Origin of the sequence: Streptomyces barringtoniae (assembly GCF_020819595.1) — a bacterium.
Taxonomy (GTDB): domain Bacteria; phylum Actinomycetota; class Actinomycetes; order Streptomycetales; family Streptomycetaceae; genus Streptomyces; species Streptomyces barringtoniae.
Genome location: NZ_JAJHNP010000006.1, coordinates 1 through 56,347, shown reverse-complemented (window position 1 = coordinate 56,347; position 56,347 = coordinate 1). Strand labels below are relative to the sequence as shown.

The following is a 56,347-nucleotide window of genomic DNA, read 5'->3' as shown; positions in this document are numbered from 1 at the left end:
CGCCCCATACCGGGAACCAGCGGCCGAGGTCCTGCTCGATCCGCAGATCGTTCGCGAGCGCCGCCTTCACCTGGAGCTCCAGCGCGTTGTCCCGCCGCTCGGCAGCGCCGGGCAGGGGAGCGAAGGGGTAGAAGGTGCCCCGCTTGTAGAGGTAGACCAGCGCCAGCTTGCGGCCGTCGTCGTCCGTGAAGGCGGCCAGTGAACACAGCAGTTGCGGGCCGAAGCCGTTGATCTCCAGCGCGCTGTTCACCGCGTGCAGGTCGTTGACCAGCTCCGGCAGCTGCTCGGGGCTGCGCGCGGACACCAGCCAGGAGTAGCCGTAGTCGTCCCGGCGCAGCTCCACCGGCAGTCCGCCGCGGTCGCTGTCCGCGTCCAGCAGCGCCTGCACCTCCCGGTGAGTCTGCTCGAAGGCCGCGCCCTCCACCGTGGCGAAGCACACCGCACCGGTCCCGGTCGGTGTGAAACCGGCCGTGGCCTGCAGGGTCACGGCCGCCGAGGGCAGCGCGAAGAGCTGGTCGAGATCGGGCGCGACCGGTTTCGTACGGCCCAGCAGGATGTCGAGCAGCCCCAACGCTCAGCCCGCCTTCCCGGGAGTGGCGGCCTCGCCCAGCTCCGCCGAGATCCGGCCCAGCTGTTCCAGCCGCTGCTCCAGGGTCGGGTGGGTGGAGAAGATCCGCTCGATGCCCGGCTCCTTGCCGGTCGCCGGGGTGAAGTAGAAGGCGTTGAAGGCCTGGGCGGTGCGCAGGTCCTTGCTCGGGATCCGGGCGATGTCCCCGGTAACCTTGGTGAGCGCCGAGGCGAGCGCCGACGGGCGGCCGGTGAGATGCGCGGCCGCGCGGTCCGCCGCCAGCTCCCGGTACCGGGACAGCGCCCGGATCAGCAGGAAGCTGATCGCGTACACCGCCGCGGAGACGCCCATGATCGCGGCGAAGACGGCGGCTGTGTTCTGGTCCCGGCGGCCCCCGCCGAAGAGCTGCGAGTAGAAGGCGAACCGCACGATCAGGCCCGCCAGCACACCCAGGAAGGACGCGACCGTGATCACCGCGACGTCCTTGTGCGCCACGTGCGACAGCTCGTGCGCGAGCACGCCCTCCAGCTCGGCCGGCTCCAGCCGCCGTAGCAGCCCCGTGGTCACACAGACCACGGCGTGGTCGGGATTGCGGCCGGTCGCGAACGCGTTCGGCATGTCCATGTCGGACACCGCGACCACCGGTTTGGGCATGTCCGCGATCGCGCACAGCCGGTCGATCACCGCGTGCAGCTCGGGATACTCCTCGCGCTCCACGACCCGGCCGTGCATCGCGAACATGGCGATCCGGTCGGAGAACCAGAACTGTGCGACGAACATCGCCCCGACCACCACGACGACCAGCACCCAGGACCTCAGCAGCGCGATCAGCGCGGCGACGAAGCCCACGTACAGCAGACCGAGCAGGAACATCGTCAGACCCATGCGCACGGTCAGCCGTCGGTCGCTCCGGAAGCGGCTCTGCATCTTGCATCACCCCGCAGTCAGGCACTCGTCCCGCTGTCCAGTGTGCACCAGCCGACTCCCATGAACAGGTCCCGAACGTCCCTAGGAGCAGCAAAACGTACCTGTGGGTCGGCCGACTGTCGCTGAGCGTCCCCGGTCACCGTGCGCCGGGTACGGGCCGCCCGGCTACGACGCCCCGAACTGCAGCAGCCCGATCAGCACCATGACCGCGATCACACAGCCGAAGACCATGGCCGTCGACGCCCACGACGCCCGGCGCGGCCCCGGCTCGGGGTCGGCGCGGAAGGGTGCCGGATTCGGCGGGTTCTCCTTCCAGCGCGCGGCGAGCATCCGGGCCCGGGCCGAGGGCTCCTTGTGCTCGGCGGAATTCGCCCAGCGGTGATCGAATTCCCGCTCCCAGTCGTCCTGTTCCGTCATCCCCGTTCAACCTCTCTCGTCCGGCAGGGTCAGGAGGGATGATCCCCCGGAAGTAGGAAGTCCGGGAAGCGGGAAAAAGTTCCCTCGCCCTGGTGTCTCACGGCCTGGAACACACCGGAGGCCCCCCGGCGGAGCCGAGGGGCCTTGCAGTGGCGCCGCGTCTGTCACACGTCGAAGAAGTGACGACCTGGCTCGGTCACCTCGGCGGACCGACGGCACTGTTGCTCTGACCTGCGCGGACGTCGTCGTTGTCCTCGACGGGGTCCGAACGGACAGGCGAACGTCGCGGGCCGGATTCACAGGCGCACGAGGACCAGAGCGGTGTCGTCGGTGGCGCCACCGGGTGGGAGCAGGTCGGTGAGCACGGCGTCGGCGAGGGCTTCGGGGTCGTCCGTCTGGTGGCGCGCCAGGGAGTCGGCGAGCCGGGCAAGGCCGGTGTCGATGTCTTCGCCGCGGCGTTCGATCAGGCCGTCGGTGTAGAGCGCGAGAACGGCGCCCTCGCCGAAGGCCGCGCCAGCCTGGATCCGGGGACCGTGTTCAGGGCGCGCGGCCAGCGGCGGGTCGGTGGCCTGGTCGAGGAACTCGACGGTCCCGTCCCTGTGGAGGAGCCCGGGTGGGGGGTGGCCTGCGCAGCTGTAGGTGAGGGTGCGGGTCTCCCAGTCGATGAATGCCGTGGCGACGGTGGTGTTCTCGGCGCCGTCGAGGGTGCGGGCGTACAACCCGAGGACTTCCAGAGCGCGGGCGGGGCCTTTGCCGATGAGGCAGGCGGCGGTGAGGGCGCTGCGCAGTTGTCCCATGACGCAGGCCGCGGGCAGGCCGTGGCCGACGACGTCGCCGACGGCGACGGCGATGCGGTCGCCGGGCAGGTCGACCAGGTCGTACCAGTCGCCGGCCACGTTCAGCGCTTCGGCGGCGGGCCGGTAGCGTACGGCCGCCTGATGCCGGCCGGCCGGGCGCAACGCGGGCAGCATGGATTCCTGCAGGGTCAGGGCGACTTCACGGGCGCGGATGAGTTCGGTGACGTCCTCCACCCGATGCAGCAGCAGCGCCACCCGTCCATCCGACCCGAACACCGGGATGTTGGTCATGTTCACGTACCGCTCGTGCCACACTCCGGGCTCGTCCGGGTCCTCCTTGTCGTAGCGCTGCAACGCCACGATGCTGCGCTCACCGGTGCCCGCCGCCTGGCGCAGTGACGCCAGAACCCGGAGCAGGAGAGGCTCAGCGGGGGCTTTTTCGGGGTGGTCATCGGGCACGAAGCGACCGACCACCTGCTCGCGGGCAAGGCCCCGGAGGCGCAGGAACTCCGCGTTGGCGTCCGCGTAGACCAGCTGCGGAGTCACCAGCGCCACCGCCCCGGGAAGGGCCTGGAACACCGCCGCGTAGTCCACCGCCGGTACCTTCATGACGTGCCTGCCTTGCCCCGCAGCTCTGTCTCTTTTTCACGATACGGGCCGTCCGCGGATGCCGGCCTGCAGGGACCTGTGCCCGCCCGCCTCGTGCGCCGGCCGGCGCGTGCCGAACTCCTGGCCCGCGCCGTTTCCCGCCCCCCGAGGGCACCGCCCCGCATCCGTCCCACCGTGAACGGCGCTGCGAGCGGGGTGGAGCCCGATGCAAGTCGGTTCCCGAGCGACCCACTCACATCCGCTGGACTTTCGTTCGACTCCAAGGCGCGAGATCCTGGCACTCCGACTACGACCAGCGACGAAATACGGAGTCGTACGCATCTCACGCGTCGCGGCACCCACCTCGTACTGATGCGGCCTTCAGCGCGGCGGGCACCGTCGCGACTTCCCGAAGGAGGTCGAGCAATGGCTCTCCCGTCGTACCGTGACCGCAGAAGCGCGGCAGCACCGCCACGGCTCCCCGGCCGGGCCAGGAACGCACGAAGACTGGGCACGGCCGCCGCCGTCACGGCGACGCTCCTGTCGGGCTGCGGCACGAGCACGCCCAGGGCGGCCCCGCACTCCAGCAGCCCCGGCGTCTCCCGGACGCCGTCCACCGCGCCTTCCCACGCCCCTTCGTCATTCAGTCCGGATTTCACCGCCACCGCCACCGCGTGCACCAACAGCACGAAGCTGGCCGGGTGGTCGAACCGTCGGCTGGCCATGCTGACCGTCGCCGTCCCGGTGTCGGAGACCTCGGTGTCCGACATCACCTCCGAGGTGAGCGCCGGTGCGGGCGGTGTGCTGCTGTTCGGCAGCAAGGCGCCGTCAGACCTCGGCTCCCGGTTGACCACCCTGAAGACGCATGTACCGGGCCATGTGGGCCTGTTGGTGATGACCGACGAGGAGGGGGGTGGCATCCAGCGCATGGCGAACCTCGTCGGTTCCCTGCCCTGGGCCGCCTACATGGGCACGCACTGGACCCCGGCACAGATCCAGCAGAACGTCACCAAGGTCGCGACCAAGATGGCGGCCGCCCAGGTGAACATGGACCTCGCGCCGGTGGTCGACGTCGACGGCAGGAACGTGGCTCCCAGCAAGACCAACCCCGACGGGTTGCGGTCCTTCAGCGGCAGCACCCCGGTGGTCTCCAAGGACGGTGTCGCGTACATGAACGGGTTGCGCGCCGGAGGTGTGATACCCGTCGTCAAGCACTTCCCGGGCCTCGGCGGCTCGAGTTACAACTCCGACTTCGGCCCCGCCCGCACCCTGCCCTGGTCCACCCTGCAGAAGGTGGCCATCCCGCCGTTCACAGCGGCCATCAAGGCCGGCGCCCCGGCCATCATGGTCTCCAACAACACCGTGCCGGGCCTGGGCACCAACCCGGCGAGCCTGTCCCCCACCGCCATCACCTCCGAGCTGCGCGGCAAGCTGGGCTTCAAGGGGCTCGTGGTCACCGACTCGCTCAGCGCCAAGGCGATCTCCGCAGCCGGCTTCAGCGTTTCCACCGCCGCCGTCCAGGCCCTGCGCTCCGGCGCCGACATGGTCATGTTCGACCTGGGCGGCAACACCGGCTCCCAGACCTCCTCGATCGCCACGGCAATCACCAACGCGGTGGCCGGCGGGCACCTCGCCCGCAGCCGCCTCATCGACGCGGCGGGGCACGTCCTGGCCGCCCGACACGTGAATCTGTGCTCCTGAGCACGAAGGGGCTCAACAAAGAAGAGCCGGCGGTGGCCGGACAGCCGGGAGCGGGCCGAATGCGCCCGCGGTGCCCAGGCAAAAGGCCGTCGGCCGGCTCTCCTGCGCGAGGAGAGCCGGCCGACGGCCCACAGACGGCCCAGGGGAGCGGTCACCCGCTCTGACCTGGGGCGATATCACACGTCGAAGTACAGCTCGAACTCGTGCGGGTGCGGACGCAGCTGCAGCGGCGCGATCTCGTTGGTGCGCTTGAAGTCGATCCACGTCTCGATCAGGTCCGGCGTGAAGACGTCGCCCTGGAGGAGGAACTCGTGGTCGGCCTCGAGCGAGTCGAGGACGGCCGGCAGCGAGGTCGGGACCTGGGCGACGTTCGCGTGCTCCTCGGGAGCCAGCTCGTACAGGTCCTTGTCGATCGGCTCGGCCGGCTCGATCTTGTTCTTGATGCCGTCCAGACCCGCGAGGAGCAGGGCGGAGAAGGCCAGGTACGGGTTGCCGGAGGAGTCCGGGGCGCGGAACTCGACGCGCTTGGCCTTCGGGTTGGAGCCGGTGATCGGGATGCGCATGGCCGCGGAGCGGTTGCGCTGCGAGTACACCAGGTTGATCGGCGCCTCGAAGCCCGGCACCAGACGGTGGTACGAGTTCACCGTCGGGTTGGTGAAGGCCAGCAGCGACGGGGCGTGCTTGAGGATGCCGCCGATGTAGTAGCGGGCGGTGTCCGACAGGCCCGCGTAACCGGCCTCGTCGTAGAACAGCGGGTCGCCGTTGCTCCACAGCGACTGGTGCACGTGCATGCCCGAGCCGTTGTCACCGAAGATCGGCTTCGGCATGAAGGTCGCGGTCTTGCCGTTGCGCCAGGCCACGTTCTTCACGATGTACTTGAAGAGCTGCAGGTCGTCGGCGGCGGCGAGCAGGGTGTTGAACTTGTAGTTGATCTCCGCCTGGCCGGCGGTGCCCACCTCGTGGTGCTGGCGCTCGACCTGCAGGCCGGCCTTGCCCAGCTCCAGGGAGATCTCCGCGCGCAGGTCGGCGAAGTGGTCGACCGGCGGGACCGGGAAGTAGCCGCCCTTGTAGCGGACCTTGTAACCACGGTTGTCCTCGAGGGCACCGGTGTTCCAGGCGCCCGCCTCGGAGTCGATGTGGTAGAAGGACTCGTTCGCGCTGGTCGCGAAGCGGACGGAGTCGAAGACGTAGAACTCGGCCTCGGGGCCGAAGTACGCGGTGTCCGCGATACCGGTCGACGCGAGGTAGGCCTCGGCCTTCTTCGCCACGTTGCGCGGGTCACGGGAGTACTGCTCGCCCGTGATCGGGTCGTGGATGAAGAAGTTGATGTTGAGGGTCTTGTCGCGGCGGAACGGGTCCACACGGGCGGTGGACAGGTCGGCGCGCAGGGCCATGTCGGACTCGTGAATGGCCTGGAAGCCGCGGATCGAGGATCCGTCGAAGGCGAGCTCGTCGTCCGGGTCGAACGCCTCGACCGGCACCGTGAAGTGCTGCATCACGCCCGGCAGGTCGCAGAAGCGGACGTCGATGAACTTGACGTCCTCGTCCGCGATGAACTTCTTGGCCTCGTCGGCGTTCTGGAACATCCAGCTCCTCCTACTCCCGACCGTCCTCGCCGGGGTGGTAGATCGTTCGTGCAGCCAGTGCGGTGGCACACGCTGGTCTTGACCCTAGGGACGGGTGATTTCTCGGGCGTGACCCGTTTGTTTCGCAGAAGTTAACCGGCCACGTGTCCACGGTAGCCCCGACACACCCCTCGCCACAGTGCGCGAATCCGGGCGCAGTACCGTTGACGGGTGGACAACAGGCAAGCACTCGGATCGTGGCTCTCCGGGCCCCGCGCGGCCATGGAAGAGGCCGGTGCGGACTTCGGCTACCGAGGTGAGCAGCTCGGCCTCCCCGAGGAGGGACCGAACTCTATCGCCCGCCAGGGACGGCGGCTCGGCGCCCTCGCCCTGGACTGGGCACTGAGCGTTCTGATCGCATACGGCCTGATCACGAACGGCTACCGGGTGCCTGCGACGAGCAACTGGGCGCTCGGCGTCTTCTTCGTCATGAGCGTGCTGACCGTGGGCACGATCGGCTTCACCCCGGGCAAGCGGCTCTTCGGCATCAGGGTGGTGGCTCTGGAGACCGGCACGGTCAATCCGCTGCGGTCGCTGCTTCGCACGGTCCTGCTGTGCCTCGCGATTCCGGCGCTGATCTGGGACCGGGACGGCCGCGGGCTGCACGACAGGCTGGCGAAGACCGTAGAGGTCCGGATCTGACCGTTCCCGGCCGCGGGTCCGCACCCGCGCCCGGCCGTCGTCCAGATGCCGCCACCCGGTTGCCCGGTCGAACCGGCGGCTGCATCGTCGCCGTATGACCGATGCTCAGGATGTGATGGCGGCCGAGGTGACGCCCGAGGAGTTCCGGGACGCCATGGCGCGCTTTCCGTCGGGCGTGGTGGTGGTCACCGCCTGCTGCGAGGACGGCACCCCGCGCGGCTTCACGGCGAGTTCCTTCTGCTCCGTCTCCCTGGAGCCACCGCTGGTCCTGGTGTGTCTCGCGGAGACGGCCGACTCCGCGGCGGTCTTCGCGCGGTGCGACCACTTCGCGGTGAGCGTGCTGGCCCCGGAGCACCAGCCGCTGGCCCTGCTGTTCGCCACCAAGGGCGCCGACAAGTTCTCCGACGCCCTGCTGCAGCCGAGCCCCTTCGGCCCGACGGTGCGGCAGGCGCCCGTACAGCTGGACTGTGCCGCATACGCGCGTTACCCGGCCGGGGATCACACGATCCTGATCGGCCGGGTAACGGGAGTGCGGCTGGGCGAGGGTTCGCCGATGGTCTACTGCGAGCGGGAGTTCCGGCGCCTGTGCTGACCGGCCGCGCCGCGGGGTCAGCGGCCCTTCGGCATCCGCATGCCCTTGGGCATGGGCCCCTTCGGCAGCGGCATGTTGCTCATCAGGTCGCCCAGGGCCCGCAGCCGGTCGTTGGTGGCCGTCACCTGGGGACCGGTGAGCACGCGCGGGAACTTCAGCAGGGTCGTACGCAGCTTCTTCAGCTCGACCTGGCCCTCGCCGGTGCCGACGATCACGTCGTGCACCGGTACGTCCGCGACGATCCGGTTCATCTTCTTCTTCTCGGCGGCCAGCAGGCTCTTCACCCGGTTCGGGTTGCCCTCGGCGACCAGCACGATGCCGGCCTTGCCCACGGCCCGGTGCACCACGTCCTGGCTGCGGTTCATCGCCACCGCCGGAGTCGTCGTCCAGCCCCGGCCGATGTTGTCCAGCACGGCGGCCGCGGCGCCCGGCTGACCCTCCATCTGGCCGAAGGCGGCGCGCTCGGCCCGGCGGCCGAACACGATCGCCGTCGCCAGCAGCGCGATCAGCAGGCCGAAGATGCCCAGGTAAACCGGGTGGCCGAGCAAGAAGCCGATCACAAGGAAGACAGCGAGGGTGCCGATGCCTACGGCCCCGAGTACAAGACCGATCTTCGTGTCGACCTTGCGGGTCATCTTGTAGGTGAGAGCGATCTGCTTCAGTCGCCCTGCGTTCGCGGCGTCCGCCGCGGTTTCCTTCCTCGCCATGTCACGAAGTCTACGTGGCCCCGGGAGTGCCGACGACGGCAGTGCCCGGTGCACGTCCGGTGGGCTCAGGAGCGGCCGGCGGCCTGCTCCAGGACACGCTGCGCCTCCACCCGGTCCTTGGCACGCCGGCGGTCCTCCAGCACGGAGGTCCACGCGTTGCGCCGGGCGGTGCGCTGACCGCTGCTCATGAGCAGGGACTCGACGGCGCGGAGAGCGTCGGTGAAGGACGGGATGGCGGTGGCGCGTACGGGCGCGGCCTGCATGATCGAGGTCCCCCCTCGGAGCGGACGGTGTACGAGGCGTGATACCAGAGTCACTGATTGGTGTTACCAGGGCGTGTCCGACCGGTCAAACACCAATGAAGCCTTGATACAGAGCACTGAAACGCTGACGCGGCCCTGATGCCCGCCCTCATCAGCGAGGACGGTCAGGACCGCGTCGACTCGGCCATTACTGGCCAGTAGCTACTTGTGCGCGAATTCACACGCGCGGGCTCACACCGCCTGGGTGGCGACGAACGAACCACGCTTCTCGACGGCCATCTGATAGAGGCGCCCGGCCCGGTACGACGACCGCACCAGCGGACCCGACATCACACCGGAGAAGCCGATCTGCTCGGCCTCCTCCTTCAGCTCCACGAACTCGTGCGGCTTCACCCAGCGCTCGACGGGGTGGTGCCGGACGGAGGGGCGCAGGTACTGGGTGATGGTGACCAGCTCGCAGCCGGCGTCGTGCAGCTTCTTCAGCGCCTCGCTGACCTCCTCGCGGGTCTCGCCCATGCCGAGGATCAGGTTCGACTTGGTCACCAGGCCGTGGTCGCGGGCCTCGGTGATGACCTTCAGGGAGCGCTCGTAGCGGAAGCCGGGGCGGATCCGCTTGAAGATCCGCGGGACCGTCTCGACGTTGTGCGCGAAGACCTCGGGGCGGGAGGAGAAGACCTCCGCCAGCTGCTCGGGGACCGCGTTGAAGTCGGGAGCCAGCAGCTCGACCTTGGTCCGGCCGCCCTCTCGGCCCGCCGTCTGCGCGTGGATCTGGCGCACGGTCTCCGCGTACAGCCAGGCGCCGCCGTCCTCCAGGTCGTCGCGGGCGACGCCGGTGATGGTGGCGTAGTTCAGGTCCATCGTGACCACGGACTCGCCGACGCGCCGCGGCTCGTCGCGGTCCAGGGCCTCGGGCTTGCCGGTGTCGATCTGGCAGAAGTCACAGCGCCGGGTGCACTGGTCGCCGCCGATGAGGAAGGTCGCCTCGCGGTCCTCCCAGCACTCGTAGATGTTCGGGCAGCCGGCTTCCTGGCACACGGTGTGCAGGCCCTCGCTCTTCACGAGGTTCTGCATCTTCGTGTACTCGGGACCCATTTTCGCCCGGGTCTTGATCCACTCGGGCTTGCGCTCGATGGGGGTCTGGCTGTTGCGGACCTCCAGGCGCAGCATCTTGCGTCCGTCCGGTGAGACTGCGGACACGTCGGCTCCCTGTGACTTCGATTCTTCGGCGTACACCAGGGTACGCCCGTGCTCATTGCGCCCTGCCGGGGAGATCAACCTCGCGGTCGCAGGCCGCATTCCCCCACGTCCGGCCGGCTCAGGCGGACGCCTTCTCGATCACCCGCGGCTTCAGGTCCGCGTTCTCCAGGACGTCCCGCAGGTGCTTCTCGGCCACCGGCAGGACCTCCTCGATGGTGATGTCCCGGTCCAGCTCGGCCGCGAGGGAGGCGACCCCCGCGTCCCGGATCCCGCACGGGATGATCCGGTCGAACCACTTGTTGTCGGGGTTCACGTTGAGGGCGAAGCCATGCATCGTGACGCCCTTGGCGACCCGGATGCCGATCGCGGCGATCTTGCGGTCCTCGCGCCGCTGGCCCGCGTTGGACGGGGCGTACTCGGGGCCGTTGAGGCGGGGGTCGAACTCCGGGTCGCTCATCCGCGGGTCGAAGTCCAGGGACAGCCCGCCGAGCGCCGGCCGCTGCTCGATCGGGTCGCCGAGCACCCACACGCCGCTGCGGCCCTCGACCCGGGTGGTCTCCAGGCCGAACTCGGCGCAGGTGCGGATCAGCGCCTCCTCCAGGCGCCGTACGTGCGCGACCACGTCCACCGGGCGCGGGAGCTTCTGGATCGGGTAGCCCACCAGCTGGCCGGGGCCGTGCCAGGTGATCTTGCCGCCGCGGTCCACGTCGATGACCGGGGTGCCGTCCAGCGGACGCTCGCTGTCCTCGGTGCGGCGGCCGGCCGTGTACACGGGGGGGTGCTCCAGGAGGATCACGGTGTCCGGGACCTCGTCGGCGAACCGGGCCGCGTGCACCCGGCGCTGCTCGTCCCAGGCCTCCTGGTAATCGACGGCATCCGCACCGAACCCCATGCGAACGAACCGCAACTCACTCACGGCAAGGGCCTCCCTCAGCGAACCGGTGTGTCAGGCACGTAACGCGCCCACGCCACTGTACGTCCGACCGGCGTACGTCAGCCCTGCGGGCGTTCCTCACACGATCGGATGAATGCCCCGTGGAATGTGCGATCGCCTGCTCACCCTCCGCTACATTCGCGCCGTTCGTGAGGCCATAAGGGCTGCTCAAAGGCAAACCGGGCACTTCGACAGGCCCGGAAGGCAGGAGACCGCACCGCAGATGACGGACCGACCCGCGCAGCGCACCCCCAACCGCCAACTCGCCGCGCTCATCGCAGAAGCGGGGTTCTCCAACGCGGGTCTGGCCCGTCGCGTCGACCAGCTCGGCCTCGAGCACGGGCTCGACCTCAGATACGACAAGACCTCGGTCACCCGCTGGCTGCGCGGACAACAGCCCAGGGGTACGACCCCAGCCCTGATCGCCGAGGTCTTCACACGCCGGCTCGGGCGCCGGCTCACGGCCCAGGATCTCGGCCTGGACGCCTGCGCGCCGGTGTACGCCGGGCTGGAGTTCGCGGCCACCCCGGAAGAGGCCGTCGACATCGTCGGCGGGCTGTGGCGCAAGGACTCCGGCAGCCACGCCGAGCTGCGCAAGATCGCGTTCACCCCGGCGGGGCTCGTGGTGCCCAGCCGGGACTGGCTGATCGGCAAGCCTGACGACAAGGTGGCCCGTGAACCGGTACCCCGGGTGCCCGCGCAGGTCCGTCCCGCCCCGGTCAAGCCCCAGGGCCGGCCGCTGCCACTGCCACCCCGGGCGCGCGGGCACGCCGACCGCGCCCCCGGCCAGAGGGTGACAGGGGGCGACATCAACGCGCTGCGCTCGGTCGGCGAGCTGTTCCGCACCCTCGACGACCGGTACGGCGGCGGCCACGCCCGGCAGGCCCTGGTGCGCTATCTGGAGCACGAGTGCGAGCCGATGCTCCGCGGCAGCTACGACGAGCAGACCGGCCGCAAGCTGTTCGGCGCCGCCGCCGACCTGACCCGGCTCGCGGGCTGGACCTCGTACGACATCGCCGCGCACGGACTCGCCCAGCGCTACTTCGTGCAGGCCCTGCGGCTCGCCCAGGCGGCCGGCGACCGGGCGTACGGCTCCTACGTCCTGGTCACCATGAGCCGGCAGGCCGTCTATCTCGGCCACGGCAGGGAGGCCGTACAACTCGTCCGTGTCGCCCAGCAGGGCATGGGGACCGGCGGCCCGCCGGTCGTGCAGGCGCTGCTGCACGCCTCCGAGGCGAGGGCGCACGGCGTGCTCGGCGAGGTGCGGGCGTGCACGGCGGCGCTCGTGCGGGCCGAGCGCGCCCTGGAGGCGGCCCGGCCCGGGGACGAGGTGCCGTACTGGGCCAAGTTCTTCGACGAGGCGCAGCTCGCCGACGAGTTCGGGCACTGCCACCGGGATCTGCAGCAGTTCCGGGCCTCCGCCCAGCACGCCGAACGCTCGCTCCAGCTCCGTGCGCCCTCCTACGTCCGCAGCCGGCTCTTCTGCCGCGTCGTCCTCGCCACGGCCCGCCTCGGCCTCGGCGAACTCGACCAGGCGTGCACCCTGGCCGCCGAGGCCGCCGGGCAGGCGGCGGAGATGCGGTCCGCCCGCGCGATCGAGTACGTGCGGGACTTCGAGCGGCGACTGGAGCCGTATCGGGATGCGGCACCGGTGCGGGGGTATCGCGAGAAGGTCGCGGCGCTGGGATGAGGGTGCCCTGAGCAGGCTCGCCGCGATCCTCTATGCCGCTCGCGGCAACGTCGGTGCCGGGTCGGCCCGGTTCAGGGAACCCCCGGCGCCCAGGTCGGCCAGGATCGCCGCTGCCGCGCGGTGGGCGGAGTGCAGGGCGCCCTGGAGCGTGCTGGTGTCGCGGTGGTCGCCGCAGACGTAGAGGCCGGCCAGCAGGCGTACCGGACGGCGCAGGTCGTGGGGCGGGCGCATGGCCGGGACCGCCTCCGGGGTGTGGTGCACCGCCAGCGTCTCCCAGCGGCGCGTCGAGGTGCCGTAGAGGCGGGAGAGGTGGATGCGGACGGCGGTGTCGATCCCTTCCGGCGGTGTGCCGAGCACGGTCGAGGAGATCAGCACCCGGCCGACCGGCGCCCGGCTCGGGTCCACGGTGCTGAGCACCGCCGTGTGCGCCACCGGCCCGCCGCGGTCGGCGTCCAGCAGCAGCGAGGTGCCGGTGGAGAAGCCCGTCGCCGGGTCGTCGGTGGTGTGGTGGACCACCGTCACCGGGTGGAAGTCCGGCACCCTGAGGCCCGGCAGCAGCTCCGCGGCCGCCCGTGCGTCGGTCGCCAGCAGCACGGCCCGGCAGCGGATCTCGCCGTGCTCGGCGGTGGCCACCGAGGTCGTGGCCACCGAGGTGACCCGCACCCCGGTGTGCACGGTGCCCGGCGGCAGCGCCCGCGCCAGCAGTTCCGGCAGTACGTCCGCGCCGCCCTCCGGCACACACAGCCGGCCGCTCGCGAAGGCGCGCAGCGCGAGGTCGGCGCATCGGCTGGAGGTGGTCAGCTCCGGGTCGCACAGCAGGGTGGCGAGCAGCGGCCGCAGAAAGCCGTCGACCGTGCGCGGCGGCATCCCGCGCTGGGCGAGGGCCTGGCGGGCGGCCATCTCCGGGCGGGCCAGGATGCGCTCCACCGGGGTGGCGGCTATCCGCCCCAGCGCGGCGCCGAGCCGGGCCTGGTCCACCGCGCCGCCCACCGGCGCGCCGGCCCGGCCCGGGGTGGCCGCCGGTCCCCTGGGGGCGCTGGCGAGGGCGCGCACCACATGGAGTGCGCCCCTTGCGCCCCGTGTGCTCCCTCCGGCCGCCGGTGCGCCCGCGCGGTGGGTGCGTCCGTCGCGGTGCAGCAGGACGCCCGGCGCGAAGGCGCGCAGGACCAGGGAGTCCAGGCCCGGGGTCGTGCGGAGTTCGGGGTAGGACGTGGACAGCAGCTGTCCGATGCGGTCGAGCCGGAAGCCGTCGACCTTCTCCGTCGACATGCGGCCGCCGACGCAGGGGGCGGCCTCGAGGACGACGGTCGAGATTCCTGCGCTGGTCAGCCGATGAGCCGCCGAGAGTCCGGCGATTCCGGCTCCCACGATGACGACGTCCACCTGGTACGCGGGCTCAAGCACGAGGCCCCTCCTGTGGTTGCGCGGCCGGTGGAGACGTCATGCCCCCAACTGGCTCCGGGGATACCCGAGTTCGCCTCGAGGTTAGGTCCGAGATCGGTCACGAACAGTCGCGCATCAACAGGGCACGGTCGCATAGAGGTCGCATACGGTCACGTCCGTTCGCCGGCGTTGCAGACGCCCGGCTCACCCCGCGGAACGGATCGCCTCCTCGATCCCCGGGAACGCGAACCGGAACCCCGACTCCAACAGCCGCTTGGGCACCACCCGTTGGCTGCTCAGCACATCCCCCGCCATTTCGCCCAGCACCGCCCGCAGCACCGGCGCCGGGACCGCGAAGGGGGCGGGGCGGTGCAGCACGCGGGCCATCGCCGCGGTGATCTCACGGTTCGTCAGCGGCTGCGGGGCCGTCAGGTTGAACGGCCCGGAGAGGGTGTCGTGGTCGATGAGATGCCGGATCGCGGCGACCTCGTCGTGCAGCGCGATGTACGACCAGTACTGCCGACCGTCGCCCAGCCTCCCCCCGAGCCCCGCCCGGAACAGCGGGAACAGCCGCCCCCAGGCCCCGCCGCCACGCGCCACCACCAGGCCCGTGCGCGCGAACACCGTCCGCACGCCCGCCTCCTGCGCGGGCGCCGCGGCCTCCTCCCACTCCACGCACAGCGAGGGCAGGAAGCCGTCGCCCGGCGGGGCGTCCTCGTCCACCGCCCGTTCGCCGGTGTCGCCGTAGATGCCGATGGCGCTGCCGCTGACGAAGACCCGCGGCGGCTCGGGCAGTGCGGCCACCGCCTCCGCCAGCGCGGCCGTCCCCAGCACCCGGCTGTCCCGCAGCAGCCGCTTGTACGACGGCGTCCAGCGCCGGTCACCGATGCCCGCCCCGGCCAGGTTCACCACCGCGGCACAGCCGGTCAGCCCGGCCGCGTCCACGTACTGACCCTCGGGGTCCCAGCAGACCTCGTACGGGCCCGCGGCCGCCCGCCGTACCAGTCGTACCACCTCGTGCCCGTCCGCGGTCAGGGACCGCACCAGGGCGCTGCCGATGAGCCCGGACGCGCCGGCCACCGCGATACGCATACGTTCCATGGCCCCAGCATGCCCGCCGAAAACCCCGGGAGGTGCTCCGGCGGGCCGCCGTAGGGTGATCGTCATGCCGGAGCCGTACATACGCATCGCCGTGCCCGCCGACGAGGAGCAACTGGCCGCCCTCGACCGGGCCACCTGGTCCACCCTGCACGCCGTGTCGCCCCCGCCGGAGGGGCCGTTCTTCGACGAGCGCCACCTGCCGGAGGACTACCTGGTCGCCGAGGCCGACGGGCAGGTCCTCGGCTATGTCCGCATCGCCCGCCCGACCCGGCTCGCCGCCAACGCGCACGTCCTGCAGATCCAGGGCCTGGCCGTGGCCGACGACGCCCGCGGGCAGGGCCTCGGTCGCGCGCTGATCCGGGCCGCCGTCGAGGAGGCGCGCGGGCGCGGCGCACGGCGGCTGAGCCTGCGCGTGCTCGGGCACAACGCCCCGGCCCGCGCGCTGTACGAGTCCGAGGGGTTCGCCGTCGAGGGAGTGCAGCCGCAGGAGTTCTTCCTCGACGGCGCCTACGTCGACGACGTGCTCATGGGCCGGCGCGTCTGACCGCCGGGAGCCGGCCGGCCGGAGCCCGGCGGCCGGCCTACGAGCTGACCAGCTGGCCGGTGTCCACCGACACCGTCGCCGTGGCCGCGCGCCGGGCGTCGCCCGTCACCTCGGACGCCGTGAGCGCGTACCCCGTCTCGGCGTCCGAGGTGGAGCGCGCGAAGACCACCCCGAACACCTTGCCGGCCGTGGTCAGCAGCGGGCCGCCGGAGTTGCCCGGCCGGACCGTGGAGCGGATCGAGTAGATGTCCCGGGTGACCGCGGCGTCGTTGTAGATGTTCTGCCCGGTCGCCCGCACCCGGCTCGCCACCGTCGCCGCCTGCAGGTCCAGCCCGCCGTCCTGCGGATAGCCCGCGACGACGGCCGAGTCCCCGCGCGTCGCGCTGGTGTCGAAGTGCAGCACCGGGGCGCTCAGCCCGGGCACATAGAGCACCGCCACGTCCCGGTCGGGGTCGAAGAGCACCACCCGGGCCGGATACGACCGCCCCACGCCGCCGACCCGCACGCTCGGGTGGTCGATGCCCGCCACCACGTGCGCGTTGGTCATCACGTGCTGCGCGGAGTAGACGAAACCGCTGCCCTCGCGGCCCTCGTTGCCCGCGGCGCCCTCGATCTTCACCGTGCTCAGCTTCGCGGCACTCGTCGCGGCCGGGGTGACGCTGTCACCGGAGGGCCGGGCCACCCTTGCCGTCGACTCGTTCTCGAACGGGTTGAAGACCTGCGGGAAACCCGCCTCGGTCAGCGCCGAAGTGGCCCGTGAGAACCACGCGGGCGTGGTGTCCGGCATCGCGTCCTGCACCGCGCCCAGCAGCGTCGAGTTCCGTATCGCCGCGTTCAGCGTCTGCGACGGGGCCGCGCCCAGCACGCTCGCCGCCACCCAGGCCACGATCAGCACCGCCACCGAGTTCGCCGCCGCGCCCCCGAGCCCGTCCAGCACCCGCAGCGGACCCCGGTCCAGCTCCCCGCGCAGGCGCAGTGCCAGCCGGCCCGCCAACTCGTGCCCCACCACCGCGGGCACCAGGACCGTCACCACCGCGAGCGCCGTCGCCTGGGCCGTGCCGCGCTCCACCAGGCCGGTCACCCAGGGCAGCACCCACACGCCGACGACGGCACCGCCGACGAACCCGGCCAGCGAGACGCAGCCGGCCACCAGCCCGCGCCGGTAACCGGACGCCGCGTAGACGAGGATCACCAGCACGAGCACCAGGTCGAGCAGGTCCACGGAGCCGCCTTTCTCTCGGACCCCTCAGTACGCACGGGACGGGTCCGGTGATCAGTCACCCACTCACGGGCACGGCCACCGGGCGGCGAACCGGCCACGTATGTGTGTACCCCCAGAAACGTGCCGGACCGGGATGATGGTTCCGCCAGGTGGCAGAGCGCACATCGCGGGCACGGCCCGGCCGCCCGAGAGTGGGCTCATGCACGCCGTCCGAAAAAGACTGGAGACGCTCGGCAGGCGCAAGCCGCTGGGCGGGCCGGGGACACCGCAGCCGAAGCTGCCGGGGACACCGGAGCCGGGGGAAACCTCCGGTATGCAGCGTATGCCGGAGACCGCCCGGATGCCGGGGGCAGCCGGGCTGCCGGAGTGCTCCGGGGAGCGGCGGACGTCCGCGGCCCGGGGGCGCACGGGACTGCTGGAACTCCTGAGACCACATCTGAGGCTCCTGATATCCATGAGACGCCTGAGACCGAGACCCATGAGACAGACGAGACACCTGAGACGCCGGAGCGCTGACGAGACCCCGCAGGCTCCGACAGACCTGAGCACCACGGAGGGGTCCGGGTTCCCACCGACGCCGAGCAGGCGGACGCCGGGGGCGGGAAGGGCACCGGAGCTATCCGCGGGTCCGGGGACACCGGGGATGCCGAAGCCGCCGGACCCGCCCGGGCCGCCGGACACCCTGGACACGCAGGGTCCGCCGGACACGCCCGGTCTGCTGGAGACGCCGGAGGGGGCGGGTACGCCGGAGCCATGCCGCCGGGGAGCCCGGCGGATACCCGGCGCCCTGCTGGTGCTGCTCGGCTGTCTGCCCGGGCTGGTGTCAGTCCTCGTGCTCGCCCTGAGCGCCGGCGGCGCCGAGCGCCCCGCCACGGCGGGCCTCGACCGGCCCGTCCGGCTCCGCACGCCGGTCACCCACCGCGCCCCCCGGCCGCACATCGTGCCCCGCTCCGTCTGGCTGGGCACCGCCGGGCGCGTCCAGCCGCCGCCGCGCTACGACGACAAGGTCGTCGCCGTCTTCCTGCACCACACCGACTCGCCGAGCGACTACAACTGCGCCGACGCGCCGGAGATCATCCGCCGCCTGTACGCCGGCCAGACCGGCGTCCGGAACTGGGACGACATCGGCTACAACTTCATCGTCGACCGCTGCGGCACCATCTACGAAGGCCGCGCCGGAGGCACCGACCGGCCCGTCACCGGCGCCCACACCCAGGGCTTCAACCACCGCACGGCCGGCATAGCCGCCCTCGGCACCTTCACCGCCGGTGTCCCCGTGCCCCGGGCCATGACGGACGCGATCGCCGCCCTGGCCGCCTGGAAACTGGGCCTGGCCGGCATCGACCCGCGCGCGAGCGTCCGCCTGGTCTCCAGCAACAGCCTCAGCCGCTACAAGCAGGGCACCACCGCCACCCTGCCCGCCCTGGCCGGCCACCAGGCCGGGTTCATGACCAGCTGCCCCGGCGCCGCGCTCACCGCCCGCCTCCCCGAGATCAGGGAGAAGGCCGCGCGCCTGCAGGGCCGGACCGCCACGGCACGGCTCACAGCAATCCCCTAGGCACCACGCAGCCCGCTCCGAGCCCCGCGCCCTACGGTCGTGCACATCACCAGCCGACCGGAGGTGGGGATCATGAACAGCAGTCGTGTCCGAGCGAAGTCCCCGGACGAGAGCACGGTCGAGGGCACGGCCGGGACCACGGAGCGGGCGAGGGGGACCGGGACCGCGCGCGGTCCCTGGGCGGTGCTCTGCGCGGTCGCGACCGTCGTTCTCGGCCCGGCCGCGGCCACCGCGTCCGCCCTCGACCAGGCCAACGCCGCGCCGCTGCACCACGCGGTGCGGGCCGACCAGATCCAGGTGTACCTGCCTGCCGACAGCACCCGCAGGCGCACGGCCGACTGAGCCGGGCCGGGCTACTCCCGGAAGCGGTCCCACAGCCGCGGGAAGCGGTCGGCGAGAGCCCGCTCGTTCTCGAAGTCCACCGGCGAGCCCTCCGGTTCGGCGGGCGCCGGGGCGATGCCCAGGTCGGGCGCGACGGTGCCGGTCAGCTGCTCATAGGCTTCGTCCGCGGCGTAGCCCAGTTCCTCGCCGTCGCCGTCGATCTCCTCGTCGAACTCCTCCAGCAGTTCCGCCAGCGAGTCGGGATCGTGCAGGGCGCCCTCGTAGACCTCCCGGCCCTGGCCGATCAGCCAGCACCGGAAGAAGTCGAACGCGTCGTCGCTGGCCCCGTCCAGCAGTACCCAGGCCGCGCCCCACAGGTCCCATCGGTAGGCGCGGTTGTAGCGGGCCTCGAAGTGACGGGCGAAGTCCAGAATCAGCTCGGGGTCCAGCTGGAGCAGCCGGTCCACGAGCACGTCGGCCTGTTCCTCGGGGTCACCCTCGGCGGTCTCGCGGGCGGCGTCGATCAGCTCCCAGAACTCCGTCTCGTCCATCACGCCACCAGCATCGGGCCTCCACCGGTGGGGCGCACGCGGAGTACGCCGGAGTGCGGCGGATCGTTATCCGGCGTCCGATCCGGCGTTCGTACGGCCCCGGGGGCGCGGATCGCCGTACAGCGCGGCCAGCCGCGCCGCGTCCCGCGCGAACCGCTCCCGCAGGGCCTGCGGGGCCAGCACCTCCGCCTCCGCACCCAGCGCCGTCAGCTGTCCGTGCGCCACCTCCTCGGACTCCACCCGCAGCGTCACCGTGACCCAGCCGGCCCCGTCCGGCTCGCACGGCCCGCTCAGCGCCTCGCGCGCCGCCAACGGATCGACGGCGTACCGCAGCATCCGCACCCCCTCCGGGGACAGCCGTACGACGACCTCGGCGTGCAGGATCGAGCGCGCGAACCGCTCGGCCTGCTCGGCCCAGTGGCCGGGCAGATCGAACTCCGGATCACGGGTGAAGCGTTCCTGCAGGGTTTCCACGGCGCCGAACCGGTCGATCCGGTAGGTCCGGAACGAGCCGGCGCCGGCCACCCGCGCGCACAGGTACCAGACGCCCGCCTTGAGCACGAGCCCGTACGGCTCCAGCACCCGCTCCACCTCACTCTCGCCGCGCCGGTAGCGGGCGAGGACGCGGTGGTCGTCCCACACCGCCCGCGCGACCGCCGGCAGCAGCGCGGGCGTCTCCGGTTCCCGGAACCAGGCCGGCGCGTCCAGATGGAACCGCTGGGCGGCGCTGTCCGGGGCGTCCCGCAGCGAGGGCAGCAGCGCCGCGGACACCTTCAGCCGGGCCGCGGAGGCGGCGTCCTCCAGCCCCATCTCCCGCAGCGCCCCCGGCACCCCGCTCAGGAACAGCGCCTCCGCCTCGCTCCTGGCCAGCCCCGTCAGCCGCGTCCGGTACCCGCCGACCAGCCGGTAGCCGCCGGCCCGGCCCCGGTCCGCGTACACCGGCACGCCCGCCTCCGACAGCGCCTGCGCGTCCCGGGTGACCGTCCGCTCCGACACCTCCAGCTCCCGGGCGAGTTCGGCGGCGGTCATGGACGGCCGGGACTGCAGCAGGAGCACCATCTTGATGAGCCGGGCCGCGCGCATGGCGCCAGCCTGTCACGAAGCCCGCCGGCCCGGCGGTGATCTCCTACGTGGAGGCACATGGGGAGCGGGGAAGGGGTGGGGCATGCGGGGGGAGATCCTCGACGGCCGGTACGAACTGGTCGAACGGCTGGGCCGGGGCGGGATGGGGCAGGTGTGGGCGGCCCGCGACACCCGGATGCACCGGGAGGTCGCGGTCAAGCTCGTCACCGCGCTGCCCGGGATCGGCGAGCACGAGACCTTCCTCCGGTTCCGCCAGGAGATCCGGTCCGCGGCACAGCTGCCCGGCAGGTACACGGTCATCGCCCACGACTGCGGCGAGGCCGTCCTGGACGACGAACGCGTGCTCCGCATGGTGATGGAACGCCTGACCGGGCGGACCCTGTACGACGCGGTCGTGCAGGAACGTCCGTCCTGGCGGCGCGCCGTGGCCTGGGGACGGCAGGTCGCCGCCGCGCTGGACGCCGCGCACCGGCAGGGCACGTGCACCGGGACATCAAGCCCGAGAACGTCATGTTCGACGCCGAGGGCGATCTGAAGGTGCTGGACTTCGGCATAGCCAAGTTCCTCGGCGACACCGTGCTCGTCAGCGGCCTGACCGGCACCGGCGTCGCCATCGGCAGCCTGCTGTACATGTCGCCGGAGCAGGCGCGCGGCGAACGCACCGTGGACCACCGCACCGACCTGTACTCCTTCGGCTGCCTGCTCCACTTCATGCTCACCGGCCGGCCCCCGCTGGTCGCCGACAACCCGTACGCGCAGATGCACCTGCTCTTGGAGGGGCGGATCGAGCCGGTGCGCAGGCTGAACGCAGCCGTCCCGCCCGAGCTGGACACGCTCGTCCTCGATCTGCTGTCGCGCACCCCCGAGGAGCGACCCGCCACGGCCCGCGAAGTCCTCGACCGGCTGGACGAGCTGGGCGCCGAGGCGGCATCCCCGACGGGGCCGGCCGCCGCCGGGGGAGAGGCCGCCGCGCTGCGCGAAGCCGCCCTGGAGGAGGCCCGGGAGCTGCGCGAGGAGGCCGCGCGCGCCGCCGGGCAGCACCGGGAGCTGGCGGAGGCGGCGGCCCGGCAGGTGCGCGCCGACACGGAGGCCTACGTTCACGGAGCGCAGGACCCGGGCCGAGCGCGAGGGCGTGCGGATCGTCGAACAGGCGAAGGCCGAGGCCGCCGGGCTGCTGCCGCAGGCCCAGCAGGACGCGCAGGCCAAGCGCGAAGAGGCCGATGCCCTCTTCGAGGAGACCCGCGCCGTGGCCGCGCGGGCCGCCGCCGACTTCGAGACCAACCTCGCCAAACGGCGCGAGCAGTCCGAACGGGATCTTGCCGCGCGGCAGGACAAGGCGCAGAAACGGCTCACGGAGATCGAGGGGCGTGCCGAGCAACTGCGCCTGGAGGCCGAGAGGTTGCGCACCGACGCCGAGCGCCGGGCCGAGGAGATGGTGACCGAGGCGCAGGAGAAGGCCGGCCGGATCCTCTCGAACGAGGCGCTGAGCGGGCTGAGACGCACGGTCGCCGCGATCATCGCCGACAGCAGATTCACCCCGGTCGGCGGACTGGTCGAACAGCGCGCCACGATCATGCGCGAGCTGACGGAACTGCACACGGCGCTGACCGGATGGGAGCAGACCGCGCAGGCACCGCGCCCCACCAAGGGCTGACACAACGCCGTCGCGGCGGACGGAGAAGGCGCACCCTCCCTGTCCGCCGCAACGGCGACCGATCAGGCTTACAGCCCGTACTTCTCCCGGGCCTCCTTGACCGCAGTGGCCTTCACCTCGCCGCGCTTGGCGAGCTGGGCCAGCGCCGCGACGACGATCGACTCGGCGTCGACGCCGAAGTGGCGGCGGGCGGCATCACGGGTGTCCGACAGGCCGAAGCCGTCGGCGCCCAGCGAGGACCAGTCCTGCTCGACCCACTGCGCGATCTGGTCCGGGACCTGGCGCATGTAGTCGGAGACGGCCAGCACCGGGCCCTCGGCGCCCTGCAGCGCCTGGCGGACGTACGGCACCCGCTCCTCGCCGCGCAGGAGGGCGGCGTCCGCCTCCATCGCGTCGCGGCGCAGCTCGGTCCAGGAGGTCGCCGACCAGACGTCGGCCGCGACACCCCACTCCTCGGCGAGCAGCTTCTGCGCCTGAAGGGTCCAGTGGATCGCCGTACCCGAGCCCAGCAGCTGGATCCGCGGGGCGTTGGCGGCCGGGGACAGGCCCGCCGACTCCACCGTGTTGAAGCGGTACAGGCCCTTGACGATGCCCTCGTCGATGCCGAGGCCGGCCGGCTTGGCGGGCTGCGGCAGCGGCTCGTTGTAGACCGTCAGGTAGTAGAAGACGTTCTGGTCCTCGCCCGGCTTGGCCTCGCCGTACATCCGGCGCAGACCCTCACGGACGATCACCGCGATCTCGTAGGCGAACGCGGGGTCGTACGTCAGCGCGGCCGGGTTGGTCGCGGCGATGACCGGGGAGTGGCCGTCGGCGTGCTGCAGGCCCTCACCGGTGAGGGTCGTACGGCCCGCGGTCGCGCCGACGAGGAAGCCGCGGCCGAGCTGGTCGCCGAGCTGCCACATCTGGTCGGCGGTGCGCTGCCAGCCGAACATCGAGTAGAAGATGTAGAACGGGATCATCGCCTCGCCGTGCGTCGCGTACGCGGTGGACGCGGCGATGAAGTCGGCCATCGAACCGGCCTCGGTGATCCCCTCGTTGAGGATCTGGCCGTTCTTGGCCTCCTTGTAGTACATCAGCTGGTCGCGGTCGACCGGCTCGTACGTCTGGCCCTTGGGGGAGTAGATGCCCAGGGACGGGAACAGGCTCTCCATGCCGAAGGTGCGCGCCTCGTCCGGGACGATCGGCACCCAGCGCCTGCCCGTCTCCTTGTCGCGGACCAAGTCCTTGACCAGCCGGACGAAGGCCATCGTGGTGGCCACGTTCTGCGAGCCGGAGCCCTTGTCGAAGGAGGCGAAGGCCTTCTCGGCCGGGGCCGGCAGCGGGGCCAGGGCGTGCGTGCGGCGGGCCGGGGCGGGGCCGCCGAGGGCCGCGCGGCGCTCCTGCAGGTAGCGGACCTCGGGGGAGTCGGCGCCCGGGTGGCCGTAGGGCACCACGCCGTCGGCGAAGTCGCTGTCCTTGATCGGCAGGTCGAGCAGGTCGCGCATCGCCTTGAACTCGTCCACCGTCAGCTTCTTCATCTGGTGGTTGGCGTTCTTCGACGCGAAGCCCTCGCCGAGGGTGTGGCCCTTGACCGTCTGGGCCAGGATCACGGTCGGCGCGCCCTTGTGCTCGACGGCGGCCTTGTACGCGGCGTAGACCTTGCGGGCCTCGTGGCCGCCGCGCGAGAGGTGGAAGCACTCGAGGATCTTGTCGTCGCTCAGCAGCTTCGCCATCTCCGCCAGCGCCGGGTCCTTGCCGAAGAAGTCGGCGCGGATGTAGGCGGCGTCGCGGGTCTGGTACGTCTGGACCTGCGCGTCCGGTACCTCGCGCAGGCGGCGTACCAGCGCACCCGTGGTGTCGAGGGCGAACAGCTCGTCCCAGGCGGTGCCCCACAGGGTCTTGACGACGTTCCAGCCGGCGCCGCGGAACTGGGCCTCCAGCTCCTGCACGATCTTGAAGTTGGCGCGGACCGGACCGTCGAGGCGCTGCAGGTTGCAGTTGATGACGAAGGTGAGGTTGTCCAGCTCCTCACGGGCGGCGAGCGCGAGCGCCGCGGTCGACTCCGGCTCGTCCATCTCGCCGTCGCCGAGGAACGCCCACACGTGCGAGGCGGAGACGTCCTTGATGCCGCGGCTGGTCAGGTAACGGTTGAAGCGCGCCTGGTAGATCGCGGAGAGCGGGCCGAGGCCCATCGACACCGTCGGGAACTCCCACAGCCAGGGCAGGCGGCGCGGGTGCGGGTACGACGGCAGGCCGTTGCCGCCGGCCTCCTGGCGGAAGTTGTCCAGGTGGTGTTCGTTCAGCCGGCCGTCGAGGAAGGCGCGGGCGTAGATGCCGGGAGAGGCGTGGCCCTGGATGTACAGCTGGTCGCCGGAGCCGTCCTGCTCCTTGCCCTTGAAGAAGTGGTTGAAGCCGGTCTCGTACAGCCAGGCGGCGGAGGCGAAGGTGGCGATGTGGCCGCCGACGCCGTACTTCGAGCCACGGGTCACCATCGCGGCCGCGTTCCAGCGGTTCCACGCGGTGATCCGGGCCTCCATCGCCGGGTCGCCGGGCACCGCGGGCTCGGCGGCGGTCGGGATGGTGTTGACGTAGTCCGTCTCGAGGAGCTTCGGCAGCGCGATGCCGCCCGCCTCGGCGCGCTCCAGCGTGCGGCGCATCAGGTACGCGGCGCGGTGCGGCCCGGCCTCCCTGGCGACGGCGTCGAGGGAGGCCTGCCACTCGGCGGTCTCCTCCGGGTCGCGGTCCGGGAGCTGGTCGAGCGCGCTCGGCTGGATGGCGTTGGGGTCGGTCATGTCGCCGCCTTCCTCAGTCGAAGGGGGTTCCCTCATCGGTAAGGGTTCGGGGGTGCCCTAGGTCTTTGGCAGGACAGGGCTAGGACCTCGGTGGAAGTCCGTCGGCGACTGTAACTCGCTGATCGATGATCGATCAAAGGGTTGAGGTCGAAAAATGCTTGAAACCGGGAAAGTAGGCACCCGGTGCCTTCGACGATGGCACCGGGTGACGCCAAATCGCCTTGTTTTCGCAGGTGAGCGTGGGGATGCTCGACTGCGTCGGGTCCGCGTCAGGCGCGCGGCGCGCAGCCCAGGACGTGCGCCTTCACGATCTCCGCGATCCGGGGGTCCCGCCTCTTGAAGGCGGCCACCAGTTCCTCGTGCTCCTCCGCGTACGACTGCTGGACCGTGCCCAGCCAGCGGATGGACAGCGCCGTGAACACCTCGATGCCCAGGCCCTCCCAGGTGTGCAGCAGCACGGAGTTGTGCGCGGCGCGCACCAGTTCCCGGTGGAAGCCGACCGTGTGACGGACCTGGGCGGTGCCGTCGGCCTCGCGGTCGGCCTCGTACAGCGCCAGTACGTGCGGCTCCAGCGCCGAGCAGTCCTCGGCGAGGCGGGCGGCCGCCAGCTCCGCAGCGATGGCCTCCAGGCCCGCCCGGACCGGGTAGCTCTCCTCCAGGTCGGCCGCGGACAGGTTCCGCACGCGGACGCCCTTGTTCGGCGCGGACTCGATCAGCCGGAGGGACTCCAGCTCCCGCAGCGCCTCCCGTACCGGCGTCTGGCTGACCTCCAGCTCCGTGGCGATCCGCCGCTCCACGATCCGCTCACCCGGCTGCCAGCGCCCGCTGACGATCCCCTCCACGATGTGCTCGCGGATCTGTTCGCGCAGCGAGTGGACGACGGGCGCGGTCATTGAGGGCTCCTTCGGGAGGGCTGACGTTTAGACAATACGGCGGGTTCGCTCCGTGGGTAGGGCGCGTGGGCGTGCTTTGGTGCAGGTGAGACGAGGCGCACATGCCCACTGGGGGGCATGGCGGCGCCGAAGGGGCAACGCGCCGTCCGCCGGTCCCGCACCTGTCGAACCCGCCTTCGATCAGGTTGATCTCGCACACGGAGCAGGGCGGCCGAGGCAGAGCGGAACGGGGGCGCGGTGGGTCAGAAGCAGCTCGTCGCGCGCCTCGTGGGGGAGATCCGGGAACCGCCGGCGCTCGGGCTCGACGAGAGCGAGTACGCCGTCGGCGCCGCCGAGCTGGGCATGGGGGTCGAGGCCCCGGACCAGCTCGACGTGAGCGGCCGGCTCGCGCCGGTGGCGGCACGCCTCGCCCGGCGGCGCCCCGCTCGTAACGACTCGTAACGAGCAGAGCCCCCGGCCGGAGAAGGACTCCGGACGGGGGCTCTCGCCGTACTGCCTGATCAAGGAGATCAGAGACCGAGCTCGACCTCGAACTCGCCCGCCTCCAGGATCGCCTTGACCGCCGTCAGGTAACGGGCCGCGTCGGCGCCGTCGACCAGGCGGTGGTCGTAGGACAGGGTCAGGTAGGTCATGTCGCGGACGCCGATGACCGTGCCCTCCTCGGTCTCGATGACGGCCGGACGCTTGACCGTGGCACCGATGCCGAGGATCGCGACCTGGCCCGGCGGCACGATGATCGTGTCGAACAGCGCGCCGCGCGAACCGGTGTTGGAGATGGTGAAGGTCGCACCGGACAGCTCGTCCGGGGTGATCCTGTTGGCGCGGACCTTGCCGGCCAGCTCCGCCGTGGCCTTGGCGATGCCCGCGATGTTGAGGTCGCCGGCGTGCTTGATGACCGGGGTCATCAGGCCCTTCTCGGAGTCCACCGCGATCCCGATGTTCTCGGAGTCGAAGTAGGTGATCGTGCCCTCGGCCTCGTTGATCTTGGCGTTGATGACCGGGTGGGCCTTCAGCGCCTGGGCCGCCGCCTTCACGAAGAACGGCATCGGGGAGAGCTTGACGCCCTCGCGCGCGGCGAAGGAGTCCTTGGCCTGGGTGCGCAGGCGCATCAGGCGGGTGACGTCGACCTCGACGACCGACGACAGCTGCGCCTGCTCGTGCAGCGCCTTGACCATGTTGTCGCCGATGACCTTGCGGATGCGCGGCATCTTGACGGTCTGGCCGCGCAGCGGGGAGACCTCCAGCGCCGGGGCCTTCTTCGCGGCGGCGGCAGCCGGAGCGGCAGCGGCCGGAGCCGGAGCGGCGGCGGCCTTCGCGGCCTCGGCGGCGGCGATGACGTCCTGCTTGCGGATACGGCCGCCGACGCCGGTGCCCTTGACGGTGGCCAGGTCGACGCCGTTCTCGGCGGCGAGCTTGCGCACCAGCGGGGTCACGTACGCGCCCTCGTCCGTCGCCTGGGTGGCGGTCGGGGAGGTCGGCGCGGTGGCCGGGGTCAGCGGAGACGGGGCGGGCGCCGGAGCGGCCGGAGCGGCCGGGGCAGCGGCGGCGGGCGCCGGAGCCGGGGCGGCGGGGGCCGGGGCGGGCGCGGCCGGGGCGGCCGGAGCCACGGGGGCGGCCGGAGCCGGGGCCGGAGCCGGGGCGGCCGGGGCAGCGGCGGCGGGGGCCGGGGCGGCCGGAGCCGGAGCGGCGGCCGGGGCGGCACCCGGGGCGCCGATGACGGCGAGCTTGGCGCCGACCTCGGCGCTCTCGTCCTCGTTCACCACGATCTCCAGCAGCACGCCGGAGGCGGGCGCCGGGATCTCGGTGTCGACCTTGTCCGTGGAGACCTCGAGCAGCGGCTCGTCGGCCTCGACGGAGTCACCGACCGACTTCAGCCAGCGGGTGACGGTGCCCTCGGTGACCGACTCACCGAGGGCGGGCAGGACCACGTCCGTGCCGGTGGCGCCACCGGCCGGAGCGGCCGGGGCAGCGGCGGCGGGAGCCGGGGCGGCCGGAGCCGCGGGGGCCTCGGCGGCCGGGGCCGGAGCGGCCGGGGCCGGAGCCTCGGCAGCGGCGGGGGCCGGGGCGGCCGCGGGGGCACCGGTGCCGTCGTCGATCACGGCCAGCTCGGCGCCGACCTCGACCGTCTCGTCCTCGGCGACCTTGATGGAGGCAAGCACGCCGGCGGCGGGCGAGGGGATCTCGGTGTCGACCTTGTCGGTCGAGACCTCGAGCAGCGGCTCGTCGGCCTCGACGCGTTCGCCCTCGGCCTTCAGCCAGCGGGTGACAGTGCCCTCGGTGACGCTCTCACCGAGCGCCGGAAGGGTTACGGAAACCGCCATGGTTTCGGTTGCTCCTAACGAATTGCGGAAGTCTGTGTCGTCGCGCCCGTTGACCGAAGGCTCAGTCGTGGGAGTGCAGCGGCTTGCCGGCGAGCGCCAGGTGCGCTTCGCCCATCGCCTCGTTCTGCGTCGGGTGGGCGTGGATGAGCTGGGCGACCTCGGCCGGCAGCGCCTCCCAGTTGTAGATCAGCTGGGCCTCGCCGACCTGCTCACCCATGCGGTCGCCGACCATGTGGACGCCGACGACGGCACCGTCCTTCACCTGGACGAGCTTGATCTCGCCCGCGGTGTTCAGGATCTTGCTCTTTCCGTTGCCCGCCAGGTTGTACTTCAGAGCGACGACCTTGTCCGCGCCGTAGATCTCCTTGGCCTTGGCCTCGGTGATGCCGACGGAGGCGACCTCCGGGTGGCAGTACGTCACCCGCGGGACACCGTCGTAGTCGATCGGAACGACCTTCAGGCCGGCCAGACGCTCCGCCACCAGGATGCCCTCGGCGAAGCCGACGTGCGCGAGCTGGAGCGTCGGGACGAGGTCACCGACGGCGGAGACGGTCGGGACGTTGGTCCGCATGTACTCGTCGACGAGGACGTAACCGCGGTCCATGGCGACCCCGGCCTCCTCGTAGCCCAGGCCCTGCGAGACCGGGCCGCGGCCGACGGCGACGAGGAGGACCTCGGCCTCGAACTCCTTGCCGTCCGCCAGGGTGACCTTCACGCCGTCCTGGGTGTACTCGGCCTTCTGGAAGAAGGTGCCGAGGTTGAACTTGATGCCGCGCTTGCGGAACGCGCGCTCGAGAAGCTTCGAGCTGTTCTCGTCCTCGACCGGGACGAGGTGCTTCAGGCCCTCGATGACCGTGACGTCCGAGCCGAAGGACTTCCACGCCGAGGCGAACTCGACGCCGATGACACCGCCGCCCAGGATGATCGCGGACTGCGGCACGCGGTCCAGGACGAGGGCGTGGTCGGAGGAGATGATGCGGTTGCCGTCGATCTCCAGGCCCGGCAGCGACTTCGGCACGGAGCCGGTCGCCAGCAGGACGTGGCGGCCCTGGATGCGCCGGCCGTTCACGTCGACGGAGGTCGGGGAGGACAGACGGCCCTCACCCTCGATGTAGGTCACCTTGCGGGAGGCGATCAGGCCCTGCAGACCCTTGTACAGGCCGGCGATGACGCCGTCCTTGTACTTGTGGACGGCCGGGACGTCGATGCCCTCGAAGGTGGCCTTGACGCCGAACTGCTCGCTCTCGCGGGCCTGGTCGGCGATCTCGCCCGCGTGGAGCAGGGCCTTGGTGGGGATGCAACCCCGGTGCAGGCAGGTGCCGCCGACCTTGTCCTTCTCGATCAGGGCGACGTCCAGGCCCAGCTGCGCCCCGCGCAGGGCCGCGGCGTAACCACCGCTACCACCGCCGAGGATCACTAGGTCGAAAACGGTGCTGGCGTCGTTCGCCACGTCACGTCCTCCATGCATGTGCGCCTTGCGCCGATCTCCTGTGACCGGCGGGCGGCTGGTGTCCGGCCGCTTGATGCTTCGGCCCTTCGGTGGGGGCCCTGTCCTGCCGGGCTCCATCTTTGCACTTGTTCGAGGCGGACGAGACGCCGGGCTCGAGTGTGAGACACCCCACGTACAGCTGAAAACGAAGGTGCGCGTGCCGAGGGGCGCGGGGCTGTGTCTGACATGCGGATCCGTCGCGTGGGCGCGAACACCCCCCACGCGACGGATCCGTACTACGGAACGGACCGAGCCATCAGGCGTTTCAGCCCAGGTCACCCGCAGCCGTGAGCTCCGCCAGACGGACCAGCGTCCGCACCGCTGAACCCGTGCCGCCCTTCGGCGTGTACCCGAACGGCCCACCCTCGTTGAACGCCGGCCCGGCGATGTCGAGGTGCGCCCAGGTGATCCCCTCGCCCACGAACTCGCGCAGGAACAGACCGGCGACCAGCCCGCCGCCCATCCGCTCGCCCATGTTCGCGAGGTCGGCGACCTGGGACTCCATGCCCTTGCGCAGGTGCTCCGGCAGCGGCATCGGCCAGGCCGGCTCGCCGACCTCATCCGCCGCCTCGTGCACCACCGAGCGGAACGCGTCGTCGTTGGCCATGACACCGAACGTCCGGCTGCCCAGCGCCAGCATCATCGCGCCGGTGAGGGTCGCGACGTCCACGATCGCGTCCGGGTTCTCCTGCGAGGCCGCCCACAGCGCGTCGGCGAGCACCAGCCGGCCCTCGGCGTCGGTGTTGAGGACCTCCACGGTCTTGCCGCTGTACATGCGCAGCACGTCACCCGGGCGCACGGCGGAGCCGGAGGGCATGTTCTCGGCCAGCGCCAGCCAGCCGGTGACGTTGACCTCCAGGCCGAGGCGCGCCGCGGCGACGACGGCGGCGAACACGGCGGCGGCACCGCTCATGTCGCACTTCATCGTCTCGTTGTGCCCGGCCGGCTTCAGCGAGATGCCGCCCGAGTCGTAGGTGATGCCCTTGCCGACGAAGGCCAGGTGCTTCTCCGCCTTCGGGTGCGTGTACGTCAGCTTCACCAGGCGCGGGGCTGCCGACGAGCCGGCGCCGACGCCGAGGATGCCGCCGTAGCCGCCCTTGGCCAGGGCCTTGTCGTCGAGCACCTGGACCTTGATGCCGTGCTCCTTGGCCGCGGTCTGCGCGATGCCGGCGAAGATGGCGGGGGTCAGGTCGTTCGGCGGGGTGTTGATCAGGTCGCGGGCGCGGTTCAGCTCCTCGGTGACCGCGACGGCGCGGGCGACGGCCCCCTTGTGGGCGGCGTCGCGCGGCTTGCCCCCGAGCAGCGCGGCCTCAGCGAGCGGCGCCTTGCCGTTCTTGGCCTTCCCGCCGTTGCCGTTCTCCTTGTAGACGTCGAAGGAGTACGCACCGAGCAGGATGCCCTCGCTGATCGCGCCGAGGGCGCCAGGGCCGTCGACGGGCAGCGCGAACGCGGCCTTCTTGGAGCCGGCGAGCGCGCGGGCGGCCACGCCGGCGGCCTTGCGCAGCGCCTCGGCGCCGTAGGTGTCGTCCTCGCTCTTGGCGTCCGGCTCCGCGCCCAGGCCGACCGCCACGACGATCGGCGCCTTGAAGCCGGCCGGAGCGGGCAGCTTCGTCAGCTCGCCCTCGGCACCCGCGGCGCCGAGGGTCTCCAGGACGCCGGCCAGCTTGCCGTCGTACGCCTTGTCCACGGCCTCGGCGCCCGGCGCTACGACGGGGCCCTTGGTGCCCTTGGCGACACCGATCACGATCGCGTCGGCCCGCAGGCCGGGCGCCGCAGAGGTGCTGAGAGTCAGAGCAGTCACGGTGGTGAATTCTCGCTTCCGATGTATTGCGATCCTCGATCGCCCTGTAGGGCAATCGCCTGTGCAGGGGTGGGTGGGCCCGAGAGCCGACCTTAGGCCCAGACCTGGGCGCGGAGGGCAACGGGGCCTTCACCCTGTCGGCGAACACCCGGGACGAGACTACGCGCGTGCGCGCGTTCGCTCATTCCTGCGGGCGTTCACCTGCGCGTGGCGTCGTGGTCACTTCCGCCGCCCGCTCACCGCGCCTCGCGCCGTGGCCGTCGCGTTCCGGCGCACCGTCCGTCCGCCGGGCCGGTCGGCGCGATCACCGCCGAGGTGTGCAGTGAGGCCTCCCGTACACCCGCCTCGACCTGGACGACTCGGCGCGGCCGGCCCTCACCGCCGGCCGGGCGGGCCCCTTCGGCTGTCGCGCCTGGTGTACGGCGTCCCGGCCGGGGCGGACATCGCCGGTGCCGTACGGGAGCGGGGCGCCGCCGTGGAGTGTGCGGTGCGGCGCGGGCGCTCACCCCTGGGGCACGCTGCCCATCGGGCTGGACTGCCCGAGCCGAAACACGGCCACCACGGAGGTGCCGGCCAGCCGGTCGGCGAGGGAGCGGCGGCCGGGGAAGACCACCGTCAGGGCGTTGACCAGGAACAGCACCACCGCGATGGCCCACACCAGTACCGAAAGAACGAACCTGCCCTCGACCAGCAGCACACAGGCCAGCGCGTACACCGCTACGTCGGCGACGGTGGTGACGGCGGCGCGGCGCAGGGCGTGCCGGGACAGCCGCGGGGTCACGCGCAGGCCGAGCAGGCCCTTGCCGAGGGTGCGGCCGAGCAGCGCGAGACAGGCCCACTGGTAGAGGAACGTGGCGAGGACGAGCGCGCCGAAGGCCTCCTCCACGTCCAGGACCACCTGGTCCCACAGGGACAGTCCGAGGTGTTCGGAGGCGCCGACGACGTCACCGCGCGAGGTCACGAGGTCCAGACCGCCCCTGGTGGCCAGTGAGGGCACGTCCGTGACGAGAGCGGCGATGCGGTGGAAGGTGAGTACGGCCAGCAGGGCGGCCGCCGCAGCCACGAGCGCGAAGTCTATGAACCAGGCCAGGGCGCGGCGCAGCTTCAGCACGGAAGTCCCCCGAATCACAACTGCCTTCTCCGTGTACGGCCGAGAAGCTTATCGGCCCAGGGACAGCACCACGAGAGCGGTGGTCGCGGACGTCTCCGCCAAGGCGCCGAAGACGTCACCCGTCACCCCGCCGAAGCGGTTCGTGCAGCGGCGCAGCAGGAGTTCGGCCGTGGCCAGGGACAGCAGGACCGCTGCCGCCGCGCGCACGGCGCCGTACGGGCCCAGGGCCGTCCCCCAGGCCGCCGAACCGATCGTGAAGGCCGCGGTGACGGCCAGCACGCCCGGTACCGGAACCACCCCGGCGACCGCCGCCCCCAGCCCCTCCGGGCGGGCGGCCGGCACCCCGGTGCGGGCGGCCAGGGTGAGCGCGAGCCGGGCCGTGATCGCCGAGAGGACGGCCGCCAGGGCACCCCGCGCCCAGGAGCCGCCGTACAGCTGTGCCAGCACCGCGACCTGCGCCAGCACCACCAGGACCAGGGTGATGACCCCGAACGGCCCGATGTCCGACTGCTTCATGATGCGGAGCGCGTCCTCGGCGGGTTTGCCGCTGCCCAGGCCGTCGGCGGTGTCGGCGAGGCCGTCGAGGTGCAGCCCGCGGGTGAGCGTCGCCGGTACGGCGACGGAGGCGACGGCGGCGAGCAGCGGGCCGGCGCCGAGGAGGAGCAGCAGCAGTCCCGCTCCGGCCGCGCAGAGGCCCACGACCAGACCGGCGACCGGGGCGTTCATCATCCCGGCGCGTGCGGCCTCGCGGTCCCAGCGGTGCACCCGGACGGGCAGCACGGTGAGGGTGCCGAAGGCGAAGCGGAGGCCGTCGAGCGGTGAGGACTTGGGCACCGGCGAAGGTTACCGGGCGGTCGCGGAGCCGCTCTCCGCACCCGGGGATAGGGTGCGCATATGGGGCACTGGTGGGTGCGGAACATCGTCGAACCGGGCAAACTCCCGCTGCTGCTCGCCCTCGCCGCCTTCCTGCTCACCTTCGTCGTCACGCGGGTGATCACCCGTCTGATCCGGGCCGGCAAGGGCCCGTTCAAGAACGTCAGGGCGGGCGGGCTGCACATCCACCACGTCGTCCCCGGCGTCGTCCTCACCCTCGTCGGCGGGTTCGGCGCGGTCGCCAGCGGCCGGAACGGCGCGGGCGGTGCCATCGCCGCCGTGCTGTTCGGGATGGGCGCCGGGCTCGTCCTGGACGAGTTCGCGCTGATCCTCCACCTGGACGACGTGTACTGGAGCGAGGAGGGCCGCAAGAGCGTCGAGGTCGTCGTGCTCACCGCCGCGCTCGTCGGGCTGCTGCTCGCCGGCTTCGCCCCGTTCGGCGTCAACGACCTCTCGCAGCAGGAGCTGCAGGACCGCGGCGGCGCCCTCAGCACCATCGGCGTGAACTTCCTCTTCGCGCTGATCGCCCTGAGCAAGGGCAAGGCGCGCATCGCGGTCTTCGGGGTGATCGTGCCGCTGGTCGCGCTGGTCGGCGCGATCCGGCTGGCCCGCCCCGGCTCCCCCTGGGCCCGCCGCTTCTACGGCCGCCGCCCCCGTGCCCGCGCCAAGGCTGCCCTGCGCACCTACCGCCACGACCGCCGCTGGACCAGGCGGACCCGCGCGGTCCAGGACTGGATCGGCGGCAGACCGGACCCCCGCCCGGCCCGGCTGCCCGACCGCCGCTGAACGGGCTGTACTGCGTGGCCGTTCGGGGGCGGGGGGCTGCCCCGGTGCCTGTCGGTACGACCCGCGCTGGGTCCGGCGGACCGGCGCGGTTCGGGACTGGGTGGGTGGCAGAGCGGACCCGCGCCCGGCCCGGCTGCTCGACCGCCGCTGAGCGGGGTGTACTGCGTGGCCGTTCGGGGGCGGGGGGCTGCCCCGGTGCCTGTCGGTACGACCGGCGCTGGGCCCGGCCGGCCTGCGCGGTTCGGGACTGGGTCGGTGGCAGAGCGGACCCGCGCTCGGCCCGGTTGCCCGATCGTCGCTGAGGGCTGTACGTACGGGGCGGGAGCCGGGCTCGGGTTCGCTGTGGGTCCGGCGTTTCGGCGGTCGCCGCGCCCGTGTCTGGTGGCACGATCGGCGCTGGGCTCGGCGGAGTCTGGGTATTCAGGGCCGGATCGGCGGCAGGTCCGACCCGCGCCCGGCCCGGCTGCCCGGTCGTCGCTGAACGCGCCGCGTCGGACGGCCGTACGCGCGGTGCGGGCGCAGCCGCAGCCCGTAGCGGTGCCGCACCGCCACCGCGAGGCAGATCAGCCCCACCGCCATCAGCGCGGCCAGATGCTCCTTGCCCGCCAGGTTCTCCTTGACCAGCACCTCGGCGACCATCGCCAGGGTCACCGCGCCCGAGGTGACGTACGCGCCGTAGCGCCAGCTGACGAACACGGCGAGACCCACCACGGCCGCCGACGGACCGGTGTCCACCACCTGCGCGTCCGTCCACGGCAGCCCGAACGGGGCGTGCGCGCCCAGCGAGATGCCGACGCGCGCGTACAGGGTCCCGGCGAGTGTGGCGGCGTACGCGATCACCAGGGTCCGCCACCAGCCGATGCAGATCTCCGCGATCCCGAACACCAGCAGGATCTGCGCCAGCGCGCCCCACACCGGCAGATCCAGCGCCGGCACGAAGAGGGAGAGGGGAGTGCGGAGCAAGGCCAGCCACAGCGGGTCCTGGGCCCGTACGGCGCCCATGTTCTGCACGAGCTGGTAGCCCCACGGCTGGTTCTGCACGTACTGCAGCAGGGCCGTCAGACAGACCGCGCCGAGCGTCATCGGCGCCGCCCGCAGACGCCGCTCCAGCGGGGCCGCGCGTACGGTGACGTACAGCGGCCCCCACTCCTCACGGGCCCAGCGGGCGAGCGCTCTCATCGGTCGGTCCTCACCGGTGCGTGTCCAGGTGCCTGCGGTGCAGCCACTTCGGGAGTCCCGGCGCCTCCAGGAAGCCCTCCGCGCGGGCCGAGGCGAGGCCGATGCGCAGCAGGTCCGCGCTCTTCTCGAAGAGCAGGAACCGAGGCTCCCAGATGGGCCGGTACTTGGCGTTGGCGCGGTACAGCGACTCGATCTGCCACCAGCGGGAGAAGAAGCTGAGCAGCGACCGCCACAGCCTCAGCACCGGTCCGGCACCGAGGCGTGCGCCACGTTCGAAGACCGACCTGAACATCGCGAAGTTCAGTGAGACCTGCGTGATACCGATCTCTCCGGCCCGCCGCAGCAGTTCGATGACCATGAACTCCATCAGCCCGTTGTCGGAGTCCCGGTCGCGGCGCATCAGGTCCAGGGACAGTCCGTGCGGCCCCCACGGCACGAAGGACAGCAGTGCGCGCAGCCTCCCCTCGGCGTCCGTGCACTCCAGCATCACGCACTGCCCGTCCTCGGGGTCCCCGAGCCGGCCGAGCGCCATGCTGAACCCGCGCTCGGTCGCCCCGTCCCGCCAGTCGTCCGCCCGCTCGACGAGATGCGCCATCTCGTCCACCGGGGCGGTCGGGATATCCGCGTGGCGCCGGATCCGCACCTCGTACCCGGCCCGCCGCACCCGGTTGTACGCCTGCCGGACCGTGCGCATCGCCCGGCCCTCCAGGGTGAAGTCGGCGACCTCCACGATCGCCTCGTCGCCGAGTTCCAGGGCGTCGAGCCCGTGCCGGGCGTAGATCGTCCCTGCCTCCTCGCTCGCGCCCATCACCGCCGGGATCCAGCCGTGCGCCCGCGCCTCCGCGAGCCACGGCGCGATCGCACCCGGCCACGCCTCCGGGTCCCCGAGCGGATCCCCGGAGGCCAGGCTCACCCCGCCGACCACCCGGTAGGCGACGGCCGCCTTGCCCGTGGGCGACCACACGACGCTCTTCTCCCGGCGCAGCGCGAAGTAGCCGAGCGAGTCCCGCTCGCCGTGCCGGTCCAGCAGGGCCCGCAATTGCTTCTCGTCGTCCTCGGTGAGCGGGTCGACGGCGCGCCGGGAGCGGAACGCGGCGTAGAACACGGCGAGGACGAGGGCCGTGCTGAGCACGTTGACGGCGACGTTGGCCCAGTTCGGCGGGTCGATGCCGGGGAAGCGGGACTCGTCGGCGGCCACCGACACCAGGCGCAGGGCGCCGAAGTGCCAGCGCTCCAGGAAGGTCGAACGGGCCGCGTCCGGCGCCTGGTTGGTGACCGTCACCAGCAGCCCGGCCAGCAGGCTCGCGGCCAGCCCGCCGCCGACGGCGACCATCGCCGCGAGCCGCGCGTTGGACCGGTCGCCCTTGGCGTAGAACTCCCGGCGGCCCACGAGCAGCGCGCCGACGAACGCGGCCGTGAGCGCCAGCGAGACCCAGTTCTGTGCGTACCGCCGGATCTCCGGGAACGCCATGGCGAACGCGAACAGCGCGAGGAAGGCCCCGCTGAGCACGATGTTGAGGATCCAGGCGGCCCGCTTCCGGCGCCGCATGGTGATCGCCAGGAACGCGGTGAACACACCCGAGGCGAAACCGGCCGTCAGCAGGTACGGGGTGAAGAAGTCGTCCTGGTTGTGCCGGCGCACGTCCTGGCCGAGCGAGACCCAGACCGCGCTGAGGAAGTTGATGAAGGCGACGGTGCGCAGATACCAGACGGCGAAGGCGGCGGCCCGCCGGGAGGCCCCGGTGGACCGCCGCCCCTCCTCACCCGGACGTCCCGGTTCGGCCTGCTGCGGAACGGCATTTCGGGCATCTCCCATGGGGCAGGATCATATGGGGGCCGCTCAGGCGAACCGCACTTTTCCGCCGGGAGTTCACGCGAACCGGAACTACTCCTTCTCCTCCTCCGGTTCCTTCTCCTCCTCCGGTTCCTTCTCCTCCTCCGGCTCCTTCTCGTCCCCGGGCTTCTCGGGAAGCTCCGCGGCCAGCGCCGCCGCGGCCCGCACCAGCGGCAGGGCGAGCAGCGCCCCGGCGCCCTCGCCGACCTTCACCCCCTGCTCCAGCAGCGGCTCCAGGGCCATCCGGTCCAGTGCCTTCGCCTGCCCCGGCTCCCCGCTGGCGTGCCCGGCCAGCCACCAGTCCGGCGCCCGGAACGCGACCCGCTGCGCGACCAGGGCGCACGCGGCGGCCACCACTCCGTCGAGGATCACCGGCAGCTTCCGCACCGCGCACTGCAGCAGGAACCCGGTCATCGCCGCGAGGTCCGCCCCGCCCACGGTCGCCAGCAGCTGCAGCTGGTCCCCGAGCACCGGCCGCGCCCGCCGGAGCGCGTCCCGGATCGCCGCGCACTTGCGCATCCACGCCAGGTCGTCGATGGCGAGCCCGCCCCGCCCGGTCACCACCGACGCGTCGGTCCCGCACAGCGCCGCGATCAGCACCGCCGCGGCGGTGGTCCCGCCGACGCTGATGTCGCCGAGCACCACCATGTCCGTGCCGGAGTCGGCCTCCTCGTCGGCGACGGCGACGCCCGCGCGCAGCGCCGCCTCGGCCTCTTCCAGGGTGAGCGCGTCCTCGATGTCGATACGGCCGCTGCCGCGCCGCACCCGGTGCCGTACGACGTCCTCCGGGAAGGCGTCCGGCGCGCAGTCCAGAGCCATGTCCACGACTCGTACGGGCACCTCCTGACGCCGCGCGAGCACGGACACCGGGCTCGCGCCCTCCAGCACGGCCCGCACCAGCCGCTCCGCGCTGCTGGCGGGACGCGCCGAGACGCCCAGCTCGGCGATGCCGTGGTCACCGGCGAAGAGGATCACCTTCGGCCGCTCCACGGTCCGTACCGGTACGGCACTCTGCGCGGCGGCCAGCCACTCGCCCAGCTCGTCGAGGCGGCCCAGCGCCCCGGGCGGCACGATCTGGCGCTCTCGCCGGGCCTCGGCGTCACGACGCACGCCCCCGTCCGGGCGCTCGATCAGATCGGTGAAGTCGTCCAGATTAAGCCTGCTCATTCGCCGAACAGTACCGCCAGAGAACGAACGCTTCCGCGTCACATGGCCACCACGCCCCCACGACGTCATTGCGCCCGGGATCCGGATCCCATACGTTCCGGTCTGCTGTCCGGTTTGTTGCGGAATGTCGCCCAGGGAGCCGCCATGCCGACCTCGTCCTTCACGCCTACGCCCCTACCCCGGTCCTCCGACCCGTTCCTCGAACCACGCCGCGAGGACTGCCCCTGGTGCGGCTCCGCACGGCTGCGCACCCGGGTGCGCGCGAGCGACCCCCTGCGGCACCGGCCGGGCCGGTTCGTCCTCGACGAGTGCCGCGACTGCGCCCACGTCTTCCAGAACCCCCGGCTCACGGCGGAAGGGTTCACCTTCTTCCACCGGGACTTCTACGAACGGCAGTTGGAGGAGTTCACCGCCCGCGTCCGGTCCGCCCGCGCGGTCCGCCGGCGGCACCGGGTCACCGCCTGGCGGCTGTCGGCGCTGGCCGAGGCGGAGAGCTGGCTGGACGTGGGCACGGGTCACGCCCGCTTCCCCGAGGCGGCGAAGGAGTTCTTCCCGTACACGAGCTTCGACGGCCTGGACCCGACGGCCCGGGTGCAGCAGGCCCAGCTGGAGGAACGGGTCGAGGAGGCCCACCGCGGTTACCTCGCCACACCCGGCATGACGGCCCGGCTGCGCGGCCGCTACGACGTGGTCAGCATGTTCCGCCATCTGGAGCACACGCCCGACCCGCGCGCCGAACTCCGCGCCGCCCTGACGGCCCTGCGGCCCGGCGGCCACCTCGTCGTGGAAGTCGCCGATCCGCGCTGCGCGTTCGCCGCCCTGCTGGGCAGATGGTGGCTCCCGTACGGTCAGCCCCGCCACCTGCACCTGCTGCCCCTGCGCAACCTGCGCGCCGAGCTGGAGACCCTGGGCTGCACGATCCTCGTGACCGACCGCAAACACCCGCATGTGCCCTACGACCTGTCGGCCGCGGTCGTCCTGGCCGTCGCCAAGGCCCCGCTACTGAGAGCCGCCGCCGCGCCCGCCCGGCTGTCGGCCTCGGCCCTGGACCACGTCCTGGCCCCCCTCCTCCGCCGCACACCGTTCTCCAACGCGTACCGGCTCGTGGCACGCAAGGACAGAGGCTGACGACGGCACGTCGGGGTGCTGGTCGCGCACTTCCACGCAGCAGCCTGCAGCCGGCCGTACCTCTGGGCCGGCGCCAACCCGGGCAGCGGCACCCGTCCCGCCGCAGCCTGCGTCCAGTCGTGTCGCTGGGCCGGCGCCAACCCCGCAACCGCGCTCATCCTGCCGCAGCTGCGGGTTGTCGTGCCGCGGGGTGGCAACCACCTGGCAGCGGCGGTCGATTCTTCGTGGCGGGGGGCAGTCGTGTCGCTGGGGCGGTGTCAACCGGGCAGCGGCGCCCGTCCTGCCGCAGTTGCGGGTTGTCGTGGCGTGGGGTGGCAACTACCCGGCAGCGGCGGTCGATTCTTCGTGGCGGGGGGCAGTCGTGTCGCTGGGGCGGTGTCAACCGGGCAGCGGCGCCCGTCCTGCCGCAGTTGCGGGCTGTCGCGCCGCTGGGTGGCAACCACCCGGCAGCGGCGCTCATTTCGCCGTAGCAGGGGGCAGGCGGGCCGCTGGGGCGGCGCCCGCCCGGCAGCGGTGCTCCCGTCGTCGTGGCTGCGGGCTGTCGTGCAGCCGGCCCAGCGCCCGCCGTACCCGCTCAGCCCAGCTGCGGGCAGTCGTGCCGCCAGGGGCGGCAAGCGCCCCCGGCCGGAACCAGTGCGGGGCGCCGCTCATCCCCTGAGCACCAACGCCTGCCCCGCCACCACCAGCAGTACCTGCTCGCACTCCGCGCCGAACGCCGCGTTCAGGCGTCCGAGTTCGTCCCGGTACCGGCGGCCGGAGGCGGTCGCGGGCACGATCCCCGAGCCGACCTCGTTCGACACGGCCACCACCGTCCGCCGTGTACAGCGCACGGCCTCGGTCAGCTCCCGCACCCGCTCCCGCAGGGACTTCTCACCCCCGCCCGCCCACTCCGCGTCGTCCCACGCCCCCACCGAGTCCATGGCATCCGTCAGCCACAGCGACAGGCAGTCGATCAGCAGCGGCGGCCCGTCCTCGCCCAGCAGCGGCACCAGGTCCGTCGTCTCCGCCGTACGCCACGATCCCGGCCGCCGCTCCCGGTGCGCGGCCACCCGCTCGGCCCACTCGGTGTCCCCTTCCCGCGTCCCGCCGGTCGCCACGTACCGCACGTCCGGGAAGGACTCCAGGCGCCGCTCGGCCTCCACCGACTTGCCCGAGCGCGCCCCGCCCAGCACCAGTGTCCGGCGCGGCACGTCCGGCACGTCCTCGTACGCGCCGACCGCCAGCGTCGTACCGTCCGGCACCGCCCGCGCCCCGGCCGCCGCCAGCCGGCGCCGCAACTCCGCGCCGGGCGGCACATCGTGGTCGAGGTGGACGGCCAGCACGTCCGTCGTCGGCCCGGCCGAACCCACCGCCCGCAGACGTGCCAGCGCGTCCGGGCGGCCGACGACGTCCGCGAGGACCATGTCGTACGACTCCGCCGTCGCCTCCTCCAGGCCCGCCGGCGCCCCGCCCGGCGGCAGATACAGCAGCCGCTGCCCCTCCGGCCCGGTCACCGCGTACCCGGTGCCGCCCGCGTCCATCGCCACGGCCCGCACCCGATGCCCCGTCAGCAGCGCCAACTCACGCCCGTCCGGCACCCGCCCGGGCTGCGGCAGCCCCGCCGGCACCTCCACCGCGGGCCCGTCGTGCGGATGCGACAGCAGCACCTGCCGTACCCCGCCCAGCGAATGCCCCGCCCGCGCCGCCGCGAACGCCGCGCCCGGCGTCAGGTCGAGCAGCAGCGCCCCGTCCACCAGCACGGCGGTGGCGGCCCGCGCATCGGGCCCGAGCGCCGCCGCACAGGCGGCACAGGGGCAGTCGGGACGGGGCAGTCCGGCCGGGGCGCCGGTACCGAGCAGAGTCACTTCCACGAATCGATTTTCGCCTGTCCGATCACATCGTGCGCTTCCGGCTAGTCTTCCAGCAGTGTTGGATCGAAGGAGGCCCACATGACGGCATGGACGTGGCGGTTCGAGAAAGCCGACGGGACGGAGGTCCAGCCCGCGGTGCAGCCCGAGGAGTTCACCACGCAGGGGGATGCCGAGTCCTGGATCGGCGAGCACTGGAAGGCACTCCTGGAGGGCGGCGCCGACCAGGTGCGGCTGTTCGAGGAGAACACCGAGATCTACGGGCCGATGAGCCTGCACGCCGACGCGGCCTAGCCGGTGCGGAGGGGTGCGGCCCCGCGGTCGTAGGGGCGTACCCCTCGTCACTGCTCGCCCAGTGTCACCTCCACCGTCTTCTCGGCGCCGCCGCGCTGGTAGGTCACCGACGTCTTCTGGCCCGGCCTGTCCGCCGCCAGCGCCACGGAGAGGGAGGTGATGGTGGAGATCGGCCGGTCACCCAGCTTGGTGATGATGTCGCCCGCGCGCAGGCCCGCCCTGTCCGCCGCGCCGCCGCGCCTGACGCTGACCACCGCCACCCCGGCGGGCTGGTAGCTGTTGTCCACGACCGTCCGCGCGGTGATGCCCAGCGCGGCCCGCCCGGAGTCGACCACCCTGCCCTGCTTGACGATCTGCCCCGCGATCGTCTGCACCAACGACGCCGGGATGGCGAACCCGATGCCGGGCGCCGCGCTGCCCCCGAGCTGCGGGTCGGCGGCGGCGAGCGTCGGGATGCCGATGACCTGCCCGGCGAGATTGACCAGCGCGCCGCCGCTGTTGCCCGGGTTGATGGCGGCCGAGGTCTGCACCATGTTCGCGAGGGTCGCGCCCGTACCCCCGCCGGGAGCCTCGCTGACCGTCCGCCCGGTCGCGGAGACGATGCCCTGGGTCACGCTGGACGCCAGCCCGAGAGGCGAGCCCATGGCCAGCACGATCTGGCCGACCTCCACCTTCTCGGAGTCGCCGAACACCGCGGGCCGCAGCCCGGCCGGCACCTTGTCCAGCTTGATCACGGCCAGGTCCTGCTGGGGGTAGGAGGCCACCAGGCTCGCGGTGAGCGGCGCCTCACTGTTGGCCGTGGTCACCTTGAAGGTCTTCTCCGACCCGACCACGTGCGCGTTGGTGACGAGGTGTCCCTTGCCGTCGTACACGATCCCGGAGCCCAGCTCGCTGCTCGCCTGGATCTGTACGACCGACGGCAGGACCTCCTTGATGACCTTCTGGTACTGATTCTGCAGAGCACTCGCGGCCGTCGGCACCTGCGCCCGCGCGGTCGTCGCGGTGTCCTGCCGGGCCTCGTGGCCGGCGGTCGTACAGCTCGCTGCCGCACAGCACAGCAGTGCCACCGCGGCGGCGACCCTCCGCGGGGCACGGATCGGGGAAGCGTCCATGCCTACGAGTCTCACCGCGGGCTGATCACCCGGCCCGCCAGGTTGGCCCGAACGGTCTCAGCCCCGTACGCCGCACAGGTGCAGCAGCGCCGCCACCCTGCGGTAGGGGTCCGTGCGCCCGGCCCGCTCCTCGACCGCGAGCAGCGTCTGCAGATCCCCGGGGATCTCCGCGTCGTCCGCCGCCGTGTCCGTGAACACCCGGACGCCGTACCAGGCGTGCAGCGGGGCCGCGATCCCGGCGAGCGTGGCGGTGAGGGAGGCCAGCCGGTCGGCCCGTACATCCAGGCCGAGACGGTTGTGGTAGGCGGTGGTGTCGAAGGCGGACAGGGCGCCCGCCCAGTCACCGGACAGGCCCGGCCGCATGGCGAGCGCGTCGCCGTTGCGGACGAGCAGGGAGAGCAGTCCGCCGGGGGCCAGCATCCGTGCCAGGCCCGCCACCAGCGGGTCGGGCTCCTCGACGTACATCAGCACCCCGTGGCACAGCACCACGTCGAAGCTGCCCGGCAGGAAGTGCACACCGGTGTCCCGCCCGTCGCCCTGCACCAGCCGGACCCGCTCCCGGATGCCCTCCGGCTGCGCGGCCAGCGCCTCACGCGCGGCGGCGATCATCGTCGCGTCCTGCTCGACCCCCGTCACCTGGTGGCCGAGCCGGGCCAGCCGCAGCGCCTGCGTGCCCTGGCCCATCCCCACATCGAGCACCCGCAGCCGCTGCCCGACCGGGAACCGCGCGGATATCTGCTCGTCCAGCTGGCGGGCCACCAGCTCCTGGCGTACGACATCACGCAGCCTGCCCAGCTTGTTCAGCCACGCCTCGGCCGCGTCCTCGGTGAAGGCGTCAGCGCTCAGGGCCGCTCTCCGCGCTTGACCTGCGGCTTCGGCAGCCGGAGCCGGCGCATCTGGAGGGAGCGCATCAGGGCGTAGGCGACGGCGCCACGCGTCCTGTCGTCCGGGAAGCGCTCCTTGAGCCGCTTGTTCAGCCGGAAGCCGCTGAACGCCGCGTCCGCCACGATCAGCACGATCACCACGAGCCACAGCAGCAGCGCGATCGACTGGATCGCCGGCACCCGCACCACGCTCAGCACGAGGATCACCACGGCGAGCGGGAGGAAGAACTCCGCCACGTTGAACCGCGAGTCCACCCAGTCGCGGGCGAACTTGCGGACCGGGCCCTTGTGGGTGGCCGGCAGATAGCGCTCGTCCCCGGTGGCCAGCGCCTTGCGCTGCCGCTCCAGGGCCTGGCGCCGCTCCTCGCGCTGGCGCTTCGCGGCCTCCTTGCGGTTGGTGGGCGTGTGGGCCACGCTGCGCCGCTGGGACTGGGCCTCACTGCGCTTGGGCGTGGGCCTGCCCTTCGGGGCCTGCGGGTCACGGGGCTGCTTGGAGAGGTTCACCTGCGCCTTGTCGGCGGTCGGGGCCTTCTCGTCCTTGGCACGGCTACGGAACACAAAACCCAAGGGTACGGGCTTCACCGGCATGGACCCCAGCCCGCCGGGGAACGATCCCGCAACACCGGACGTCTGTAGGGGGACAGAGGGGACGTTCCGGTGGGGGTCGGTGGGGGATCACCTACTCCTCACGCCGGAGGGGTACCGTCCGCAGTCGTCCTCGGGGATGAGCGCATCCGTCCCCGAACAGTGCGGTAATGGAGTCAGGGCCCGTACTGTGGGTCCTGTCGCAGGATCTGTGAGCTGGAGTCCGTCAGAAGGGGGCGCGCGAAGCCCATGAGCGGTGTCATGAAGCGTATGGGGATGATCTTCCGCGCGAAGGCGAACAAGGCCCTTGACCGGGCCGAGGACCCGCGCGAGACCCTCGATTACTCGTACCAGAAGCAGCTGGAGCTGCTGCAGAAGGTCCGCCGCGGCGTCGCCGACGTGGCGACCAGCCGCAAGCGCCTGGAACTCCAGCTCAACCAGTTGCAGCAGCAGTCCACCAAGCTGGAGGACCAGGGCCGCAAGGCGCTCGCGCTCGGCCGCGAGGACCTGGCCCGCGAGGCGCTGTCCCGGCGCGCCGCGCTCCAGCAGCAGGTCACCGATCTCGAGACGCAGCACGCCACCCTCCAGGGCGAGGAGGAGAAGCTCACCCTCGCGGCCCAGCGCCTGCAGGCCAAGGTGGACGCCTTCCGTACGAAGAAGGAGACCATCAAGGCCACCTACACCGCCGCCCAGGCCCAGACCCGGATCGGCGAGGCCTTCACCGGTATCTCCGAGGAGATGGGCGACGTCGGCCTGGCCATCCAGCGCGCCGAGGACAAGACCGCCCAGCTGCAGGCCCGGGCCGGCGCCATCGACGAGCTGCTCGCCTCCGGCGCCCTGGACGACCCGACCGGAATGGCGAAGGACGACATCGCCGCCGAGCTGGACCGGATCTCCGGTGGTACGGATGTAGAGCTGGAACTGCAGCGCATGAAGGCCGAGCTGGCCGGGGGCTCCCCGCAGCAGGCCATCGAGGGCGGCACCGGGCAGGGGCAGTCCCAGCAGCAGCCGCAGGACACCCCGCGCTTCGACAAGCAGTAGTCCGGCGCCGGGACCCGAGCCGAGGAGGCCGACGTGATCGTACGGATCATGGGGGAGGGCCAGGTGAAGCTGGACGACTCCCACGTCGTCGAGCTGAACAAGCTGGACGACGAGCTGCTGGCCGAGATGGAGAGCGGCGACGAGGCGGGCTTCCACCGCACACTCGGCGCCCTCCTCGACTCCGTCCGCCGTCTGGGCACGCCGCTTCCCGACGACGCGCTGGAACCTTCGGAGCTGATCCTTCCGTCGGCGGACGCGTCATTGGCGGAGGTCAGGGAGATGCTGAGCGACGACGGGCTGATTCCGGGTTAGCGCCGACGGGCGCAGCGTGCCCGCGTAGCTGCGGGCAGTCGTGCCGCCGGGGGCGGCACGGGTGGGCGCAGCGGCACCCCGCGAGCACGCGCGGGCGACAACACACCTCGTCGCCCAGCGGCAGCACCCCGTACCCCGCCGGCACCGGTGAGCGGATCCCCCGCCCGGCTGCGGCACAGGGCGGCTTGCGGGCCCCCGTACTGTTCCATGGGTGAGCACTCTCGAACGCGCCCGGTGCAGCCTCAGGGCCCACCCCCTGGCGCTGGACGCGTCCATCGCCGCCGGCGTGCTGGTGTGCATGGTCGCCGGATCCTTCGTGGTGCCCCGTGGAGCGCACGGCGTCACCTGGGGCATCCGCACCCCCGACCCCCTCAGCCTCCTCCTCATGCTGCTCGCCGCGGCCGCGCTGGTCTTCCGTCGCCGCGCCCCCAGGACGGTCCTGGCCGTCACCGGTGCCCTCTCCGTGATCGAGTGCGTCACCGGCGACCCCCGCGCCCCGGTCGCGATGTCCGCCGTGGTCGCCCTGTACACCGTCGCCTCGACGACCGACCGCACCACGGCCGTGCGCGTCGGCCTGCTCAGCATGACCGTGCTGACGGCCGCCGCCATGCTCGGCGGCCCGCTGCCCTGGTACGCGCAGGAGAACCTCGGCGTCCTCGCCTGGACCGGCATCGGCGCCACCGCCGGGGACGCCGTACGCAGCCGCCGCGCGGTCGTCCAGGCCATCCGGGAGCGCGCCGAACGCGCCGAACGCACCCGCGAGGAGGAGGCCCGCCGCCGGGTCGCCGAGGAGCGGCTGCGCATTGCCCGTGATCTGCACGACGTCGTCGCCCATCACATCGCCCTCGTGAACGTCCAGGCAGGGGTCGCGGCCCATGTCATGGACAAGCGGCCCGACCAGGCCAAGGAGGCCCTGGCCCACGTCCGCCAGGCCAGCCGCTCGGCGCTGGAGGAACTGCGCGCCACCGTCGGGCTGCTCCGCCAGTCCGGTGACCCCGAGGCCCCGACCGAGCCCGCCGGCGGCCTCGGCCGGCTGGACGAGCTGGCCGACACCTTCCGCAACGCCGGCCTGCCGGTGGAGGTGGCCCGCGCCGACCAGGGCACCGAACTGCCCGCCGCCGTCGACCTGGCCGCCTACCGGATCGTGCAGGAGGCCCTGACCAACGTGCAGAAGCACGCCGGACCGCAGGCCAAGGCCGAGGTCAGCGTCGTACGGGTGGGGACGGACATCGAGGTCACCGTGCTGGACGACGGCGCGGGCGCGGCCGGTGTGCCCGGGGCCGGCGGCGGGCACGGACTGCTCGGCATGCGCGAGCGGGTCACCGCCCTCGGCGGCACCCTCACCACCGGGCCCCGCTACGGCGGCGGCTTCCGCGTCCATGCGATCCTGCCCCTCAAGACCCGTACGGAGACCCGCACAGACGCGTACTGAGATCCGTAGGGATCCGTACGGAGATCCGCAGAGACCCGTACGGAGACCCGTACGACGGCCCCCGGGGGAGCCCGCATGACGATCCGTGTCCTGCTCGCCGACGACCAGGCACTGCTGCGCAGCGCGTTCCGGGTGCTGGTCGACTCCGAGCCGGACATGGAGGTGGTCGGGGAGGCCTCCGACGGGGCCGAAGCGGTGCGGCTGGCGAAGGAGCGGGCCGCCGACATCGTCCTCATGGACATCCGGATGCCCGGCACGGACGGGCTCGCCGCCACCCGGCTGATCTGCGCCGATCCCGCGCTGGCCGAGGTCCGCGTGGTCATCCTGACCACCTTCGAGGTGGACGACTACGTGGTCCAGGCGCTGCGGGCGGGCGCCTCCGGCTTCCTCGGCAAGGGCAGCGAGCCGGAGGAGCTGCTGAACGCCATCCGGGTCGCGGCCGGGGGTGAGGCCCTGCTGTCCCCCGCCGCCACCAAGGGGCTGATCGCCCGTTTCCTCGCCCAGGGCGACGGCGACGACGGCCGTGACCCCGCCCGCTCCGACCGGCTCGGGGCGCTCACCGGGCGGGAGCGCGAGGTACTGGTCCAGGTCGCCGGCGGCCACTCCAACGACGAGATCGCCGAACGCCTCGCTGTGAGTCCGCTGACGGTGAAGACGCACGTCAACAGGGCCATGGCGAAGCTGGGCGCGCGCGACCGGGCGCAGCTCGTGGTGATCGCGTACGAGTCGGGGCTGGTACGTCCGAGGACGGACTGATCTCCACCCGGGCGTACTGCGAGTCTCCACCCTGTGGACGGCCCGGTGTCCCTGACCGGGATCGACGGGCAGCGCGCGGCCACCGTCACGGCCAGGCCGACCGGTGACAACACGGGCCCGATCAGCACCGAGCTCCAGTCGAAGATCAAGGCGCTGAAGCTCCCGGCGGGCGCGAAGGCCGAGATCGGCGGCGTGACGTCGGACCAGAGCGACGCGTTCAAGAACCTGGGCCTGGCCATGCCGGCGGCGATCGCGATCGTCTTCATGCTGCTGGTGGCGACCTTCCGCTCGCTGGTCCAGCCGCTGATCCTGCTGGTGTCGATCCCGTTCGCGGCGACCGGCGCGATCGGCCTGCTGGTCGCCACCGGCACCCCGATGGGTGTCCCGGCGATGATCGGCATGCTGATGCTGATGCTGATCGGCATCGTGGTGACCAACGCGATCGTGCTGATCGACCTGATCAACCAGTACCGCAGGCAGGGTCACGGCGTGGTGGAAGCCGTCGTCGAGGGCGGCCGCCACCGCCTCCGCCTGATCCTGATGACGGCGCTGGCGACGATCTTCGCCCTGCTCCCGATGGCCCTGGGCGTCACCGGCGAGGGCGGCTTCATCGCCCAGCCCCTCGCGGTGGTCGTCATCGGCGGCCTGATCACGTCCACCCTGCTGACGCTCCTGCTGGTGCCGACGCTCTACGCGATGCTGGAGCTCCGCGAGGAGCGGCGCGCGAAGAAGCGGGCGGCCGGGCGAGAGACGAAGGCGGAGAAGGTCCTGGAGCCGGCGGCGTCTGACGGCACGGCAAAGGGCCGGGTCTCGTCGACGAGACCCGGCCCTTTCGTGCGCCCTAGGGAAGCGCCAGCATCCGCTCCAGCGCCAGCTTGGCGAACGCCTCGGTCTCCTTGTCGACCTCGATCCGGTTGACCAGGTTGCCCTCGGCCAGGGACTCCAGGGCCCAGACCAGGTGGGGCAGGTCGATGCGGTTCATGGTCGAGCAGAAGCAGACCGTCTTGTCGAGGAAGACGATCTCCTTGCCCTCGGGCGCGAAACGGTTCGCCAGGCGGCGGACCAGGTTCAGCTCGGTGCCGATGGCCCACTTGGAACCGGCGGGCGCGGCCTCCAGGGCCTTGATGATGTACTCCGTCGAGCCGACGTAGTCGGCCGCGGCCACGACCTCGTGCTTGCACTCCGGGTGGACGAGGACGTTGACGCCCGGGATGCGCTCGCGCACGTCGTTGACCGAGTCCAGCGAGAAACGGCCGTGCACCGAGCAGTGGCCGCGCCACAGGATCATCTTGGCCGAACGCAGCTCCTCCGCCGTCAGGCCGCCGTTCGGCTTGTGCGGGTTGTAGACCACGCAGTCGTCCAGGGACATGCCCATGTCCCGGACGGCGGTGTTGCGGCCGAGGTGCTGGTCGGGCAGGAAGAGCACCTTCTCGCCCTGCCCGAAGGCCCAGTCCAGGGCGCGCTTGGCGTTGGAGGAGGTGCAGATCGTGCCGCCGTGCTTGCCGGTGAAGGCCTTGATGTCGGCGGAGGAGTTCATGTACGAGACCGGCACGACCTGCTCGGCCACGCCCGCCTCGGTCAGCACGTCCCAGCACTCCGCGACCTGCTCGGCCGTCGCCATGTCGGCCATGGAGCAGCCGGCGGCGAGGTCGGGCAGGACGACCTTCTGGTCGGCGGAGGTGAGGATGTCCGCCGACTCGGCCATGAAGTGCACACCGCAGAACACGATGTACTCGGCCTCCGGGCGCGCGGCCGCGTCCCGGGCCAGCTTGAAGGAGTCGCCCGTGACGTCGGCGAACTGGATGACCTCGTCGCGCTGGTAGTGGTGGCCGAGCACGAAGACCTTGTCGCCGAGCTTTTCCTTGGCCGCGCGGGCGCGCGCGACCAGGTCCGGGTCGGACGGCGAGGGCAGGTCACCGGGGCACTCGACGCCCCGCTCGCTCTTCGGGTCGGCCTCACGGCCGAGCAGCAGCAGGGCGAGCGGAGTCGGCTGCACGTCGAGTTCCGGGGTCTGGGCGGTGGTCACGACACGCACCCTTTCTACTTTTCGTCTAACTGACGCTATCTATCATAACTGGTTCACGTCACTTTGACGATGGCCATAGCGTCGATGTGACGTGAATCCCGCGGCTCCCTCTTCGGGCCGCTGTCGGCCTTCCCGGCCATGTGCGAGCATGAAGACGGAAGCAAAAACGCGACAACGTGACTGCCCGGCCCGGAATGAATCCGCGGAAGCGCCGGTTGCACTCGTCGGCAAGCAGTCTCCGTACAACCCGGGAGAGATGTAGATGTCCGTATCGGACGAGACCACCACCGTCACCGACGGCATCATCCTGACCGACGCCGCCGCGGCCAAGGTCAAGGCCCTGCTCGACCAGGAAGGCCGCGACGACCTCGCGCTGCGTGTCGCCGTCCAGCCCGGCGGCTGCTCCGGCCTGCGCTACCAGCTCTTCTTCGACGAGCGCTCGCTCGACGGCGACGTGGAGAAGGACTTCGGCGGCGTCAAGGTCGTCACGGACCGCATGAGCGCTCCGTACCTGGGCGGCGCGACCGTCGACTTCGTGGACACGATCGAGAAGCAGGGCTTCACGATCGACAACCCGAACGCGACCGGCTCCTGCGCCTGCGGCGACTCCTTCAGCTGAGCCGACGGCCCCACACGGCCCGAGGATGTGAGAGAGGCGGCGGCCCCCTGCGAGGGGGCCGCCGCCTTCGTCGTGTCCCCGGGAGGCTAGCGGGCCTGTGCCGAGAGGTCCGGCCGGAGGGCGCCCGGCTTGGCCTGGGGGATCCGGCTGCCGTCGGCGCCGACCACCGCCCGTCCGTCCAGCGGCGCAGCCAGCCGTACGGTCTTCACGTACTCCTTGGCGATCAGCACGCACACCTTGTCCGGCCACGGGTGCTCGGTGACGGTCACGGTCACCCGCTCGCCGCTCTCCTTCGCCGCCACCGTGTAGTCGGCGCACACCCCGCCGTAGAAGCTCACGGTCAGGACCCGGCCCTCGGCCATGTAGCCGGTCACCTTCACACTCCGGGACGCCGCGGACGCGGTGGGCGCCGAGGGCGTGGCCGCCGACGCCAGGTAGCGGGGGTCGACCGCCGGGTACGACACCGTCGACGCGCCCTGGCCGGCCGGCCCCCGCACCTCGAACAGCCAGGACGGCACGAGCGTCTGCCGCCCGGCGACGGAGTGCGCGGCCAGCCCGAACACCGCCTTCTCCACGGTGACCGTGTCCCTTCCCGCGTCGGCCCCCAGCTTCGGCGCGACCGCGGACGCGCCCGCGGCCGCGCCGCACGGCTGCTCCAGCCGGTCCTTCAACGGCACCGGACTGGCGCAGCCGCCGATCCCCATGCGGTGGTCGCTCCTCGGCGCCGCGTTCATCAGCTTCAGCGTCTTCGCGGCGCTCAGCACCGGATACGTGTCGCCCTTCGCCGGCGCGCCGAGCAGCCCGTGCCCGCCGACCAGCTCGCCCCGCTGGTCCACGGTCAGGCCGGTCGTCCAGCCGTACGTCGGCAGCCCGCCGACCACCGGGTCGGCGTTCACGACCCTCTGGCTCCCCATGACCTGGCTCGCGTCGATCTTCGCGTCGTCCAGCCCCGCCGCCTTCAGCACCGGCGCGGCCGCCTCGGTCGCCTTCCGCACGCTCACCGGGGCGCCGGTCGGGCCCATCGGGTCGTGCGTGCACAGGACGCCCTTCCTGCAGTCGTCGGTGCCCGGCGCGTACCGGCTGAACGTCCAGCTGCCCGGGGCGTCCCGGTTCACCGTCAGGCTCGGCCCGGTGCCGTCCTTGCCGCCGACCCGCCAGATGCGGCCCTCGGCCACCGGCGTGCCGTCGATGCCCAGCGCCCTGGCCAGCCGGGCCACCGCGTCCTTGCCGACCTCGCCCTTCGGCACGTACACCGGCGCGGAGCCGGGTCCGGCCGGCAGCCCGCCCCGGGCGACGTACGTGGCGCCGTACGGGTCCGGCTCGCCCGGGGCGATGCCGCCCGTGCCGGTCCAGCCGTCCAGCCGGAGCGGCGGGGGAGTGGCGCCGGAGTCGGCCGTGCCCCCTGCGCCCGTACGGCCGCCGGTGTCGCTGCTCGCCGCGAGGTAGGCGCCACCGCCGCCGACCAGCAGCACGGCGGCGGCGACGGAGACGACGGCGAGCCGCGACCGCCGCCGGCCGGCCGGCCCGTCCTCCGCGTCGTCGGCACCCTCCGCCGCGGCGGGCACCGGCTCGGGCTTCCCCGAGCCCTCGACACCCTCCTGGCTCCCGGTGTTCCCGGCGCTCTCGGTGTTCTGGGCGCTCTCGTTGCTCTCGGCGTTCTCCACGCTCTCGGCGTGCTCGGAGCCCTCGGAGCCCTCGGGGCGCTCGCGGTTCTCGGGTCGCTCGGTGTTCACCGCATCGCTCCTCGCTGGTCGTATCCCGCATCCCCTACCTGGGGGACGGCGATGGGACGCGGGAGGGGAGCGTGCGGTTCCCTGCCGAATGCGCCCCGCGTGTCAGTCGCCGTAGTCGGACATCGCGTCCAGCAGCCGCGCGGAACGCGTCGGTACGGTCACCCCGTGGATCAGCGACGGCGGCACCGGCCGGGGCTCGGGGTGCTCGGGGACCGCCCAGTGCGGAGCCATCCGGGCGCAGTCGCCGCGCAGCGCGGCGAGGTCGCCCTCCAGGTCACTCCCGAGGTCGGCGGGGGCGGTGTGGCGGAACTTGAGGTTCGTCATGACCGCACGGTAGGCCTGCTCCGGGTCGCGAAGAAAGATCTACTATCGGGTAGTTTCGCCAGCTACAGCGTGAGCGGCCGAGCGGGTAGCGTGAACTGTCAACCCAGCCTCCCGCAGGAGAGTCCCCGTCGTGCGCATCGCAGTCACCGGCTCCATCGCCACCGACCACCTCATGACCTTCCCCGGCCGCTTCGCCGACCAGTTCGTCGCGGACCAGCTGCACACGGTTTCGCTCTCCTTCCTCGTCGACAACCTGGACGTCCGCCGGGGCGGCGTCGCCGCCAACATCGCCTTCGGCATGGGCCAGCTCGGCACCAGGCCGATCCTGGTCGGTGCCGCCGGCTTCGACTTCGACGAGTACCGGGCCTGGCTCGACCGGCACGGCGTGGACACCGACTCGGTCCGGATCTCCGAGACCCTGCACACCGCCCGCTTCGTGTGCACCACCGACGCCGACCACAACCAGATCGGCTCGTTCTACACGGGCGCGATGAGCGAGGCCCGACTCATCGAGCTGAAGACCGTCGCCGACCGCGTGGGCGGCCTGGACCTGGTCCTCATCGGCGCCGACGACCCGGAGGCGATGCTCCGCCACACCGAGGAGTGCCGCTCCCGCGCGATCCCCTTCGCCGCCGACTTCTCCCAGCAGATCGCCCGGATGGACGGCGAGGAGATCCGGGTGCTGCTGGACGGGGCGACGTACCTGTTCTCCAACGAGTACGAGAAGGGCCTCATCGAGACCAAGACCGGCTGGAGCGACGCCGAGATCCTCGGCAAGGTCGGCCACCGCGTCACCACGCTCGGCTCGCGCGGCGTACGCATCGAGCGGGTCGGCGAGGACCCGATCGAGGTCGGCGTCCCCGAGGAGGAGCGCAAGGCCGACCCCACGGGCGTCGGCGACGCCTTCCGCGCGGGCTTCCTGTCGGGGCTGGCCTGGGGCGTCTCGCACGAACGGGCCGCTCAGGTGGGCTGCATGCTGGCGACGCTCGTGATCGAGACGGTGGGCACGCAGGAGTACCGGCTGCGGCGCGGGCACTTCATGGACCGGTTCGTGAAGGCGTACGGGGACGAGGCCGGGGAGGAAGTGCGGGCTCACCTCGGCTGAGGCCGGCTCGACCACTGGTCCGCCTCGGCTTCGCCGTTGCCGACTGCGGGTGCGTGGGGGCAGAGTGTTCAGCTCACCCGGCGGACCAGGTACGCCGTACCCCTCTCCGCCGGTTCCTCCCCCACGTACTCCTGCCCCCGCATCTCGCACCACGCCGGAATGTCCAGGCGGGCCGCCTCGTCGTCGGACAGCACCCGCACCGTCCCGCCCACCGGCACGTCACCGAACACCTTCGCCAGCTCGATGACCGGGATCGGGCACCGCTTGCCGAGGGAGTCGACGACCAGTTCCTCGGCATGCAGGGCCGTCTCGGGCGCCGGTGCGCCCAGTTTCTCCCGGATCCCAGCCACCGCCCCCGGCAGCACCTCCAGGAACCGCTCCACGTCCTCCTCGGCCGTCCCCGCCGGCAGGGACACCCGTACGTTCCCCTCGCTCAGCACGCCCATCGCCTTGAGCACATGGCTGGGCGTCAGCGTGCTGCTCGTGCAGGAGGAACCGGAGGAGACGGAGAAGCCCTCCCGGTCCAGCTCGTGCAGCAGCGCCTCGCCGTCGACGTAGAGGCAGGAAAAGGTCACGATCCCGGGCAGCCGGCGACCGGGGTCGCCGACGACCTCCACGTCCGGCACCAGCCGCGGCACCCGCGTCCGGATCCGCTCCGTCAGCTCCCGCAGCCGTACCGCCTCCTGGGCCGCCTCGACCCGCACCGCCCGCAGGGAGGCCACGGCCGCCACGATCGCCGGGAGGTTCTCGAAGCCGGGCGCCCGCCCCGACTCCCGTTCGTCGGCGGCCCCTTGGGCGGCGAACCGCACCCCCTTGCGCACGACGAGCAGCCCGACCCCGGACGGCCCGCCCCATTTGTGCGCGCTGGCCGTGAGCACCGACCAGTGGCCCTCGACCGGCCCCCACCCCAGCGACTGCGCCGCGTCCACCAGCAGCGGCACCCCGGCGGCCCGGCACACCTCGGCCACCTCGGCGACCGGCTGCACGGTCCCCACCTCGTGGTTGGCCGACTGCAGACACGCCAGAGCGGTGTCCGGGCGCAGGGCGCCCGCATAGCCCGACGGCTCCACGGCACCGGCCCGGTTCACCGGCACCCGGGTCACCGTGCCGCCGTCGGCCTCGAACACCTCCGCCGAATGGAGCACGGAGGAGTGTTCGACGGACGACACGATCAGGTGGCGTCCGATCCGGCGCCTACCGGCCAACGCCCCCGCGACGCCCGTGTGTACGGCCCGCGTCCCCGACGAGGTGAACACCACCTCGTCGGCCCGGCAGCCGACGGCTTCGGCAGCCGCCTCCCGGGCGGCGTCCAGCAGCATCCGGGCCCTGCGCCCTTCCCGGTACAGGCGAGCAGGATCGGCCCATCCTTCGTCCAGGGAGGCCAACAGGGCCTGACGGGCCACGGGATGCAGGGGAACGGCGGAGGCGGCGTCGAAGTAGGACACAGGTCAACGGTAGAACCTGGTGAGGGGCAGCGGGCCCAAGGGGCGCGGGGAACTGCGCGAGAACCCGTCAAGCGCCCGCGCCCGCCACTCAAACCCCCACAACCCGAGCTATTGGGCGCCCGTTCCAACCCCAACCGAGTGACAGGCGACGCGTATGCCCCCCTCCCCGCGAACCCCCGGAGGGCGTCGGCTAGGGTTTGGTCCGCATAAACATCCAAACCCCTGCCCGACGCAGGGCGGCGACCGACCAGCGAGAAGAAGGCCGCAGCCGACCGCGCGGGCGAGACTCTCGGGAAGGCGCTACGTGAGTCCCAACGGCTCCGACCGCTCGCCGCGGCGCCCGATGCGGCGGAAGCTGCTGCAGGCACTGACCGCGGGCCTGGTCCTGGCGACCGCAACCGGTTGCACATACAAGGACTTCCCCCGCCTTGGCATGCCCACCCCGACCACGGAAGAGGCTCCGCGGATCCTCTCCCTGTGGCAGGGCTCCTGGGCTGCCGCGCTCGCCGTCGGCGTGCTGGTGTGGGGCCTGATCCTGTGGAGCGCCATGTTCCACCGGCGCAGCCGCACCAAGGTCGAGGTACCTCCGCAGACCCGGTACAACATGCCGATCGAGGCCTTGTACACGGTGGTCCCGATCATCATCATCTCGGTGCTCTTCTACTTCACGGCCCGGGACGAGACGAAGCTCCTCAGCCTCGACAAGAAGCCCGACGTCACGATCAACGTGGTCGGCTTCCAGTGGAGCTGGGGCTTCAACTACATCGAGAACGTCCCCGGCGTCTCCGGCAACGCCAAGACCGACGCGAACCTGAACGCCATTCCGGACCGGTTCAAGAACCAGTTCCCGGCGAACGCCGGTGGTGTCTACGACGTCGGTACGCCGGCCACGCGGAACCCGCAGACCGGCAACCCCGGTCCGACGCTCTGGCTGCCCAAGGGCCAGACCGTCCGCTTCATCCTCACCTCGCGTGACGTCATCCACTCCTTCTGGGTGGTGCCGTTCCTGATGAAGCAGGACGTCATCCCGGGCCACACCAACGCCTTCCAGGTGACCCCGAACCATGAGGGCACCTTCCTCGGCAAGTGCGCCGAGCTCTGCGGCGTCGACCACTCGCGCATGCTGTTCAACGTGAAGGTCGTATCCCCGGCGGCGTACCAGAAGCACCTCCAGGACCTCGCCAAGAAGGGGCAGACCGGTTACATTCCCGCCGGCATCGCGCAGACGAGCCACGAGAAGAACCGGGAGACGAACAACCTGTGAGCATCCTCAACGAACCCCAGGGTGCCGCGGCAGCTGAAGGCGCGTTCGCGGACGAACTGCCGGTCAGGCGCAAGCAGCCCGGCAGTGTCTTGGTGAAGTGGATGACGACCACCGACCACAAGACGATCGGGACGATGTACCTGGTGACGT

General features: G+C 72.1%; 51 protein-coding genes and 3 pseudogenes (1 of these 54 cut by a window edge). 22 read left to right on the top strand and 32 right to left on the bottom strand.

The genetic code is table 11. From position 1 onward, the window contains the following. The 4 genes from pspAB to LMU33_RS11795 form a co-directional block, all read right to left on the bottom strand. Positions 1-571: the 5' portion of a PspA-associated protein PspAB gene (gene pspAB / locus LMU33_RS11810; protein WP_228619854.1), read on the bottom strand. 14 nt of this gene lie to the left of the window's left edge; the window shows 571 of its 585 coding nt (coding positions 1-571); it begins with the start codon at positions 569-571; the stop codon falls past the left edge of the window. A 3-nt stretch (positions 572-574) separates the two neighbouring features. Then, positions 575-1,495 carry a zinc metalloprotease HtpX gene (gene htpX, locus LMU33_RS11805; RefSeq protein ID WP_228619853.1) on the bottom strand — a complete coding sequence of 307 codons (921 nt, stop codon included), beginning with the start codon at positions 1,493-1,495 and terminating at the stop codon, positions 575-577. A gap of 165 nt (positions 1,496-1,660) precedes the next feature. Beyond that, positions 1,661-1,912 carry an SCO2583/SCO2584 N-terminal domain-containing protein gene (locus LMU33_RS11800; RefSeq protein ID WP_228619851.1) on the bottom strand — a complete coding sequence of 84 codons (252 nt, stop codon included), beginning with the start codon at positions 1,910-1,912 and terminating at the stop codon, positions 1,661-1,663. Between the two features lie 296 nt (positions 1,913-2,208). Further along, complete coding sequence (locus tag LMU33_RS11795; RefSeq protein WP_228619849.1) at positions 2,209-3,318, bottom strand: PP2C family protein-serine/threonine phosphatase; 1,110 nt, start codon at positions 3,316-3,318, stop codon at positions 2,209-2,211. Between the two features lie 405 nt (positions 3,319-3,723). On the opposite strand from LMU33_RS11795, the gene LMU33_RS11790 reads away from it, so the two are divergent. Beyond that, positions 3,724-4,998, top strand: a complete 1,275-nt coding sequence (locus LMU33_RS11790) for a glycoside hydrolase family 3 N-terminal domain-containing protein (protein WP_228619847.1) — start codon at positions 3,724-3,726, stop codon at positions 4,996-4,998. A 176-nt stretch (positions 4,999-5,174) separates the two neighbouring features. Here LMU33_RS11790 and glnA read toward each other — a convergent pair whose 3' ends face one another. Then, on the bottom strand, positions 5,175-6,584 hold the full coding sequence (gene glnA / locus LMU33_RS11785) for a type I glutamate--ammonia ligase (RefSeq protein WP_228619845.1): 1,410 nt from the start codon (positions 6,582-6,584) through the stop codon (positions 5,175-5,177). A gap of 210 nt (positions 6,585-6,794) precedes the next feature. Here glnA and LMU33_RS11780 point away from each other — a divergent pair, with 210 nt between their 5' ends. After that, complete coding sequence (locus LMU33_RS11780) at positions 6,795-7,265, top strand: RDD family protein (RefSeq protein WP_228619843.1); 471 nt, start codon at positions 6,795-6,797, stop codon at positions 7,263-7,265. 94 nt (positions 7,266-7,359) lie between these two features. Continuing rightward, a complete protein-coding gene (locus tag LMU33_RS11775; RefSeq protein ID WP_283844123.1) occupies positions 7,360-7,857 on the top strand; it encodes a flavin reductase family protein in 498 nt (165 codons plus the stop codon). A gap of 17 nt (positions 7,858-7,874) precedes the next feature. On the opposite strand, the gene LMU33_RS11770 is transcribed toward LMU33_RS11775, so the two are convergent. The 4 genes from LMU33_RS11770 to lipB all read right to left on the bottom strand — a co-directional run bounded on the left by LMU33_RS11770 (position 7,875) and on the right by lipB (position 10,940). Continuing rightward, complete coding sequence (locus LMU33_RS11770; RefSeq protein WP_228619842.1) at positions 7,875-8,564, bottom strand: DUF4191 domain-containing protein; 690 nt, start codon at positions 8,562-8,564, stop codon at positions 7,875-7,877. A 65-nt stretch (positions 8,565-8,629) separates the two neighbouring features. Continuing rightward, positions 8,630-8,827 (bottom strand): SCO2195 family GlnR-regulated protein, encoded by a 198-nt coding sequence (locus tag LMU33_RS11765; protein WP_228619840.1) that lies wholly within the window; start codon positions 8,825-8,827, stop codon positions 8,630-8,632. A gap of 231 nt (positions 8,828-9,058) precedes the next feature. Next, positions 9,059-10,024, bottom strand: a complete 966-nt coding sequence (gene lipA / locus LMU33_RS11760; protein ID WP_228619839.1) for a lipoyl synthase — start codon at positions 10,022-10,024, stop codon at positions 9,059-9,061. Positions 10,025-10,142: 118 nt separating this feature from the next. Beyond that, positions 10,143-10,940: a lipoyl(octanoyl) transferase LipB gene (gene lipB, locus LMU33_RS11755; protein ID WP_228619837.1), complete on the bottom strand. Its 798-nt coding sequence runs from the start codon at positions 10,938-10,940 to the stop codon at positions 10,143-10,145. A 241-nt stretch (positions 10,941-11,181) separates the two neighbouring features. Here lipB and LMU33_RS11750 point away from each other — a divergent pair, with 241 nt between their 5' ends. Next, complete coding sequence (locus tag LMU33_RS11750; RefSeq protein ID WP_228619835.1) at positions 11,182-12,648, top strand: NsdA family TPR-like regulatory protein; 1,467 nt, start codon at positions 11,182-11,184, stop codon at positions 12,646-12,648. 30 nt (positions 12,649-12,678) lie between these two features. On the opposite strand, the gene LMU33_RS11745 is transcribed toward LMU33_RS11750, so the two are convergent. Both LMU33_RS11745 and LMU33_RS11740 read right to left on the bottom strand, forming a co-directional pair. Then, positions 12,679-14,052, bottom strand: coding sequence for an NAD(P)/FAD-dependent oxidoreductase (locus LMU33_RS11745; protein WP_228619833.1), 1,374 nt, complete (start codon positions 14,050-14,052; stop codon positions 12,679-12,681). 183 nt (positions 14,053-14,235) lie between these two features. After that, positions 14,236-15,132, bottom strand: a complete 897-nt coding sequence (locus LMU33_RS11740; protein WP_228619832.1) for a TIGR01777 family oxidoreductase — start codon at positions 15,130-15,132, stop codon at positions 14,236-14,238. A 64-nt stretch (positions 15,133-15,196) separates the two neighbouring features. Here LMU33_RS11740 and LMU33_RS11735 point away from each other — a divergent pair, with 64 nt between their 5' ends. Further along, on the top strand, positions 15,197-15,676 hold the full coding sequence (locus tag LMU33_RS11735; RefSeq protein ID WP_228619830.1) for a GNAT family N-acetyltransferase: 480 nt from the start codon (positions 15,197-15,199) through the stop codon (positions 15,674-15,676). Between the two features lie 37 nt (positions 15,677-15,713). On the opposite strand, the gene LMU33_RS11730 is transcribed toward LMU33_RS11735, so the two are convergent. Then, positions 15,714-16,898, bottom strand: a complete 1,185-nt coding sequence (locus tag LMU33_RS11730; protein ID WP_228619828.1) for a MarP family serine protease — start codon at positions 16,896-16,898, stop codon at positions 15,714-15,716. A 643-nt stretch (positions 16,899-17,541) separates the two neighbouring features. Between LMU33_RS11730 and LMU33_RS11725 the strand changes: the two genes are divergently transcribed. Together LMU33_RS11725 and LMU33_RS11720 are read left to right on the top strand one after the other, a co-directional pair. Beyond that, positions 17,542-18,456, top strand: coding sequence for a peptidoglycan recognition protein family protein (locus LMU33_RS11725; RefSeq protein WP_308280771.1), 915 nt, complete (start codon positions 17,542-17,544; stop codon positions 18,454-18,456). 72 nt (positions 18,457-18,528) lie between these two features. After that, complete coding sequence (locus tag LMU33_RS11720; protein WP_228619827.1) at positions 18,529-18,798, top strand: hypothetical protein; 270 nt, start codon at positions 18,529-18,531, stop codon at positions 18,796-18,798. A gap of 11 nt (positions 18,799-18,809) precedes the next feature. Here the strand turns inward: LMU33_RS11720 and LMU33_RS11715 are convergent, their stop codons facing one another. Both LMU33_RS11715 and LMU33_RS11710 read right to left on the bottom strand, forming a co-directional pair. Continuing rightward, a complete protein-coding gene (locus LMU33_RS11715) occupies positions 18,810-19,331 on the bottom strand; it encodes a DUF4240 domain-containing protein (protein ID WP_228619825.1) in 522 nt (173 codons plus the stop codon). Positions 19,332-19,394: 63 nt separating this feature from the next. Beyond that, positions 19,395-20,411 (bottom strand): helix-turn-helix transcriptional regulator, encoded by a 1,017-nt coding sequence (locus tag LMU33_RS11710; protein WP_228619823.1) that lies wholly within the window; start codon positions 20,409-20,411, stop codon positions 19,395-19,397. Positions 20,412-20,493: 82 nt separating this feature from the next. Between LMU33_RS11710 and LMU33_RS42300 the strand changes: the two genes are divergently transcribed. From LMU33_RS42300 to LMU33_RS11700, 3 genes and pseudogenes are all read left to right on the top strand, one after another. After that, the gene (locus tag LMU33_RS42300; RefSeq protein WP_228619821.1) at positions 20,494-20,946 is read left to right on the top strand and encodes a protein kinase domain-containing protein; all 453 of its coding nucleotides are present in this window, start codon (positions 20,494-20,496) and stop codon (positions 20,944-20,946) included. Continuing rightward, positions 20,922-21,248, top strand: a pseudogene (locus LMU33_RS42295) (protein kinase domain-containing protein); the annotation flags it as partial. The gene LMU33_RS42300 and the pseudogene LMU33_RS42295, both read left to right, overlap by 25 nt. A 147-nt stretch (positions 21,249-21,395) precedes the next feature. Then, positions 21,396-21,871, top strand: a pseudogene (locus LMU33_RS11700) (cellulose-binding protein); the annotation flags it as partial. Positions 21,872-22,133: 262 nt separating this feature from the next. Here the strand turns inward: LMU33_RS11700 and aceE are convergent. Both aceE and LMU33_RS11690 read right to left on the bottom strand, forming a co-directional pair. Next, the gene (gene aceE, locus LMU33_RS11695) at positions 22,134-24,836 is read right to left on the bottom strand and encodes a pyruvate dehydrogenase (acetyl-transferring), homodimeric type (protein ID WP_228619820.1); all 2,703 of its coding nucleotides are present in this window, start codon (positions 24,834-24,836) and stop codon (positions 22,134-22,136) included. A 269-nt stretch (positions 24,837-25,105) separates the two neighbouring features. Continuing rightward, the gene (locus LMU33_RS11690) at positions 25,106-25,729 is read right to left on the bottom strand and encodes a GntR family transcriptional regulator (protein WP_228619816.1); all 624 of its coding nucleotides are present in this window, start codon (positions 25,727-25,729) and stop codon (positions 25,106-25,108) included. 237 nt (positions 25,730-25,966) lie between these two features. On the opposite strand from LMU33_RS11690, the gene LMU33_RS11685 reads away from it, so the two are divergent. Continuing rightward, positions 25,967-26,170 carry a hypothetical protein gene (locus LMU33_RS11685; protein WP_283844122.1) on the top strand — a complete coding sequence of 68 codons (204 nt, stop codon included), beginning with the start codon at positions 25,967-25,969 and terminating at the stop codon, positions 26,168-26,170. Between the two features lie 68 nt (positions 26,171-26,238). On the opposite strand, the gene sucB is transcribed toward LMU33_RS11685, so the two are convergent. The 5 genes from sucB to LMU33_RS11660 all read right to left on the bottom strand — a co-directional run bounded on the left by sucB (position 26,239) and on the right by LMU33_RS11660 (position 33,285). Further along, the gene (gene sucB, locus LMU33_RS11680) at positions 26,239-28,050 is read right to left on the bottom strand and encodes a 2-oxoglutarate dehydrogenase, E2 component, dihydrolipoamide succinyltransferase (protein ID WP_228619814.1); all 1,812 of its coding nucleotides are present in this window, start codon (positions 28,048-28,050) and stop codon (positions 26,239-26,241) included. 61 nt (positions 28,051-28,111) lie between these two features. Then, positions 28,112-29,500 carry a dihydrolipoyl dehydrogenase gene (gene lpdA / locus LMU33_RS11675; RefSeq protein ID WP_228619812.1) on the bottom strand — a complete coding sequence of 463 codons (1,389 nt, stop codon included), beginning with the start codon at positions 29,498-29,500 and terminating at the stop codon, positions 28,112-28,114. 304 nt (positions 29,501-29,804) lie between these two features. Further along, positions 29,805-31,340 carry a leucyl aminopeptidase gene (locus tag LMU33_RS11670; protein WP_228619810.1) on the bottom strand — a complete coding sequence of 512 codons (1,536 nt, stop codon included), beginning with the start codon at positions 31,338-31,340 and terminating at the stop codon, positions 29,805-29,807. 502 nt (positions 31,341-31,842) lie between these two features. Further along, positions 31,843-32,451 carry an RDD family protein gene (locus LMU33_RS11665; protein ID WP_228619809.1) on the bottom strand — a complete coding sequence of 203 codons (609 nt, stop codon included), beginning with the start codon at positions 32,449-32,451 and terminating at the stop codon, positions 31,843-31,845. A gap of 48 nt (positions 32,452-32,499) precedes the next feature. Then, positions 32,500-33,285 (bottom strand): adenosylcobinamide-GDP ribazoletransferase, encoded by a 786-nt coding sequence (locus LMU33_RS11660; RefSeq protein ID WP_228619807.1) that lies wholly within the window; start codon positions 33,283-33,285, stop codon positions 32,500-32,502. Between the two features lie 60 nt (positions 33,286-33,345). On the opposite strand from LMU33_RS11660, the gene LMU33_RS11655 reads away from it, so the two are divergent. Continuing rightward, positions 33,346-34,110: a hypothetical protein gene (locus tag LMU33_RS11655; protein ID WP_228619806.1), complete on the top strand. Its 765-nt coding sequence runs from the start codon at positions 33,346-33,348 to the stop codon at positions 34,108-34,110. Between the two features lie 420 nt (positions 34,111-34,530). On the opposite strand, the gene LMU33_RS11650 is transcribed toward LMU33_RS11655, so the two are convergent. From LMU33_RS11650 to cobT, 3 genes are all read right to left on the bottom strand, one after another. Then, positions 34,531-35,289, bottom strand: coding sequence for a hypothetical protein (locus tag LMU33_RS11650; protein WP_228619804.1), 759 nt, complete (start codon positions 35,287-35,289; stop codon positions 34,531-34,533). A gap of 10 nt (positions 35,290-35,299) precedes the next feature. Next, entirely contained in the window at positions 35,300-37,105 is a 1,806-nt protein-coding gene (locus LMU33_RS11645) for a phosphatidylglycerol lysyltransferase domain-containing protein (RefSeq protein ID WP_228619802.1), read from the bottom strand. 69 nt (positions 37,106-37,174) lie between these two features. Continuing rightward, entirely contained in the window at positions 37,175-38,290 is a 1,116-nt protein-coding gene (gene cobT, locus LMU33_RS11640; RefSeq protein WP_228619801.1) for a nicotinate-nucleotide--dimethylbenzimidazole phosphoribosyltransferase, read from the bottom strand. 144 nt (positions 38,291-38,434) lie between these two features. Here cobT and LMU33_RS11635 point away from each other — a divergent pair, with 144 nt between their 5' ends. Further along, the gene (locus LMU33_RS11635) at positions 38,435-39,418 is read left to right on the top strand and encodes a class I SAM-dependent methyltransferase (protein ID WP_228619799.1); all 984 of its coding nucleotides are present in this window, start codon (positions 38,435-38,437) and stop codon (positions 39,416-39,418) included. A gap of 647 nt (positions 39,419-40,065) precedes the next feature. On the opposite strand, the gene LMU33_RS11630 is transcribed toward LMU33_RS11635, so the two are convergent. Then, on the bottom strand, positions 40,066-41,268 hold the full coding sequence (locus LMU33_RS11630) for a bifunctional adenosylcobinamide kinase/adenosylcobinamide-phosphate guanylyltransferase (protein WP_228619797.1): 1,203 nt from the start codon (positions 41,266-41,268) through the stop codon (positions 40,066-40,068). A 78-nt stretch (positions 41,269-41,346) separates the two neighbouring features. Here LMU33_RS11630 and LMU33_RS11625 point away from each other — a divergent pair, with 78 nt between their 5' ends. After that, positions 41,347-41,559 (top strand): hypothetical protein, encoded by a 213-nt coding sequence (locus tag LMU33_RS11625; RefSeq protein ID WP_055709718.1) that lies wholly within the window; start codon positions 41,347-41,349, stop codon positions 41,557-41,559. A gap of 47 nt (positions 41,560-41,606) precedes the next feature. On the opposite strand, the gene LMU33_RS11620 is transcribed toward LMU33_RS11625, so the two are convergent. The 3 genes from LMU33_RS11620 to LMU33_RS11610 all read right to left on the bottom strand — a co-directional run bounded on the left by LMU33_RS11620 (position 41,607) and on the right by LMU33_RS11610 (position 44,143). Next, positions 41,607-42,671 (bottom strand): S1C family serine protease, encoded by a 1,065-nt coding sequence (locus tag LMU33_RS11620; RefSeq protein WP_228619796.1) that lies wholly within the window; start codon positions 42,669-42,671, stop codon positions 41,607-41,609. Between the two features lie 57 nt (positions 42,672-42,728). Next, the gene (locus LMU33_RS11615) at positions 42,729-43,430 is read right to left on the bottom strand and encodes a class I SAM-dependent methyltransferase (RefSeq protein WP_228619794.1); all 702 of its coding nucleotides are present in this window, start codon (positions 43,428-43,430) and stop codon (positions 42,729-42,731) included. 83 nt (positions 43,431-43,513) lie between these two features. Then, a complete protein-coding gene (locus LMU33_RS11610; protein ID WP_228619793.1) occupies positions 43,514-44,143 on the bottom strand; it encodes a DUF3043 domain-containing protein in 630 nt (209 codons plus the stop codon). A gap of 246 nt (positions 44,144-44,389) precedes the next feature. On the opposite strand from LMU33_RS11610, the gene LMU33_RS11605 reads away from it, so the two are divergent. From LMU33_RS11605 to LMU33_RS11585, 5 genes and pseudogenes are all read left to right on the top strand, one after another. Further along, entirely contained in the window at positions 44,390-45,181 is a 792-nt protein-coding gene (locus LMU33_RS11605) for a PspA/IM30 family protein (protein WP_228619792.1), read from the top strand. Between the two features lie 33 nt (positions 45,182-45,214). Next, positions 45,215-45,493 carry a PspA-associated protein PspAA gene (gene pspAA / locus LMU33_RS11600; protein WP_228619791.1) on the top strand — a complete coding sequence of 93 codons (279 nt, stop codon included), beginning with the start codon at positions 45,215-45,217 and terminating at the stop codon, positions 45,491-45,493. 211 nt (positions 45,494-45,704) lie between these two features. Next, positions 45,705-46,925, top strand: coding sequence for a sensor histidine kinase (locus LMU33_RS11595; protein ID WP_228619790.1), 1,221 nt, complete (start codon positions 45,705-45,707; stop codon positions 46,923-46,925). Positions 46,926-47,000: 75 nt separating this feature from the next. After that, a complete protein-coding gene (locus LMU33_RS11590) occupies positions 47,001-47,681 on the top strand; it encodes a response regulator (RefSeq protein WP_228619788.1) in 681 nt (226 codons plus the stop codon). 27 nt (positions 47,682-47,708) lie between these two features. Next, positions 47,709-48,599: pseudogene (locus LMU33_RS11585) on the top strand (efflux RND transporter permease subunit); the annotation flags it as partial. Here the strand turns inward: LMU33_RS11585 and nadA are convergent. Beyond that, complete coding sequence (gene nadA, locus LMU33_RS11580) at positions 48,523-49,707, bottom strand: quinolinate synthase NadA (RefSeq protein ID WP_228619787.1); 1,185 nt, start codon at positions 49,705-49,707, stop codon at positions 48,523-48,525. The pseudogene LMU33_RS11585 and the gene nadA overlap by 77 nt on opposite strands. A 262-nt stretch (positions 49,708-49,969) precedes the next feature. On the opposite strand from nadA, the gene LMU33_RS11575 reads away from it, so the two are divergent. Continuing rightward, complete coding sequence (locus LMU33_RS11575; RefSeq protein WP_023551351.1) at positions 49,970-50,326, top strand: iron-sulfur cluster assembly accessory protein; 357 nt, start codon at positions 49,970-49,972, stop codon at positions 50,324-50,326. 86 nt (positions 50,327-50,412) lie between these two features. Here LMU33_RS11575 and LMU33_RS11570 read toward each other — a convergent pair whose 3' ends face one another. Both LMU33_RS11570 and LMU33_RS11565 read right to left on the bottom strand, forming a co-directional pair. Next, positions 50,413-52,059, bottom strand: a complete 1,647-nt coding sequence (locus LMU33_RS11570; protein WP_228619785.1) for a hypothetical protein — start codon at positions 52,057-52,059, stop codon at positions 50,413-50,415. Positions 52,060-52,161: 102 nt separating this feature from the next. Beyond that, on the bottom strand, positions 52,162-52,383 hold the full coding sequence (locus LMU33_RS11565; protein WP_228619783.1) for a hypothetical protein: 222 nt from the start codon (positions 52,381-52,383) through the stop codon (positions 52,162-52,164). 130 nt (positions 52,384-52,513) lie between these two features. On the opposite strand from LMU33_RS11565, the gene LMU33_RS11560 reads away from it, so the two are divergent. After that, positions 52,514-53,488 (top strand): carbohydrate kinase family protein, encoded by a 975-nt coding sequence (locus LMU33_RS11560; protein ID WP_228619782.1) that lies wholly within the window; start codon positions 52,514-52,516, stop codon positions 53,486-53,488. Positions 53,489-53,556: 68 nt separating this feature from the next. Here LMU33_RS11560 and LMU33_RS11555 read toward each other — a convergent pair whose 3' ends face one another. Beyond that, a complete protein-coding gene (locus tag LMU33_RS11555; RefSeq protein ID WP_228619780.1) occupies positions 53,557-54,933 on the bottom strand; it encodes a cysteine desulfurase/sulfurtransferase TusA family protein in 1,377 nt (458 codons plus the stop codon). A 304-nt stretch (positions 54,934-55,237) separates the two neighbouring features. Here LMU33_RS11555 and ctaC point away from each other — a divergent pair, with 304 nt between their 5' ends. Beyond that, positions 55,238-56,197, top strand: coding sequence for an aa3-type cytochrome oxidase subunit II (gene ctaC, locus LMU33_RS11550; RefSeq protein WP_228619778.1), 960 nt, complete (start codon positions 55,238-55,240; stop codon positions 56,195-56,197). Positions 56,198-56,347: the final 150 nt, after the last annotated feature.

Coding starts and splice junctions, on each gene's coding strand:
- LMU33_RS11605 (WP_228619792.1), top strand. CDS start 44,390: ATGAGCGGTGTCATGAAGCGTATGGGGATGATCTTCCGCGCGAAGGCG.
- LMU33_RS11710 (WP_228619823.1), bottom strand. CDS start 20,411: ATGCGCGCGGCCCGGCTCATCAAGATGGTGCTCCTGCTGCAGTCCCGG.
- LMU33_RS11720 (WP_228619827.1), top strand. CDS start 18,529: ATGAACAGCAGTCGTGTCCGAGCGAAGTCCCCGGACGAGAGCACGGTC.
- LMU33_RS11590 (WP_228619788.1), top strand. CDS start 47,001: ATGACGATCCGTGTCCTGCTCGCCGACGACCAGGCACTGCTGCGCAGC.
- LMU33_RS11610 (WP_228619793.1), bottom strand. CDS start 44,143: ATGCCGGTGAAGCCCGTACCCTTGGGTTTTGTGTTCCGTAGCCGTGCC.
- aceE (WP_228619820.1), bottom strand. CDS start 24,836: ATGACCGACCCCAACGCCATCCAGCCGAGCGCGCTCGACCAGCTCCCG.
- LMU33_RS11735 (WP_228619830.1), top strand. CDS start 15,197: ATGCCGGAGCCGTACATACGCATCGCCGTGCCCGCCGACGAGGAGCAA.
- LMU33_RS11795 (WP_228619849.1), bottom strand. CDS start 3,318: ATGAAGGTACCGGCGGTGGACTACGCGGCGGTGTTCCAGGCCCTTCCC.
- LMU33_RS11635 (WP_228619799.1), top strand. CDS start 38,435: ATGCCGACCTCGTCCTTCACGCCTACGCCCCTACCCCGGTCCTCCGAC.
- LMU33_RS11750 (WP_228619835.1), top strand. CDS start 11,182: ATGACGGACCGACCCGCGCAGCGCACCCCCAACCGCCAACTCGCCGCG.
- LMU33_RS11575 (WP_023551351.1), top strand. CDS start 49,970: ATGTCCGTATCGGACGAGACCACCACCGTCACCGACGGCATCATCCTG.
- LMU33_RS11770 (WP_228619842.1), bottom strand. CDS start 8,564: ATGGCGAGGAAGGAAACCGCGGCGGACGCCGCGAACGCAGGGCGACTG.
- LMU33_RS11790 (WP_228619847.1), top strand. CDS start 3,724: ATGGCTCTCCCGTCGTACCGTGACCGCAGAAGCGCGGCAGCACCGCCA.
- LMU33_RS11655 (WP_228619806.1), top strand. CDS start 33,346: ATGGGGCACTGGTGGGTGCGGAACATCGTCGAACCGGGCAAACTCCCG.
- cobT (WP_228619801.1), bottom strand. CDS start 38,290: ATGAGCAGGCTTAATCTGGACGACTTCACCGATCTGATCGAGCGCCCG.
- LMU33_RS11690 (WP_228619816.1), bottom strand. CDS start 25,729: ATGACCGCGCCCGTCGTCCACTCGCTGCGCGAACAGATCCGCGAGCAC.
- LMU33_RS11725 (WP_308280771.1), top strand. CDS start 17,542: ATGCCGAAGCCGCCGGACCCGCCCGGGCCGCCGGACACCCTGGACACG.
- htpX (WP_228619853.1), bottom strand. CDS start 1,495: ATGCAGAGCCGCTTCCGGAGCGACCGACGGCTGACCGTGCGCATGGGT.
- LMU33_RS11775 (WP_283844123.1), top strand. CDS start 7,360: ATGACCGATGCTCAGGATGTGATGGCGGCCGAGGTGACGCCCGAGGAG.
- LMU33_RS11625 (WP_055709718.1), top strand. CDS start 41,347: ATGACGGCATGGACGTGGCGGTTCGAGAAAGCCGACGGGACGGAGGTC.
- sucB (WP_228619814.1), bottom strand. CDS start 28,050: ATGGCGGTTTCCGTAACCCTTCCGGCGCTCGGTGAGAGCGTCACCGAG.
- LMU33_RS11650 (WP_228619804.1), bottom strand. CDS start 35,289: ATGAGAGCGCTCGCCCGCTGGGCCCGTGAGGAGTGGGGGCCGCTGTAC.
- glnA (WP_228619845.1), bottom strand. CDS start 6,584: ATGTTCCAGAACGCCGACGAGGCCAAGAAGTTCATCGCGGACGAGGAC.
- LMU33_RS11645 (WP_228619802.1), bottom strand. CDS start 37,105: ATGGGAGATGCCCGAAATGCCGTTCCGCAGCAGGCCGAACCGGGACGT.
- LMU33_RS11765 (WP_228619840.1), bottom strand. CDS start 8,827: ATGCAGGCCGCGCCCGTACGCGCCACCGCCATCCCGTCCTTCACCGAC.
- LMU33_RS11800 (WP_228619851.1), bottom strand. CDS start 1,912: ATGACGGAACAGGACGACTGGGAGCGGGAATTCGATCACCGCTGGGCG.
- LMU33_RS11620 (WP_228619796.1), bottom strand. CDS start 42,671: ATGGACGCTTCCCCGATCCGTGCCCCGCGGAGGGTCGCCGCCGCGGTG.
- LMU33_RS11740 (WP_228619832.1), bottom strand. CDS start 15,132: ATGGAACGTATGCGTATCGCGGTGGCCGGCGCGTCCGGGCTCATCGGC.
- LMU33_RS11565 (WP_228619783.1), bottom strand. CDS start 52,383: ATGACGAACCTCAAGTTCCGCCACACCGCCCCCGCCGACCTCGGGAGT.
- LMU33_RS42300 (WP_228619821.1), top strand. CDS start 20,494: ATGCGGGGGGAGATCCTCGACGGCCGGTACGAACTGGTCGAACGGCTG.